Origin of the sequence: Pseudomonas sp. NFACC14 (genome assembly GCF_900106885.1) — a bacterium.
Classification (GTDB): Bacteria; Pseudomonadota; Gammaproteobacteria; order Pseudomonadales; family Pseudomonadaceae; genus Aquipseudomonas; species Aquipseudomonas fluorescens_AA.
In genome coordinates this window covers 109061-154212 of the sequence record NZ_FNOA01000015.1, presented here as the reverse complement: position 1 = coordinate 154212, position 45152 = coordinate 109061, and the positions used below count along the sequence as shown (strand labels likewise).

Genomic DNA, 45152 nt, shown 5'->3' with positions numbered 1-45152 from the left:
TGCCGCCGCCTTCGCGAGCAGGCTCGCTCCCACAGAGGCTTTGGCGGCTGTGAAGCGGGGTTCAGGGTTGGCTATGCCACCCAGCCAGTAACCCCGGCAGTTCGGTCAGGCTGCGAATTTCCGCATCCGGTACATGGTCAGCATTCCAGGGCTTGCCTGCCGGGTTGAACCACACCGCGCGCAGGCCGGCCTGTTGGGCGCCGGCGATGTCGTCGCCCGGGTGATCGCCAACGTGCACGGCGGTCTGTGCCGTGGCGCCGCCGCGCTGCAGGGCTTCGTGGAACAACCGGGCGTCAGGCTTGGCGATGCCGATGTCTTCGGCGCACAAGGCGAACTTGAAGTAGTCCGCCAGCCCCAGGCGTCGCACGTCGGCGTTGCCATTGGTGACCACGCCGAGGGCGAAATGATTGGCCAGGATTTCCAGGGTGGGCTGCACCTCGGGAAAAATCTCCAGCTGATGACGGGCGTGCAGGAACGTCTCGAAAGCCTGGTCCGCCAGTTCAGAGGCTTGCCACTGGTCGTAGCCGGCATCCTGCAAGGCGCGGAACAGCACCCGCCGGCGCAACGCACTGATGCGATGCTTGAGGTTGGGTTCTTCGCGCAACACTTGCTCGCGAATCGAAAAAAGATGCTCCACCGGCAGTCCGCCCAGGTCCGGTGCGTTGTCGGTCAGCCATTGGCGGAGTATGGCTTCGGCGCTGGCGATCACCGGGGCTGTGTCCCACAGGGTGTCGTCCAGGTCGAAAGTGATGAGTTCGATGGTCATGATTCGTCGCCCTTGATGCGTTTGGCCCTGGGGTGGGCACTGTCATAGACCGTCGCCAGGTGCTGGAAGTCCAAGTGGGTGTAGATCTGTGTCGTCTTGATGTCCGAGTGGCCCAGCAGCTCTTGAACGGCGCGCAGGTCCTGGGAGGATTCCAGCAGATGGCTGGCGAAGGAGTGCCTGAGCATGTGTGGGTGCAGGTTCTGCCCCAGCTCGCGTTCGCCGGCGGCCTTGACCCGCAACTGAATCGCCCGCGGGCCGAGGCGCCGACCGCGTTGGCTGACGAATACCGCGTCGTCGGCGGGGTTGGCCAGGGCCCGCAGGGGCAGCCACAGTTCCAGGGCTTCACGGGCCTTGCGGCCGACGGGCAGCAGGCGGGTCTTGCTGCCCTTGCCGAGCACCTGGACCATGCCGTCGGCCAGGTCCAGTTGATCCAGGTTAAGCCCCGTCAGCTCTGAAAGCCGCAGGCCGGACGAATAGAACAGCTCGAGAATCGCCTGGTCGCGCCGGGCCAGGAAGTCATCTTCGACGGCGCCTTCAAGCAATTGCAGGGCGCGGTCGGTGTCGAGGGTCTTCGGCAGCCGGCGTTCGCCCTTGGGCGGTGCCAGGCCGGTGGCCGGATCGTGATCGCACAGGCCTTCGCGATTGAGGTAGTGATACAGGCCGCGCACCGCCGACAACAGTCGCGCCAGGCTGCGGGAGGACTGTCCCTGTTGATGCAGGCGGGCGATCAGGCTGCGCAAGCGCTGGATATCCAGGGCCGACCAACTGCCGATGTTCTGCTTCTGGCACCAGCCCAGCACTTTTTCCAGGTCGCGGCGATAGGCCGACAACGTGTGGGGCGACACCTGACGCTCACTGCGCAGGTGTTCGCAGTAGGCGTCCAGTTGCCGCTCCATCATCAGCGTACCGAGCGCAGCGAACCGGCGACTCTTGGCAGCACCCGGCCGGTGACTTCGGCGATGTAGCTCAAGAACAGCGTGCCCACCGAACTCTTGTAGTGCTGCGGATCGCGGCTGGCGATGGCCAGTACGCCGTGCACGCCCTGGTGGGCGATGGCGACGACGGCAGTGGAGCCGATCTGCTTGCGCTGTTCTTCGCCGAACAGGAAGTCCAGCTCATGTTCGCGCAGGCTGCCGCTGACGCTTTTGTTTTCCGTGAGCAGGCCGCCGATGGCCGTCTGCGCTTCGGCGTGGGTCACCCAGCGGCCCACCGGCATGGCGTTGTCGCCAAACAGGATCAGGCTGACAAAGGGCACCTGGAAATCCTGGCGCAGACTGTCTTCGACGCTCATGACCAGGTCTTCGAGGGTGCTGGCGTCCATCAGGGCCAGGATCAGTCGACGGGTCTTGTCGAAGAGCCGGTCGTTGTCCCGGGCCACGTCCATCAGGTGCGAAAGACGATGGCGCATTTCGATGTTGCGCTCGCGCAGGATCTTCATCTGGTGCTCCACCAGCGACACGGTGTCGCCGCGCCGGTGGGGGATGCGCATCGTCGCAAGCAGTTCTTCATGCTCGACGAAGAAGTCCGGATGAGCCTCCAGGTAAGCGGTCACGGCCGCGACTTCTGGAAGGCTGGGAGATTCGTCGGGCTGTGGGGCTGGAACCTGTGGCTGATCGGTCATGGGTTTGGCTCACTCAAAGACGAACTTGTCCTTCGTATACGCGCACTGCCGGGCCGGTCATCATCACCGGTTGGCCAGGGCCTGCCCATTCGATGGACAGGCGCCCGCCGGGCAGGTCGATCAACAATGGCGAATCCATCCACCCCTGGCTGATCGCAGCGACGGCAGCGGCACAGGCGCCGGTACCGCAGGCCTGGGTTTCCCCGGCACCGCGTTCCCAGACGCGCAATTGTGCGCGGTGACGGTCGATGACTTGCAGGAAACCGACATTCACCCGCGCGGGGAAGCGCGGATGGTGTTCGATTTTCGGCCCCAGCTCATGCACCGGGGCACTGTTGATATCGGTCACTCGCAGCACGGCATGGGGGTTGCCCATGGAGACTGCCGCCAGCTCCACCGTGTTGCCATCGACTTCCAATGGATAGCTCAGGGCCTGGGCCGGCGCTTCGAATGGAATGTCCGCCGGTACCAGGCGCGGGGCGCCCATGTTGACGCCGATCTGGCCGTCGCTGCGCACATCCAGTTCGATGATGCCGCTCTTGGTCTCGACACGGATCTGCCGCTTGGCGGTCAGGCGCTTGTCCAGCACGAAGCGGGCGAAGCAGCGCGCGCCGTTGCCGCATTGCTCCACTTCCGAACCGTCGGCGTTGAAGATCCGATAACGGAAATCCACGTCCGGGTTGTTGGGCGCCTCGACGATCAGCAACTGGTCGAAACCGATACCGGTGTGCCGGTCTCCCCATTGCTTGGCATGCTTGGGCAGGATATGCGCGTGCTGGCTGACCAGGTCGAGGACCATGAAGTCATTGCCCAGGCCGTGCATCTTGGTAAAACGCAGCAGCATGGTTTTACTCCGGCAGCAGGCTTTCGCCGGCAAACAACTCGGCTACCGTCTCGCGGCGACGCACTTCGAATGCCTGATCACCGTCCACCAGCACCTCGGCGCAACGGCCGCGGGTGTTGTAGTTGGAACTCATGACAAACCCGTAGGCACCGGCCGAATGCACGGCCAGCAAGTCGCCTTCTTCCAGCGCCAGCTCCCGACCCTTGGCCAGGAAGTCACCGGTTTCGCAGATCGGCCCGACGATGTCGTAGGGGCGGGCCGCGGTGTCGCGAGGGCGCACGGCGGTGACATCCATCCACGCCTGGTACAGCGCCGGGCGGATCAGGTCGTTCATCGCCGCATCGACGATGGCGAAATCCTTGTGTTCGGTGTGCTTGAGGTATTCGACCTGGGTCAGCAGCACGCCGGCATTGGCCACGATATAGCGGCCGGGCTCGAACATCAGCGCCAGGTCGCGGCCTTCGAGGCGCTCGCGCACCGTCTTGATGTAGTCGGCCACCAGGGGGGGCTCTTCATCGCGATAGCGCACGCCGACACCGCCACCCAGGTCGATGTGGCGCAGGTAGATGCCGCAGTCGCCAAGGCGGTCGACCAGCGCCAGCAGGCGGTCGAGGGCATCGATGAACGGTTCGAGGGTGGTCAGTTGCGAGCCGATGTGGCAATCGACACCCAGCACTTCCAGGTTTGGCAGTTGGGCGGCGCGTACGTACACGTCCTCGGCGTCGGCAATGGCGATGCCGAACTTGTTTTCCTTCAGGCCGGTGGAAATGTACGGGTGGGTGCCCGCGTCGACGTCCGGGTTCACGCGCAGGGAAACCGGCGCGCGAACGCCCAGCTCGGCGGCGACGACCTGCAGGCGCTCCAGCTCATCGGTGGATTCGATGTTGAAGCAGTGCACGCCGACTTCCAGGGCGCGGCGCATGTCTTCGCGGGTCTTGCCGACGCCGGAGAACACGATCTTGTCGGCGCTGCCACCAGCGGCCAGCACACGCTCGAGCTCGCCACCGGAGACGATGTCGAAACCGGCACCCAGGCGCGCCAGGACATTGAGCACGCCCAGGTTGGAGTTGGCCTTGACGGCGAAACACACCAAGTGCGGCATGCCGTCGAGCGCATCGGCGAACGTCCGGTACTGGGCTTCGATGTGGGCACGGGAATAGACGTAGGTCGGCGTGCCGAAACGTTCGGCGATCGCGGACAGGGCAACTCCTTCCGCGAACAGCTCCCCGCCACGGTAGTTAAAAGCGTCCATGGCGTTCCCTTAGTAGGTGGTGTGGGTGTCGTGCGAGTGTGTCTTGGATTGCGACGACTTGGCCTGTTCTTCAGGGGACTTGCTGTCATCAGGCAGGTACAACGGACCTTTTTGACCACAGGCTGTCACGAGGCAGGCAACCGCGACGAGCGCAGCAAGGGAAGAGATCAGGCGCTTCATGGCGAAATCCTTGAAAATGCATTAATTGCGCCGGAGTATACCGGCCACCCGTCAGCTTGCCTATGCAACGGGGCGCCCGTCCGGCGGCACTGTTGTCGTTGATCGGTATATCCTTTGCAATCGCCGGGCGGCGTCCGTATCTTGCGGCGCTTGAGCATGAGCAGACATTTTCGAGGTTGCCGCAAATGAGTTTGACTGAAGCCCGTTTCCACGATCTGGTCGATGCGACCCAGCAAACGCTGGAGGATGTGTTCGATGACAGTGGCCTGGACATCGATCTGGAAATCTCCGCCGGTGTACTCACCGTCAAGTTCGAAAACGGCAGCCAACTGATCTTCAGTCGCCAGGAGCCGTTGCGGCAGTTGTGGCTGGCGGCGGTCTCCGGCGGCTTTCATTTCGACTACGACGAGGAAAGCGAGCGCTGGATGTGTGACAAGAGCGAAGAGCAACTGGGTGAGATGCTCGAGCGCATCGTCAAGCTGCAGGCGGGCGTGGAACTCGAGTTCGAAGGCCTGTGACGGCGTGAGCCAGACCGCCCCGCCACGGCCCCCCAAGCCGCTCTACAGCAACGTCAGCCCCGCGGTGCCGTCGCCGTGCACCAGCGTGTGCAAGCTGGATGAGCAGAAGGTCTGCCTCGGCTGTTTCCGCCATGTGGAAGATATCCGCGAATGGCGCTCGGCCGATGATGAGCGCCGGCGGGTCATCTGTGCCGAGGCGCTCAAGCGCAGATCCCTGTAGGAGCTGCCGAAGGCTGCGATCTTTTGTTCTTGATCTTTGCGGTTTTCGCTTGAGGCTCAATTGCTCGGATCAAGATCGCAGCCTCGTTGCACTCGTCAGCTCCTACTGATAGTGTCCGGCTACGCCTCAATTCGTCGAGGCCCGTGAAAACCCCGCCTTTTTGTGGCGGGGTTTTGCTTTTTTTGTGCAGAAAAAAGGAGTCTGCCTGGATCATGACCGCACCTTCCATCACCCTTACCCGCCTGGACGTACAGCGTCTGGAACGCCTGATCGACAGTCTTGATGAAACGCTGCCAGGCGTGATTGCGTTGCAAACCGAACTGGATCGCGCCGAGAACGTGGTGGGCCACGAAGAAGTGCCTGCCGATGTCGTGACCATGAATTCGCGTGTGCACTGCCGCGAAGAAAGCAGCGGCAAGGACTATCACCTGACGTTGGTTTATCCACAGGACGCCAATGCCGACGAAGGCCGGATCTCGATCCTGGCACCGGTGGGCAGTGCCTTGCTGGGCCTGAAGGTCGGCCAGCACATCGACTGGCCGGCCCCGGGCGGCAAGACGTTGAAACTGACCTTGCTGGACGTCGAATACCAGCCCGAAGCAGGCGGCGATTTCCACCTCTGAGTGCCCGGGTGCTTCAGACCAGGGCCAGCGCCTCGTTCAGGGCGCGTTCCAGGTCGGCCTTGTAGCGCAGGTACAAATTGGTTGAGCAGGCCCCGTCGCCCACCAGCCCCGAGAGATCCAGGTCGGTGATGTAGCAGCGATAGCGCTGGGCTTCGCGGCGCTGTTCGACGATCTCCCTGGCGACCACGCGGAACAGTTGGTCGCCATGTTCCAGTTCGGAAAATTCCTGCTGATCGCAGTACAGGGTGACGTGCACCTGCCCGTGCGCCGCTTTGCCGATGATCGCCTGCACGTCATAGAACGGCTTGTCGACCGGTGTCTGTGGGGCTTGCCGCGCTTCGATCCGGCGCGCCCGGCCACCTGAAGGCAGCAACTGGTAGTACAGGGTTTCCAGGGTCAGCGGCTGGGCGGCGTCCAGCGGCAACAGGGCGTCGCGACGGTACAGCACCGATTGCAGGAAGCGCTGCAGCGGCACCAGCAGGCTTTGTTCGTCGTGATAGGGCACGTGCTGTTGCCACAGCGCATTGAATTCATCGAGCACGTACAGATCGGCTTCGTCCTCGCTGGTCCGGTAGAACACCTGGATACACTCGGGCTGGCCCATGGGCAGGATCAGCGCCAGGTCGTGGTCTTCCAGGGCCATCGGGTCCAGCTGCAAGGGGCTGTAGGCCGTCAGTTCCTCGCCCAGGTAATCCATCAGCGCCGACAAGCTGCCCAGGGCCACATGATTGACCTGGCCGGGCACCAGTTCCAGCACGTGGTAATGCTGCTGGACCTGAAGCAGGTAGCGGTGATTGAGCCTGCTCAACAGCAGGGTCTGCGCCGTTTCGATGACTTCCTCGACCCGCCGCGCAATGAATTGGGCGCGGTTGTGGCAGAAGCAGCGCACCTGCAAGCGCGGTTGGCGCTGGGTGACGGGCAGGTCGTTGAGGTAGTCGCGCAGGCAGTCGAGCAGGGCGTGTTCGCCGTCGAAACGGTTGACCAGCACTTCATTCCAACTGTTGAGCGTAACCTGGTCGAGGGTCAGCACCAGGTTTTCCCGGACCCCGGCATAGCTCAGGGAGTCGGTACGCTCGGTGGTCATCAGGATATTCAGGTCGCGATGGTGCTTGAGCGGGTCGATGCCGACGTTCACCAGGATCAGCACTTCGCTGGGCACGCTGGCGCGCAGCAACTGCGCTTCATCCACCGTGACCAGGGGCAGGGCGATGGACTGTTGCAGGCTGCCCAGCAGGTTGAACAGTTCGAACTCGCTCAGGTCGCTGTCACCTGGGTGCAGCGCCAGGCGCGTGCTGCTGTCGATCACGCCGTTGCGGTGGCACCAGGTCAACAGCTCCAGCAACTCGCGGCAACGTTTGATCGGCGCGAAGTTCTCCCACTCCAAGGCGTTGAGGCTGCCGTTGTACAGGCCCCACTGGTTCTGCCCCGGTTCCTTCTTGTTGGGTGACTGGACCAGCGTCAGGGTGTCTTCGGCCAGGTCCGGCGCGATACCGGGGTTGATGAACTCGACCTTGTCGGCCTTGCGCTCGAAGGCGGCATACAAGCGCCGGCCAAGCACGTTGAGATCACGCTTGTTGATCAGGCTGACGGTTTTCTCGGTGCGGGCGAACTGGGTCAGGAAGCGGTAGCTGTGGGTGAGTTCGTTGACCAGTGCGCGCCGCTCGTGGCTGACCTGGCGGACTTTCCACTGGCTGCGGCTGTCCAGCAATGCCAGTTGACGCTGGTCCCAGCCCCATTCCCGGGCCAGTCGCTCAAGCAGTACCCGTTGCCAGCCACTGCTGCGCGCCTGGCCGGTGAGTTTGCGATTGACCTTCAGGTACAGCGCGCGGCGGATCAACTCCAGGCGTTCGGGTTCGCCACGGGCATCGAGGTATTCCTCGATGCGGCGGTAAACCAGCATGTACGGGTCCAGCTCTTCCAGGTCCAGGCGGTTGGCGAACACGGCCTGTTTGAAGCGCAGGCTCAGGCAGCGCACGTTCGGGTGTTCGCTGGCATAGACCTCGGTCAGCAGCAGCTTGAGCACGGACTTGTAGGGCGATTCGATACCCTTGAACAGCTGCCAGAGCCCGGCACCGACGAATTCGCCCGGCGGAATGTAGGCCAGGTGTCCCAGGTCCAGGGTTTCATCCGCGCGAATGAAACGCTTGGACATCAGCGTATGGGTGTACTGCTCGTAGTTCTCTTCTTCGTAGACCGGCACCAGCCACCAGATCGGCGTGCGCCCGGCCAGCCAGATCGCGGTGCGGTAGAACTCGTCCAGCAACAGGTAATGCTGGGTGGTGCCGCAATCGTCGGAACTGAGCTGGTTGTCCCGCTCGCCCCGTACGAAACGCGCCGGGTCGATCAGGAAAAAGTGGGCTTCGGCGCCCTGGGTCGCGGCCCAGGTCTCCAGCAACTGGCATTTCTTGCGCAGCTCGGCCAGTTCATCGTCGCTCAGGTCCGGCCCGTGGCACACCCACACGTCCATGTCGCTCTGGTCGGCCTGGGCCAGGGTGCCGAGGCTGCCCATCAGGAACAGGCCAAGGATCGGCCGCGGCGGGTTGCTGCCGTGCCGGGGCTTGTAGGAAAACGAACGGGTCAGCCGCTGGGCTTCGGCAAGGACGTTGGCGTCAGGTTCGTAGTTCGACAGCCCGGCGGGCGTGCTACCGGAGACGTAGCCGGGCAGCAGCGGATGGTTGACGTGGAAAAACAGCGGCAGCAGCGTCAGTACGCCTTGCTGGCGGGGCGACAGGCCTTCGAGGGCGCGCTCCAGCCGCACGGTGTTGAGCTTGAGAAAACGTGCGCGCAACTGGCTCAGGACCTTGCGGTCGATTCCCTCGTCCAGATCGGGGCGGATTTCATGGTTGCGGGTCATGTCAGCTAAAACCGGCTCGCGGCGTCGAACGTGGGGTGATGGCAGGTTAGCGCCCGGTCTTGGGAATACTTAAGCTGGAAACAGGATTTTTAATGCCGGTTCTTTACGCCGGGCGCCAGTGCGCCTGCGGAAATCCCGTAGAGGAGATTTCCGTGGGCGGCAGGGGGATCAGGCGGCTTCTTGTTGAACGCTGAGTATCGTCAGGACGGTTTGGACATTTTGGGCGGCATCCCGTCCCAGGCTGGTCAGGTAACCACCGTCGGGCTGGGTGATCAGGTCTTTCTCGTACAGGCGTTGGGCAGCGGCAATCGCTTTAGGGGCAGCGGTCTGATGAATTTTCAGGCCTTCCTGGGAACTGTCCAGGTTGAAGAGTGCAAGGATTTCCAGTTCGGCAACCAACTCAGGGGTAAGCGACATAAGGACTCCAGACTTTCTAGGAATTTGGACGACAGCGTCACTAAGGTGAGCGTAGTCGGCCGAGCTGTCCAGTGTCAGGGGCATGCTTTTTTTCTTTTGGGTGACGGAACACCGCTGTTCTGCCAGGTAGAGCACCTTGTGGCGAGGGGATTTATCCCCGCCGGACTTTGTAGGAGCTGGCGAAGCCTGCGATCTTTTGATCCTGATTTTTCGCTCTCGATTCAACTGGCGGTGGAAAGATCGCAGCCTCGCTGCACTCGACAGCTCCTACAAGCGTGACCCGGCTAACAACGGCGCCTGCCGGTTTATTTCTTTTCCGGTGGCAACTCGGGGAGGGCGCGCAGCGCCGCTTCGTACCATTGGGTGTCGAACGGGCGGTCTTCTTCGAGAATGGCGTCGATTTCATGGGCCAGTACATGGGCCATGAGGTTGAGGATTTCTTCGCGCTCGTAACCGACCAGGGTCAGCTTGTTGAACGTGGCCTTGGCCGCTGGCGGGTTGTCGCTTTCGATCTGGTTTTCGATGGCTTCGATCAGCGTGTTCTCGACGAACTCTTCTTCGTCACTGTCGATATCGGTTGGCTCGCTCATGGCAGGCTCCTGTAGGAAAGGCCGCCAGTTTACCTGCATTCAGCGGCGTGATGCGCCTGGCAAGAAACCCCTCGACGGTCTATAACGCAAGGCTGCCAACCCCGCACGGCCTGGAGGCTTTGTAATGCTCAAGCTTTATGGTTTCTCTGTCAGTAATTATTACAACATGGTCAAGTTGGCATTGTTGGAGAAGGGCGTGCCCTTCGAAGAAGTACCGTTCTTTGGCAACCAGACCCCGGAAGCCCTGGCCATCAGCCCGCGCGGCAAGGTGCCGGTGCTGAAGACCGAGCAGGGTTTTATCAACGAGACCAGCGTCATCCTCGAATACATCGAGCAAACCCAACCGGGTAAAGCCCTGCTGCCGACCGAACCGTTCGAGCGCGCCCAGGTGTTGGCCTTGTGCCGGGAAATCGAGCTGTACATCGAGCTGCCGGGGCGGGCCTGCTATAGCGAGGCGTTTTTCGGCATGACGGTGGCCGATGCCATCAAGGAAAAGTCCAAGTCCGAATTGTTGCTGGGGTTCGCGTCGCTCGGCCGGCACGGCAAATTCTCGCCCTATGTGGCGGGCGACAGCCTGAGCATTGCCGACCTGTATTTCTACTACAGCCTTTCGCTGGCCCTGCAAGTGGGCAGGAAGGTCTTCGATATCGATTGGCTGGCGGACATGCCGGCGGCCAAGGCGCTGATGGAGCGCTTGGAGCAGAACCCGAACGTGCGGCGGATCGCTGCGGACAAGGAGGCGGAGATGCCGACGTTTTTGGCGATGGTTGCCGCCAAGAAGTGAGCTTTTCGGTGATTTGAAGTCAGCTATCGCGAGCAGGCTCGCTCCCACATTTGATCTCTGGATGTTCACAAGGGGTGTGTTCACCGGAGAACCATTGTGGGGGCGAGCTTGCTCGCGATGCTTCTGGCTTTAGCGGCTGGCGAGCAACGCCTGGCCGCGCACAACCGCTGCCTTGACCTGCGCCGGCGCGGTGCCGCCGATGTGGTCACGGGCATTGACCGAGCCTTCGAGGGTCAACACGGCAAACACGTCCTGCTCGATCTGGTCGCTGAACTGGCGCAGTTCGTCCAGGCTCATTTCCGCCAGGTCCTTGCCGGTGTCCACGCCGTACTTCACGGCATGGCCGACAATCTCATGGCAATCACGGAACGGCAGGCCACGGCGCACCAGGTAGTCGGCCAGGTCGGTGGCGGTGGAGAAACCGCGCAGGGCCGCTTCGCGCATCACCGCGTGCTTGGGCTTGATGGCCGGGATCATGTCGGCGAAGGCCCGCAGCGAGTCGCGCAAGGTGTCGGCGGCGTCGAACAGCGGTTCCTTGTCTTCCTGGTTATCCTTGTTGTAGGCCAGCGGCTGGCCTTTCATCAAGGTCAACAGGCCCATCAGCGCGCCGAACACCCGGCCGCTCTTGCCGCGCACCAGTTCCGGCACGTCGGGGTTTTTCTTTTGCGGCATGATCGAGCTGCCGGTGCAGAAACGGTCGGGCAAATCGATGAATTGGAACTGCGCGCTGGTCCACAGCACCAGCTCTTCGGAGAAGCGCGACAGGTGCATCATCGCGATGCTCGCGGCGGCGCAGAATTCGATGGCGAAATCGCGGTCCGAGACGTTATCCAGCGAGTTGCCGCCCACGGCGTCGAAGCCCAGCAGCTGCGCGGTGTACTCACGATCGATCGGGTACGTGGTGCCGGCCAGCGCGGCGCTGCCCAGGGGCATGCGGTTGGTGCGCTTGCGGCAGTCCACCAGGCGCTCGTAGTCGCGGCTGAGCATTTCGAACCAGGCCAGCATGTGATGCCCAAACGTTACAGGTTGAGCGGTTTGCAGGTGCGTGAAGCCCGGCATGATGCTCTCGGCCTCGCGCTCGGCCTGTTCCAGCAGGCCTTTTTGCAGGCGCGTGATTTCGCCCAGGATCAGGTCGATTTCATCCCGCAGCCACAGACGGATGTCGGTGGCGACCTGGTCGTTGCGGCTGCGGCCGGTGTGCAGCTTCTTGCCGGTCACGCCAATGCGATCGGTCAGGCGTGCTTCGATGTTCATGTGCACGTCTTCAAGGTCGACGCGCCAGTCGAACCGGCCGGCCTCGATTTCAGTCTCGATGGTCTTCAGGCCATCGATGATGCTGTCGCGCTCGGCATCGGTCAGCACGCCGACCTTGGCCAGCATGGTGGCGTGGGCGATCGAACCCATGATGTCGTGGCGATACAGGCGCTGGTCAAAGTTGACGGAGGCGGTGAAGCGGGCGACGAAGGCGTCGACGGGTTCACTGAAGCGGCCGCCCCAGGACTGATTGGTCTTGTCAGTGCTCATGAATTCGCTCGTGATCGGCTGTGGAAAAAGTAGCGGTTAAAGGCTGCGGCGGATGATAGCAGGGTTGCCGGGACTGGCGCTGGCACTGGTCGGCAGGTTTTTTCGATCGAGACCCGGGATCCAACCGGGTTTTCGCACAACGATATTTTTCGATTGAGCAATATCATCGTGGCAACCGTCTACAGTGGACGGTAGGACTTTTGCTTTTTCCATCCATGGCGTACCGGACACATAGAAGAAGGGGGAGCTCATATTGGTCAGATCGACAGTTAATAATCCCTACGGCAACGCCGTGCGACAACGGGCCTCGGGCATCGGTCGGCAAGCGCTGGTAAAGATAGGCACCCGCCTCGCGGCACTTTTTGGCCCTCGAACGAGTCTTAGCGTGGATCGCGGTGACGGATGTCACTTCCCCTGTCTACGCTATCCTTGTGCGAGACTCACGCAGGAATCCAGCGCAATATGAATGTCCTGATCGTTGATGACGAACCACTGGCCCGCGAGCGCCTGAGCCGAATGGTTGGCGAGCTCGAGGGTTACAGTGTCCTGGAGCCGAGCGCCACCAATGGCGACGAGGCATTGGCCCTTATTGACAGCCACAAGCCGGATATCGTGCTGCTCGACATTCGCATGCCTGGCCTGGACGGCCTGCAGGTGGCGGCGAAGTTGTGCGAACGAGAGTCGCCGCCCGCCGTGGTGTTCTGTACCACCCGGGACGACTTCCCACCCGAGGTGTTGCAGGCCGGTGCCGTGGGCTACCTGGTCAAGCCGGTGGCGTCCGAGGCGTTGCTCGAAGCCTTGCGCAAGGCTGAGCGACCCAACCGCGTGCAACTGGCGGCGCTGACCCGTCCAGCCGCCGAAAGCGGCAGTGGCCCACGCAGCCACATCAGTGCCCGCACCCGCAAAGGCATCGAGCTGATCCCCTTGAACCAGGTGGTCTACTTTATTGCCGACCATAAATACGTGACCTTGCGCCATGAGAGTGGCGAGGTGTTGCTCGACGAGCCCCTCAAGGCCCTTGAAGACGAGTTCGGCGAACGCTTCGTACGCATCCACCGCAACGCCCTCGTGGCCCGTGAGCGCATCGAGCGTCTGCAACGCACCCCCCTTGGGCATTTCCAGCTGTTCCTCAAAGGCCTCAATGGCGACGCGCTGATTGTCAGCCGGCGGCACGTGGCCGGCGTGCGCAAGATGATGCAGCAGCTTTAAGCCAGGCGGTCCAAGGCGTTCAACGTGTTTCATTTCCAGGATCTGGCGGCCAGGGAGGCCTTGGGGTCGTGATTCAAATCAAAGCGGTTTTGACTGAGCTGTTATTATCTGCCGTATCTTTTAAGTACGGATTGATTCATGTTCCCTCGCGAGATCCGCATCGCCACCCGTAAAAGTGCCTTGGCCCTCTGGCAGGCCGAATACGTCAAAGCCCGCCTGGAAGCGGCTCATCCCGGCCTGATCGTGACCCTGGTGCCCATGGCCAGTCGCGGTGACAAGCTGCTGGACTCGCCGCTGTCGAAAATCGGCGGCAAGGGCTTGTTCGTCAAAGAGCTGGAAACCGCGCTGCTGGACAACGAAGCCGACATCGCCGTGCATTCGATGAAAGACGTGCCCATGGACTTTCCCGAAGGCCTGGGCCTGTTTTGCATCTGCGAGCGGGAAGACCCGCGCGACGCGTTCGTCTCCAATACCTTCTCCAGCCTTGAGGCGCTGCCTGCCGGGAGTGTGGTCGGCACGTCCAGCCTGCGTCGCCAGGCCCAATTGCTGACGCGTCGTCCGGACCTGCAAATCCGTTTCCTGCGCGGCAACGTCAACACACGCCTGGCCAAGCTCGATGCCGGTGAGTACGACGCCATCATCCTCGCCGCCGCCGGCCTGATCCGCCTGGGCTTCGAAGACCGCATCACCTCGGCCATCAGCGTCGACGACAGCCTGCCGGCCGGTGGGCAAGGGGCGGTGGGTATCGAGTGCCGCAGCGCCGACAGCGACATCCACGCCCTGCTGGCGCCGCTGCACCATGCAGACACCGCCACGCGAGTATTCGCCGAGCGCGCGCTGAACAAACACCTCAATGGCGGCTGCCAGGTACCGATTGCCTGTTATGCCGTGCTGGAAGGCGAACAGGTCTGGTTGCGCGGCCTGGTGGGGGAGCCCAACGGGGGCCGTCTGCTCAGCGCCGAAGCCCGGGCACCGCGCCAGGATGCCGAGGCGTTGGGCGTGCGGGTGGCTGAAGACTTGTTGAGCCAGGGGGCCGCCGACATTCTCAAGGCGGTCTACGGCGAGGCCGGCCACGCGTGACGGGTTGGCGGCTGTTGCTCACCCGGCCGGCGGACGAGTCGTCGGCGCTGGCGGCTGTCCTGGCCGAAGCGGGGGTCTACAGCAGCAGCCTGCCGTTGCTGGATATCGAGCCGGTCCCGCTGTCCGATGCCGGGCGGGCGATATTCCAGGCACTGGACCAATACACTGCCGTGATCGTGGTCAGCAAGCCGGCCGCACGCCTGTGCGTCGAGCTGCTGCGCCAACACTGGCCCCAGCCTCCGGATCAACCCTGGTTCAGCGTGGGCGCGGCCACCGGACAGATCCTTGCCGATGCCGGCCTCACGGTGTTTTATCCCGATAACGGCGACGACAGCGAAGCCTTGCTGGAACACTTGGTCTTGCGCCAGGCTGTTTCGCGGCCCGACCCCAAGGTCTTGATCGTGCGGGGTGAAGGCGGGCGCGGCTTGCTGGCAGAGCGTTTGCGCGAGCAAGGTGCTAGTGTCGATTATCTGGAATTGTACCGCCGCCACTTGCCCAGTTACGGTGAAGGGGTGTTGCCGTCGATAGTCGAAGCGGAACGCTTGAACGCACTGGTGGTCAGCAGTGGGCAGGGTCTGGAGCATCTGCAGCGGCTGGCCGGCGATGCGTGGCCGGCCCTGGCGCGGTTACCGTTGTTTGTTCCAAGCCCAAGGGTTGCCGAGATGGCGCGTGCCGCCGGGGCCCGAACAGTTGTGGATTGCCGTGGCGCCAATGCCGCGGCTTTGCTGGCGGCGTTACGGGAACACTCCGTGCCGTTTTCTAATGCAAAGGATGGATACGTGAGCGAAACAGCCTTGCCAAAAGAAGATCTAGACCAGCCAGCGATCGATGCGCCGGTTGAACCCCCGCCCCCAGTCGCGCCGCGCCGCGGCAACGGGCTGGCCATTGTTGCCTTGCTGCTCGGCGCCGCCGGTGTCGCCGTGGGCGGTTGGGGCGTGTGGCAGGTACGTCACCTGCAAGCCAATAACCAGCAGCAGTCCGCCCAGGTCCAGGCGCTGAACGACCAGGCCCAGACCCTCAAGCTCAACGAGCAACGCCTGAGCGAGCGCCTGGCGCAATTGCCCCCGGCCGAAGAGCTGGAGGAGCGGCGCCGCCAGGTGGCCCAGCTGCAAGGCGATCAGCAGCACCTGAACCAGCGCCTGGAAACCGTGCTGGGTGCCAGCCGCAAGGATTGGCGCCTGGCGGAAGCCGAGCACCTGTTGCGCCTGGCCAGCCTGCGTCTTTCCGCCCTGCAAGACATCGACAGTGCCCAGGCACTGGTCCAGGGCGCTGACGAAATCCTGCGCGAACAGAACGACCCCGGTTCGTTCGCCGCCCGCGAGCAACTGGCCAAGACCCTCGCTGCGCTACGCAGCACCGAACAACCGGATCGTACCGGGCTGTTCCTGCAACTGGGCGCTTTGCGTGACCAGGTGCTGCAACTGACCGAACTGGCACCCGAGTACAAGGATCGTGGAGAGTCGCTGCTGGGCCTGACCGCCGATGGCGATGGGGCCAGCCGGTGGGCACAGTGGTGGGACCAGATCTCGCGCTACATCCGCATCGACTTCAACGCCGACGAGAACGTTCGTCCGCTGCTGGCCGGACAAAGCCTCGTGCAAGTGCGCCTGGCCTTGAGCCTGGCGCTGGAGCAGGCGCAATGGGCCGCCCTCAATGGTCAGGCGCCGGTATACACCCAGGCGCTGACCGAGGCCCGGGACGTATTGAAGAACAACTTCAACCAGGACAATCCGCAAAGCAAAATCATGCTCGAGCGCGTGGGCGAGCTGTCCAGGCAGCCGGTGACGGTGGTCACCCCGGACCTCACGGGCACGCTGAGCAGCGTCCAGGCCTACCTTGAGCGTCGCAACCTCAATGCCCAGGAGTCAGTCAAGCCGCTGCCCGCGCCAGGCGCGCAGGAGGCCACGCCATGAAGCGTCTCTACGTGATTCTGTTCGCGGTCATCGCTGTCGCAGCCTTGCTGGGCGTAGCGATTGCCGAGCATTCGGGTTACGTGCTGGTGGCGTACAAGAACTTCCGTTATGAAGCAGGCCTGTGGGTCACCCTGGCCCTGGTGGCGGTGCTCTGGCTGGTGTGGCGAGGCCTGAGGGCGCTGATCGGGTTGGTGACCACGTCCAGCGGCGTGGTCAACCCCTGGTCGCGACGCAATCGCAGTCGTCGGGTGCAAGTGGCGATCGAACATGGCCAGTTGGACCTGGCCGAAGGTCGCTGGGCCAGTGCCCAGCGTCATCTGCATCGTGCCGCCGAAGCCGAGCGCCAGCCGCTGCTGTATTACCTGGGGGCCGCCCGCGCGGCCAACGAACAAGGGCTTTACGAGCAGAGCGACAGTTTGCTGGAGCGCGCCCTGGAGCGTCAGCCCCAGGCGGAACTGGCCATTGCCCTGACGCACGCGCAATTGCAAATGGATCGAGGTGACACGGATGGCGCATTGAGCACACTGCAGGCCATGCATGAGCGTCACCCCCATAACGCCCAGGTCCTTCGCCAACTGCAGCGGCTGCATCAGCAGCGCGGCGATTGGTCGGCGGTGATCCGGCTGTTGCCCGAGCTGCGCAAGGATAAAGTCCTGCCGCCGACCGAGCTGGCTGAACTGGAGCGGCGTGCCTGGGGCGAAAACCTGACCCTGGCGGCCCACCGCGAGGAGGACGGCAGCGTCGGTTTGCAGTCGCTCAATCGCGCCTGGCAACAACTGACCTCCGCACAGCGCCAGGAGCCGGCGCTGGTGCTGGCCTATGCCGAGCAATTGCGCCAGTTGGGCGCCCAGGTCGAAGCCGAAGAGGTGCTGCGTGGCGCGCTCAAGCGTCACTATGACAGCCATCTGGCGCGCCTGTACGGGCTGGTTCGCGGCAATGATCCGATCCGCCAGTTACAAGCGGCCGAAGGCTGGCTCAAGGACCACCCGGCCGATCCGAGCCTGTTGCTGACCTTGGGGCGCCTATGCCTGCAGAACAGCTTGTGGGGCAAGGCGCGGGATTATCTGGAAAGCAGTTTGCGTGCCCAGCGCAACCCCGAAGCCTGCGCCGAACTGGCGCGCCTGCTGGCGCAACTGGGGGATGCCGAGCGCAGCAACCAATTGTTCCAGGAGGGGCTGGGGTTGTTGGATGAGCGTCTGCTGGCCGCGCCGCTGCCGGTTCCGGCTCAGGTCTTGTCCACTTAAAAGGACATGACTCATTCCTGGGAATGCATGAATCCTTTGTGGCGACGGAGCTGCTCCCGCTCGCCTGTAGGAGCTGTCGAGCGGAGCGAGGCTGCGATCTTTCTCCCGACGCTTGAGCCTCAAGCGAAAGATCAAAAGATCGCAGGCTTCGCCAGCTCCTACAGAGCCCAGCGGGAGCAAGCTCCCTCGCCCCGATTTTGGGGCTTTGGTCATACCTTCAGCAAAGTCCTACAGCTGACCACGCCGAATCCTCTTCGACCAGTCGGGAATTCCCTACACCCCTGGTGAAGTGTCTGCGCGGGGCTGCCTTGAAAGGCCAGAGGGCTTTCCTCTACCGTAACTGCTTGTCTCTTCTGTTACGGAATCGCCATGTCTTTGGCCAGCTCACGCTTCTCGTTTCTCATGGCTTCCATCGCCGCCGCCCTGGCTTTGGGCATCAGCACTTATCTGGAATATTCGGCCGGCCTGACGCCTTGCAGCCTGTGTGTCCTGCAGCGGTTGTGCCTGATGCTGTTCCTGGCCAACAGCCTCGTAGCGTGCGTACACGGTCCAGGCCAACGAGGCAGTCTCTTCTATGGCGCCGCAGGGTTGGTTTTTGCGACCGGGGGCATGACCCTGGCGTGGCGTCAGGTCCTGATGCAAAGCCACTCGTTCGAGCCGTTATCCGATTGTGCCGTGCAGCTCAACCCGACAAGATCGTGGTGGTGCGCGTTGCATCGTGTCCTCGACGGCGCCGTCGACTGCGCGAATATCACGTGGACGTTGTTCGACCTGAGCATCCCCGAGTGGAGCCTGTTGTTTTTTCTCGCGGTGTCCAGCGCCATGACCTACCTGCTGCTGCGCCTTGCCTGGAGTGCTCTGGTACGACCGCTCAGCGGCGAGACGTCGCAGTTGGTCCGGGCCCTGGATTAAACACTTGTATGAACTTTATCTCCTGCGTACCTTGAAGCCGTTGTCGTGCGGGCATAATCTGGCCCGCACGTGTCATTGGAATTGTGTCGCTCGATCATGTTGTGTCTGGCTTGTCCCTGGTCATCAGGCGTGCACAGGCTGCGAGGGGGCATGACTCACAAGGGAAGAAATCACCATGCTCGAAAGTTGTCAGAATGCTCAGGAACGCTGGGGTGGAGTGCATCTGCTGATCGATCGCTGGCTGCAGGAGCGTCACGAACTGGTTCGGGCCTACGATGATCTCGGCGCCAAGCCTGAAGCCCTGAGCGAAAGCCGCAGACCCTTGCAGGATTTCTGCGGCGTGCTGGTGGACTATGTGTCTGCCGGTCATTTCGAGATATACGAACAACTGACGGGCGAGGCCAAGGCCTTTAACGACAAGCGCGGCCTTGAACTGGCCGAGACGATCTACCCGCGCATCGATGTCATCACCGAGAAGCTGCTGGCATTCAACGACCTGTGCGATGAAGGCAAGTGCGTAGCGGAAAAATTCAAGGAGCTGGGCGGCTTGCTGCACGAGCGTTTCGAATTGGAAGACTGCCTGATCGAAGTGCTGCACAACGCTCACAAGGAAGATGCTGCGGTCCAGGCCTGAGGGGTCGCGGTCATGAAAAAACGGTGCGCATTGCGCACCGTTTTTCGTTGGGCCAGCGTCAGGTCGTCGCGCCCAGCAGCTCGATTTCAAACACCAATGGTGTGTAGGGCGGGATCACATCCCCGGCCCCTTCAGCGCCATAGGCCAGGGACGACGGAATCACCAGGCGCCATTTCGCGCCGACCGGCATTTGCGGCAATGCACTGCGCCAACCGTCGATCACACTGTCAAGATTGAACCACTGTGCCTGGCGGTTTGAATCGAATACGGTGCCGTCTGGCAATCGACCGGTATACATCACCTGGACCTTGCCGTGAGGGCCGGCCTTCGCGCCGTGGCCCGGCTTGATTTCGGTGAGCAGGATGCCGTCAGCCAGTTGCTGGACCCCGGGCCGGTTTTTTTCTTCGGTGAGAAATTTCTGCTCGGTTTTCAACGCGGCTTCGGCCTGTGGCGTTGTCGATGGCGCGTTCAGTTGCGCCTGGTGCTCGGCCAGGATCTGTTCGATGCGTTCATCTTTCAGGGCCAGCGGTTTGCCCAGGTAGGCCTGTTGCAAACCGTCGATCAAGGCTTTGATCTGCAAGTCCGGCATGTCCTGGCGCAGGCGTTCGCCGAGGCTGGCGCCCAGGCTGTAAGCCAGATCGTGGGCATCGTTTGCGCTGGTTTTTTCAACGGCCTGGACCGTGGCGCAAGCCATGCACAGGAATAAAAACAGGTGACGCGACATGTGTGCTCTCCGGCCTCGAATCGAGGAATTATGCCAGTGTCGATATCTGTAGAGGTGGATTGCCAAGGCACTGGCGCAGAAGATTTTTCGTCCCTTGCAACGCAACGTCTTGTGTACTGTCAACATGCCCTAGCGGCGGTTGCAGCAGAGGTCTAGTATGAGCCGCACTCACGTCAGTCAGGAGGTAAACCATGTCGGCCACCAAGAAGCCTGTAAACACTCCGTTGCACTTGCTCCAACAACTCTCGGGCAGCTTGCTCGAACATCTGGAAAATGCCTGCTCCCAAGCCCTGGCTGATGCTGAAAAACTGCTCGCCAAACTGGAAAAACAACGCGGCAAGGCGCAGGAAAAACTGCACAAGTCGCGCACCAAACTGCAAGACGCAGCCACCGCTGGCAAGGCCAAGGCGCAAGCCAAGGCCAAAGATATCGTGAAAGAGCTCGAAGACCTGCTCGATGCCTTGAAGGATCGTCAGTCCGAAACCCGCGCCTACATTTTGCAACTCAAGCGTGATGCCCAGGAAAGCCTGAAACTGGCCCAGGGTGTCGGTCGTGTGCAAGAAGCTGCGGGCAAGGCGCTGTCGCTTCGTGCTGCCAAGCCTGCCGCTGTATCGGCCAAGAAGCCGGCGGCTAAACCCGCTGTGGCAAAAGCACCGGCCAAAGTCGCTGCCAAGCCCGCCGCCAAAGCACCGGCCAAGGCGGTCAGCAAACCAGCTGCCAAACCCGTCGCTGCAAAACCTGCGGCAAAAAAACCAGCCGTCAAGGCTGCTGCCAAGCCAGCCGCAAAAACGGCGGCCGCTAAACCTGCCGCCGCCAAGCCCGCTGTAAAAGCGGCTGCTAAACCTGCCGCTAAACCTGCGACAAAAGTTGTAGCCAAGCCTGCCGCTAAAACCGCCGCCGCAAAACCTGCCGCGACGAAAACCGCTGCCGCTAAACCGGCTGCCAAGGCGGCGGTAAAATCCACGGCCAAACCGGCGGCCGCCAAATCAGCCGCCAAGCCTGCGGCAACCAAAACGGCTGCGGCCAAGCCTGTTGCGAAAACGGCTGCCAAGCCCGTCGCTGCCAAAGCGCCTGCCAAAGCGGCGGCTAAACCCGCTGCCAAACCAGCCGCTGCCAAGCCTGCTGCCGCGAAGCCAACGGCTGCCAAGCCCGCCGCTACGGCCAAGCCAGCTGCCGCCAAGCCCGCCGCTAAACCGGCCGTGAAGAAGCCAGCCGCTGCAAAACCTGCGACTGCGCCAGCCGCCAAGCCAGCGACACCGGCTCCGGCTCCGAGCGCGACGCCTGCGCCTACCGCCAGCACTCCGGCCTCGGCGACCAGCCCAGCCGCCGTTGCGCCGACCACCAGCAGCACCCCAACCAGCGCTTCCTAAGTGCCGGACACCGCGACGCGCAGCTGATGCAGCGCGTCGCGGCTCGCTGGTTCGGCATTCGCCACCAGCCCTTGCAGCCATAACGCTGAATCGTTCCGTTGTTCCTCAGGCCAATCCTCGGCCACTGCCTGCAATCGTTCCAGCAATCGTCGCTCGGCTTCCAATTCCAGTCGCTTGACCTGTTCGCGCAAGCTATCGAGTGCCGTGTCTTGGCGGGCACCGGTTTTCCATTGGCTGCGAAGCGTGCGCAAGGGCCTTACCACCTCTGCCTCCCAGGGCTCGGTCAATTGTCGAAGCTGTCGCAGCCGTTGTTCATTGCAGGCCACACCGCGTCGTTCCAGCCACAGTCCGCAAAGCAGCAGGCAGACATTGACGCCGGCGCCCTGTAGCGTGAGGCACGCAGGCTCTACGCCAGGCTTGGCATAGAGGTCGAGGGAAAAACTCCACAGGTCAGGGGACATCGTGCTACTCGCGCCAGTTGCGAGCGAAGCTGGTAGACTCCGCCGCCATTATGATCCGACTTCAGAACCTGACTTTACAGCGTGGCCCGCAACGTCTGCTAGAAGACGCCGAGCTGACCCTGCACGCCGGCCACAAAGCCGGCCTCATCGGTGCCAACGGCGCCGGCAAATCGAGCCTGTTCGCCTTGCTGCGAGGCGAGCTGCACCCGGACTCGGGCGATTGCCTGCTGCCGGCCGACTGGCGCATCGCTCACATGCGCCAGGAGGTCGACACCCTCGAGCGCCTGGCGGTGGACTACGTGCTCGATGGCGACCTGCGCCTGCGCCAGGTGCAACGCGACCTGGCGGCGGCCGAAGCGGCCCACGACGGTGCCGCACAGGCCCGCCTGCACGCGGAACTCGACAGTGCCGACGGCTATACCGCCGATGCCCGCGCGCGCAAATTGCTCGCCGGCCTGGGCTTTACCAATGAACAGATGGACCGCCAGGTCGGGGACTTCTCCGGTGGCTGGCGGATGCGCCTGAACCTGGCGCAGGCCCTGATGTGCCCTTCGGATCTGCTGCTGCTCGATGAACCGACCAACCACTTGGACCTCGACGCCATCATCTGGCTCGAAGACTGGCTCAAGGGTTACCCGGGCACGCTGCTGCTGATTTCCCACGACCGCGATTTCCTCGACGCGGTGGTGGATCACGTGGCCCATGTCGACCAGCGCAAGCTCACCTTGTACCGCGGCGGCTACAGCGCCTTCGAGCGCGCCCGTGCCGAACGCCTGGCCCAGCAACAGCAGGCCTACGAGAAGCAACAGGCGCAACGTGCGCACATGGAAAGCTACATCGCCCGCTTCAAGGCCCAGGCCACCAAGGCCCGCCAGGCCCAGAGCCGGATCAAGGCGCTGGAGCGGATGGAAGAGCTCTCGGCGGCCCACGTCGATTCACCGTTCGATTTTGTCTTCCGCGAATCGACCAAGATTTCCAGCCCGTTGATCGACCTGTCCGACGCGCGCCTGGGTTATGGCGACAAGACCGTGCTGGAGAAGGTCAAGCTGCAACTGACCCCGGGTGCGCGGATCGGTCTGCTGGGGCCCAACGGTGCCGGTAAGTCGACCCTGATCAAGAACCTCTCGGGCGAACTCCAGCCATTGGCTGGACGCTTGACCCGAGGTGAAAACACCGTCGTTGGCTATTTCGCCCAGCACCAGCTCGACTCCCTGGATTCCAAGGCCAGCCCGCTGCTGCACCTGCAACGCTTGGCGCCAACCGAGCGCGAGCAAACCCTGCGCGATTTCCTCGGTGGTTTCGATTTTCGCGGGGCACGCATCGACGAGCCGGTGTTGAATTTCTCTGGTGGCGAAAAGGCGCGCCTGGCGTTGGCGTTGATCGCCTGGGGCCGGCCGAACCTGTTGCTGCTCGACGAACCGACCAACCACCTGGACCTGGAAATGCGCCTGGCCCTGACCATGGCCTTGCAGGAATTCAGTGGCGCGGTGCTGGTGGTATCTCACGATCGGCATTTGCTCAAGAGCACCACGGATAATTTCTTCCTGGTCGCCGACGGCAAGGTCGAGGAGTTCGACGGAGACCTGGAAGATTATGCTCGTTGGCTGGTGGAATACCGCCAGCGCAACGCGCCGGTCAGCAGCACGCCGGTCAACCCGGACAAGACCGACAAAAAGGCCCAGCGCCAGGCCGCCGCCGCATTGCGCCAGCAACTGGCGCCGCACAAGCGCGAAGCCGACAAGCTCGAAGCCGAGCTGGGCAAGCTGCATGAAAAGCTGCAGAAAATCGAAACCAGCCTGGGCGACAGTGGTCTCTACGAGGCGGCGCGCAAGGATGAGTTGCGTGACCTGCTGGCCGAACAGGCCAGGCTGAAAGTTCGGGAAGCGGAGCTCGAGGAGGCGTGGATGCAAGCCCTGGAACTGCTGGAAAACCTGCAAGCGGAGTTGGAGGCATTGTCCTGATGGAAGCGTTGGCGTTGCCTGTCCCTGTCATGTGGATCGAGCCGATCTGGCTCGGTGTGCAAATCCTGCTGATCCTGGTGGCCGGTTATGTCTCGCAGCGCTTCGTCGCGCGTGCGCTCACCGGCCTGGGTGAGCGTTACCCGCTCCCACCCCAACTGGTGATTATCCTGCGGGGCGTGCTGCGCTGGCTGATCATGGGGACTGCGGTGCTGGTGGTGCTCGAACGCCTGGGCGTCTCGGCCACGGTGCTGTGGACGGCTCTGTCGGGTTTTGTCGCGGTGGCAGCGGTGGCGTTCTTCGCCATCTGGAGCGTGCTGTCCAACCTGTTCTGCGCCGTGTTGATCTATACCGTCGGACCGTTTCGCCTGGGCGATGTGGTCGAGCTGGTGGACACCACCGACAAGCCCGGCATCAAAGGCCGCGTAGTGGCTATCAATCTGCTGTACACCACGCTGATCGAACCCGAGGAGCTCGGCACCGGCAGCGCCATGGTGCAAGTGCCCAACAGCCTGTTCTTCCAGCGCTCGGTACGGCGCTGGCGTGGCAGCGAAGCGTTTCCGGTGGGTGGGTTCGTCGAATAACCCGGCCTCGCCGATTGGCTTTTTTTTGCAAAAAAGCGATGGTCAATCCTGCGGCGGCGCATTAGCTTAGTCGTTTTCGACGAATCCGAGCCGAGGTGTGCAATGGTGCTGGAAACATGGCTGGCGTTTTTCGCCGCCTGTTGGGTGATCAGTCTTTCCCCGGGCGCCGGCGCCATTGCATCGATGTCCAGTGGCTTGCGCTACGGGTTTTGGCGCGGCTACTGGAATGCCCTGGGCCTGCAATTGGGCCTGGCGCTGCAAATCGTGATCGTCGCCGCCGGTGTTGGCGCGATCCTCACGGCGTCGGCCACGGCGTTCTATGCGATCAAATGGTTCGGCGTGGCCTATCTGGTCTACCTGGGTATCAAACAGTGGCGAGCCATCCCTGGCGATATCAGCGATGATTCCGTCGTGCGGCCTATCGGCAACCCTTTGGCTCTGGTGTTCCGCGGTTTCCTGGTCAACATCAGCAATCCCAAGGCGCTGGTGTTCATGCTGGCTGTGCTGCCGCAGTTCATCAATCCCCATGCACCGTTGATCCAGCAATACCTGATCCTGGGCGTCACAATGATCGTCGTCGATCTCATCGTCATGGCCGGGTACACCGGGCTGGCATCGAAAGTCCTGCGCCTGTTGCGCACACCGAAGCAGCAACGGCGGATGAACCGCACGTTTGCTGGCCTGTTCATCGGCGCGGCGGGCTTGCTCGCGACGATTCGCAAGGCTGCGGTGTAAAGCAAAACCTGTGGCGAGGTTACTTTGTGGGAGCAAGGCTTGCCCGCGATGCGGGCGACTCGATTTCTGGAAGATCTCATCGCCTGTATCGCGGGCAAGCCTTGTTCCCACAAGACCTCTGCGCCACAGAGCATTCGCTCAGCTATTCAGCGCAGGATCACCGGCGCGGTATCCCGGGGCAGATTATTGCGCTGCATCGGCTCGCCGGGCTGTTGGTAGCTCGGACCACCGAGCTGTTCGCTCAGCTGCCGCGCCACGTCTTCCCCCAGGGCCTTGGACACTTCGCGCACCACCCGTGGACGGTTGAGGCTGATGCGCACGTCCCGGTGGTTCAACAACTTGGTGTCCTGGCCTTCGCCCATGGCCGTAAAGGCCGAGGTGATTTCGTAGGTCTTGGTGTTGATCAGGCTGAAGTCCGCCACCAGGGTCAGCGCCAGCACGGCCGAGTAGCTGTCGGTGTTGGCTAGTTCGTTGATGTCGCGGGTAAAGTCGATGTCCGACACCGTGCCGAACAGCACGTAGTCGGCACCCTTGAAGTTCCCGGCCTTGATGCGCTTGATAACGTCATAGACATCGCCATTGGACGCCGCCGTGTGGGGCGTGCCCTGGGTCAGTTGGAACATCCCGCTGCGCAGGATCTCGCCCTTGATGTCACCGGTGAACTTGCGCAGTTCGCCCTGCTCGATGTAGCTGCTGGTGGCTTCCATCTCGTCGTAGCTCGAGGAAGCGCTGGCACTGTAGGGGTTCGCCTGGAAGTTGCTCTGCGCTGAAACGGTGTGGATGTATTCCTCCACCCGCTCCTGGTACGCCAGGTCGGTCACCGCGACTTTTGGAGCCGCCTGCGCGCTGAGTGCACAGGCCAGGGCCATGATGCCTATCCATGTGCGCATGGCTTAGCGCTCCGTGGTCTTGCGGATTTCTTTTTCGTCCATCCACTCGGCCAGACCGCTCTCGACGTCGATCAATTGCAGGCTGAATTTGTAGAAGACGTCCTTATAGTCGCTGCTGCGCTTGACGATCGAGCTGATGGAGCCCTCGAGGCGGTACTTGGCAGCGATCATGTTGCCGGTCTTGGCCACGGTGCTTTTCTTGTACAGGCCGCTCTGGTTCTGCAGCTTGAGCTGGTCGACCTGGCTGTCCATGGCGGTGTTGTCGCTGGCGAAACGGGCGGCACCGGTCTTCATCAACTGGGTCTTGATGCTGGTGGTGATTTCGCGGGTGTCGATGTATTCGCTGGTCTTGTTCTTCACGTCATAGACCTGGACCACCGGGCGACCCTGCAGGATTCCGGACTGGGCCAGGGAACGGGTCATGGACTCGGCGATCATTTGCAGGTCGGTGGAGCCGAACTCGTTGGTCACGGTTTCCACGGCCTTGGTATCGCCGTAGCTGATGTGCTTGTTGCCCAGGACCGGCGAGTTGTTGGCACAGCCGCTCACCAGCAGGGCGGCGAGGGCGAGGGATGAAATGCGTACGAACATGTGGGGGCTCTCAAATTTCTGCATAGTGGATTTTTGTGGCGAGGGGATTTAATCCCCGCTGGCGACGCACTGTAGGAGCTGCCGAAGGCTGCGATCTTTTGATCTTTCGCTTGGGACTCAATTGTCTGGGGGAAGATCGCAGCCTCGTTTCACTCGACAGCTCCTACACAGCTCCAACATCAGCTCTTGTGGTCCAGCGGTGCCAGGCTCAAGGGGTATTGATTTCCAAACGGAAATCCACGGCCTTGGGCGTCGGGGCGATGGCCGGCAGGAAGCTGGTCTGTTCGCCGTACAGCGTCAGGCTTTTCCAGGTTTCTTCCTCGGCGATCGGAAAACCTTCCGGCCCCAACCAGGCAAAGCGGTAGTACATCGTCTTGTTGTTGTAGCTGGTGTTGCTCAACTGGACATTGACGGTCATGTAGCCGTTTTCCCGGGCTACGCGCATGGCGCCCACCACGATGTTCTTGGTCTTGCCCATCGCCACGACCTTGCTGGCGGCGCTGCCCGGCTCCGGCGGCGGGGTGGCGCAACCGGCCAGCAAGGCCAGGGTGCCGACGGCGATCAGTTTTAAACGCATGTGAACAAGACTCCGTTCTTAAGGTTGCTTGAGGGCAATGGCGGTCGGGTTGGCGCTGGGCATCACCTGGGCCGCGAGGCCGCCGGCGAACACTTGGTTACCCACCGCGCGAAGGCTGATGACCTGGTAGCGCTGGTCGACGATGACCTTGACCACCGAGCCGCCCACCGCGCTTGGCAAGGTGACCTGGTGCTCGCCTTTCTTCAGGCGCAGGCGCACCACCTGGGTGTAGTCGGGCAGGGTGCGCCAGGTCCGGGTGTCGGCCCCTTCGAATACCGCCGAGGTGAGGCCGACGGCCAGGCCCGCCAGGGGATTGGTCTCGTTGATCTGCTTTTGCGCCACGCCCCGGGTGACGGCGCGCACGGTGGTGCGCAGGATGATGCCCGGCATGTCGTCGCGCAGGGCCCGACGGGACATGGCGGTGGTGCTGTTGAGTTGGGTCAGGTCCAGCTGGCGGCCGTCAACACCGATCTGGCCGAAGGTGGCCGTGGAAGTGTCAGGCTTGATCAGTGGGAACGACAACGGCGTGATGACCAGGTTGCCGCTGATTGGCAAGGGCAAGGGAATGCGGATCGAGTCCCGCGACGGTGCCAGGCCACTCTGCACCACGATCAGGATGTCGCTGTCGTCGCTCTTGGTGGCGGGCTTGTCGAGGTCACGCAGGGCCTGCTCCAACAACGGTGTGTTGGGGCGCAGTTCGGCGGCCTTGCGATAACCCGGTGCGGCCAGGTCCTTTTCACCCAGGGCTTCGTAGACGAAACCGGCCAGGTAATGGCTGAACGCGCTCTGGTAACTGTTCTTGAGGCTGACCACTTCCGGGGCGTCGAGGCTGGCCACCGGGTAACCCTGGAGGTCCTTGTATTCGGTCTTGACCCCTTGTTTCTCGGCTTCTTCCTCGCGCTTGAGGTATTCCTTGTCCCGCAGGTCGGCGATCACCGCTTCGCGTTCATGGGTCTTCTTGATCTGGGTCCGCGCGCCGTCGAAGTCGTTGACCGCCAGCAGGTTCAGGGCCATCTGCGTGGTCAGCATGACCTTTTCGTAGTCGTAGCCTTCGTAGCGGCGGACTTTATCGTTGACCAGGAAACTGCCGAACTGGGCCAGGTACCTGGCCGTGTCGAGCTTGACCGCATCTTCCCACTGGGCGACTTGTCGGTCGGCGCTGTTCCAGGCGGTCTGGCTGCCGGACAAATCGCCCTTGGCACGCAGCAGCTCACCTTTCTCGAAGTAGTACAGCAGGTCCTTGTCCTGGCCGGAGTTGTTCTTTTCCAGCAGGGTCAACGCGCCGTCGACATTGCCGGACGCCAACTGCTGGTTGGTCTGGGCCAATTCGCTGTCATAGTTGCGAAAGGCCGAGCAGCCGGACAACAAGGTGATCGCGCCGAGGACGACCGAAAGAGCGGCACGGGATGCCATGAACATTTTCTTCCCTGATAGCAGCCGGGTGTGCGGGTCGGGCTGGAGCGATCCCACGGACAAACGTCGGGACGCTGTCGGTTCCTCATAAAAAGAGGAGCTTTTATGCCATCTGACAATAAGAAGGCGGCGGGATTATAGACATGGCGCTTGGCTATGTAATGGCTTTTCAATTCCTAAATGCCTTTTTTGTGACATCACCCCCAAAGCATTAAAATCCGATGAAAATCGGCTTCCAAGGCACATCCGCCCTTGAGCCGAAGCCATTGGAAGTGAACAATGTGTTACTTCTTATTACCAACTGAGAGTCATTCATGACTGCGCCGTTCCGTTTCCTGGCCTGGCTTGTACTGCCATTGCTAGCTTTGTGCAGCACTGCGCTGCAAGCCGACACCCTCGAGAGTGCCCCCCAGGCGCTGCATTTGCTGGATTACATCGGAGCGGATTACCCGGCGACAGTCGAGGCGGGCAAGGTCATCGACGAGACGGAGTACCGCGAGCAGTTGGAATTGACCCGTGCGCTGGAAGGGTTGGTCGCCGGGTTGCCGGCCAAGCCGGAAAAGACTGAGCTGGTCCAAGACATCGGCACCCTGCGCACAGCGATCACCCAGCGCCAGGACGGCGGCGATGTCGCCCGCCTGGCGCGGCAACTGGGGGCCAGGCTGGCGGTAGCGTATGAAGTCAGCCAGGCACCGGTCATCACGCCCGACCCCACCCGCGGCGCGCCACTGTATGCGCAGAATTGCTCGGTGTGCCACGGCGCCAACGGTGCCGGCGACGGTCCTGCCGGTGTTGGCCTGGAGCCGCCGCCCGCCAACTTGCGCGACGCCCAGCGCCTGGATCGCCTGAGTCTCTACGCGATCTACAACACCCTCGGCATGGGCATCGAAGGCACCGACATGCCGGCCTTCGCCGATCAGCTCGACGACCGTCAGCGCTGGGACCTGGCAACCTACATCGCCAGCTTCAGCGCCGACCCGGCCGCGGCCAAAAGCGAACAAGTCTTCAATCTCGCTGACCTGGCGCGCCAGACCCCGGCCGAAGTGCTCACCGCGCAAGGCCCCGCAGCGGCGGCGACATTCCGTGCCCAGCGCGCCCAGCCGCCGCAGGTGCAACGTGGCCCGGCGCAGTTGCTCGACTACACGGCCGCCACCCTGGATAAAAGCATTGCGGCGTATCGCGCCGGTGACCACGACCAGGCCTATGACCTGTCGGTAGCGGCTTACCTGGAAGGTTTCGAGCTGGTGGAAAGCTCGCTGGACAACGTCGATGCCAACGTGCGCAAGGACACCGAAAAGGCCCTGATGGCCTACCGTCAGTCGTTGCAGGACGGTTTGCCGGTGGAGCAGGCGGTACAGCGCCTGGACGTGGCCAAGGCCAAGCTGAAGGAGTCCGCCGGCCTGCTGGGTGGCGATGGCTTGAGCTGGTCGCTGAGCTACATCTCCGGGTTGCTGATCCTGCTGCGTGAAGGGTTGGAAGCGATCCTGGTGCTGGCGGCGATCCTGGCGTTCCTGCGCAACACCGGCCAGCAATCGGCGGTGCGCAGCGTCAACGTCGGTTGGGGCCTGGCGCTGCTGGCCGGCCTGGCGACCTGGGGGCTGGCGGCGTATGTGATCGACGTCAGCGGCGCCCAGCGCGAGCTGCTCGAAGGCGCGACGGCGTTGTTCGCCAGTGTGATGGTGCTGTGGCTGGGTGTCTGGATGCACGACCGTCGTCACGCGGCGGCCTGGCAGGATTACATCAAGAGCAGCCTGGTGGGCGGCGGTGGTCGGTTTGGTTTTGCGATCCTGGCGTTCTTCTCGGTCTACCGCGAACTGTTCGAAGTGATCCTGTTCTACGAAACCCTGTGGTTGCAAGCCGGTCCTGCCGGGCATAACGCAGTGCTGGCCGGCGGCGCGACGGCGCTGGTGCTGCTGGTGGGGCTGGCCTGGGTGATCCTGCGCGGCTCGGCGAAACTGCCGCTGGCGCTGTTCTTCAGCATCAACGCCGCGTTGCTGTGCGCACTGTCGGTGGTGTTTGCCGGTCATGGCGTGAAGGCGTTGCAGGAAGCCGGGATTTTCGGTACCCATCCGGTGGCGTTCTTCGACTTCGACTGGCTGGGCATTCATGCCGATGCCTATTCGCTGGCCGCTCAAGTGGTGGCGATCCTGGCGATCGTGGTGCTGTATGGGCGCAGTTGGGTGGCGGAGAAGCGTCGGGTCCAGGTTTCCTGACAGCATTCGCTGCGCTCGTAATCGCGAGCAAGCTCGCTCCCACAGGATGTAGGCTGTCCTTGTGGGACGAGCTTGCTCGCGATGCATTTAAAAAGAGGAACAACCCCAATGCGCGTATGGATTGACGCCGATGCCTGCCCCAAGGCGGCGAAGGAACTGGTGGTCAAGTTCGCCCTGAAGCGCCGGTTCGAGGTGGTGCTGGTGGCCGGTCAACCGCAGATCAAGCCGTCCCTGGCCTGCGTGAAATTGATCGTGGTGCCCAGCGGCCCCGACGCGGCGGACGACTACCTGGTGGAACACGCCGTGCCGGGTGAGTTGGTGATCTGCAGCGACGTGCCCCTGGCCGACCGGTTGGTGAAGAAGGGCGTCGCGGCCCTGGACCCGCGAGGCAAGGAATTCGATGCGCAAAACATGGGCGAGCGGCTGGCGGTGCGAAACCTGTTCACCGATCTGCGCGAACAGGGCCATATGGGCGGCGGCCCGGCGGCGTACAGCGAGCGGGACAAGCAAGGGTTTGCCAATGCTTTGGACCGGATACTGACGCGTTTGGCCCGATTGCCTTGAATCATGCCACCCCCTGTGGGAGCGAGCTTGCTCGCGATGCGGTGTATCAACCAATGCAAATGTGGCTGAGCCGACGCTATCGCGAGCAAGCTCGCTCCCACAGGGGCTCGGCGTGTTGCTAGGCGTCGTTCTCGTGCGTCAGCTCCAACACCCGGTCCACCAGCTTGTTGATGCCTGAGGCCGCTTCGCTGATGTTCTGCGCCAGCATGTAGGCCGGGGTGCTGACCAGTTTGCGCGCGCGGTCTTCGACGATGTCGGTGACCGCGCAGTCTTCGTGAGTACCGCCCATTTTGCCCACGGCTGCCGCCGTGTCCGGGTCGTTGCCGATGGTGCACGTCACCCCGGGGCCATAGATTTTGGCCGCCAGGGCCGGGGAGATGCAGATCAGCCCGACCGGTTTACCCGCCTCGGCAAAGGCCTCGGTCAAGGCCAGGACCTCTGGCTGGACGGCGCAGCCGGCGCCTTCGACGGCAAAGTTGGAGAGGTTTTTCGCCGAGCCAAAACCACCGGGTACGATCAAGGCGTCGAAATCCTCGGCCCTGGCTTCACGCAAATCCTTGACGTTGCCCCGGGCGATCCGCGCCGACTCCACCAACACGTTGCGGCTCTCGGGCATTTCCTCGCCGGTCAGGTGATTGATCACATGCAGTTGGGCAATGTTGGGGGCGAAGCACTGGACTTGCGCCCCGCGCTGGTCGAGACGCAGCAAGGTGATCACGCTTTCGTGGATCTCGGCGCCGTCATAGACGCCACAGCCGGAAAGGATCACTGCAATTTTTTTGCTCATGGGCTTTTCTCCAGATTCATGGCGTTAAATGTCTACTAATTTGTCACTCGTTGCCATAGGGGGATCGGGCAGCTACACCTAATCTGCCGACTATCTCCCTGCCTCGCATGCCCGGGTTGCGTCATGAACTTCATCCTGTATGCCGTGCCGTTCTTCTTCGTGCTGATCGCCGTCGAGTTGCTGGCCGATCGCTGGCGGGGTGTGAGCCACTACCGCGTGGCGGACGCGATCAGCAGCTTGAGCACCGGCGTGCTGTCGACCACCACGGGCCTGTTGACCAAGGGCGTGGGGCTGCTGACCTACGCCTTTGCGCTGAAACACCTGGCCGTCATCGAACTGCCTGCCGACCGGGCCTGGACCTGGGTGTTCGCCTTCGTGCTCTACGACCTCTGTTACTACTGGCTGCACCGCATGGGCCATGAGCGCAACATCCTCTGGGCCGCCCATTCGGTTCACCACCAAAGCGAGGACTACAACCTGTCCACCGCGTTGCGCCAGACCAGCACCGGGTTCCTGTTGAGCTGGATCTTCTACGTCCCGCTCGCCGTACTGGGCGTGCCGCTGGTGGTCTTCGTCAGCGTCGCGGCGTTGAATCTGCTGTACCAGTTCTGGGTCCACACCCAGCACATTCCCAAGCTCGGCTGGCTGGAGTGGTGGTTCGTGACGCCGTCCAATCATCGTGCCCACCATGCACAGAACACTCTGTACATGGATCGCAACTACGGCGGGGTGTTCATTATTTGGGACCGTCTATTTGGCACCTTCCAGGAAGAAGACGATAACGAGCCGGTGATTTTTGGCGTGACCACGCCGCTGGCGAGTTGGAATCCGTTGTGGGCCAACCTGCAGTTCTATGCACAGCTGTGGGCCGATGCGCGGCGGGCCGGGCGCTGGTGGGACAAGCTGCGGATCTGGTTCATGCCCACCGGTTGGCGTCCGGCGGACGTCGCGGCCCAGTACCCGCTGAACAAGCCCGACCTGAGCCAGTTCCGCAAATTCACCGTGCCGCTGGACCCGCGCCAGCAGTGGTACGTGGGGCTGCAGTTCTGCGTCTACATTGCCTTGGGCAGTTATTTGATGAACCTTGAAAGCAGCCTGCCAGTCGCCGCCCTGGTGCTGGGGTGGGGCGCGGTGGCCTTCGGTCTGTTCGTGTTGGGCGTGGCCCTGGAGAATCGCCCGTGGGCGCTGAAGATGGAGCTGTTGCGGCTGGCCTCGAACCTGCCGCTGGTGTGGCTGGCGCCCTTGGCCGGGTTGTGGCCGGCCAGCGCTGTGGCCTGGGTCGGGCTGCTCAGCTACAGCCTGCTCAGTGGCATCGGGCTGTACTGCTGCCGCAGCCGGTTCACTCGGTTGGCGTCGTAGGTGCGTCGGACTTGGCTTGTTCCAGGCGTTCGGCTTCGAGGACTTTCCTGGCCAGCCGCGCATTCTTGATGCGTCGGCGCAACCACAGGACCAGGCCCAGCACCAGCAGTGCGCCAAGTACCCACAGCTCGTATTTCTTGATGCTGCCCAACATGCCTTCCAGCACGGCGCCGAAGTGGTACGCGGCAGCGGCCAGGGCCGTGGCCCAGACCGCCGCACCGATGCCGTTGAGCAACAGGTAGCGGCCCGGCGGGTAGCCTGACAGGCCGATCGCCACCGGCATCACCGTGCGCAGGCCATAGACGAAGCGGAAGCTCAGCACCCAGATGTCCGGATGCCGGCGGATGTGTTCCAGCGCGCGATCGCCCATCAACTGCCAACGCGGCTTGCGCGCCAGGAGCTTGCGGCCGTGCTTGCGTCCCAGGAAATACCACAGCTGATCGCCCGCGTAGCTGCCGCAGAAGGCCACGACCACTACCAGGTTGATGTCCATATAGCCACGGAACGCCAGGAAACCTGCGAGCACGAGGATGGTTTCGCCTTCGAAGAACGTGCCGATAAACAAGGCCAAGTAGCCGAAGTCATGCAGAAATTGTTGGAGCATTGTCTGGGTGCTGGCGAAATGAACGCGCAGCCTAACCCTTCAGGCACATTCAGGAAAGTATCGAAATGTGTCTCGACGTGAACAATTCCTACAGAAGACAATGACTGCGACTACCGGTCGCGCCTTAGCACAACTGTCACACGTTCGTCATAATGTCCGCTTATAACTGTCACGCTCGCCCGTCTGCGGGCTCAGGAGTCTGCCGTGAGCTTTACCCCCGCCAATCGTCTGTTCCCTGCTACCCGCCTGCGTCGCAACCGCCGTGATGAGTTCTCTCGTCGGCTGGTGCGTGAAAACGTGCTGACCACCGATGACCTGATCCTGCCGGTATTCGTGCTGGACGGTGAGAACCGTCGCGAAGCGGTGGCGTCGATGCCCGGGGTGGAACGCCTGACCATCGACCTGCTGCTTGAAGAAGCCGCCCACTGGGTCGAGCTGGGCATTCCGGCGCTGGCCCTGTTCCCGGTCACGCCACCGGCGCTCAAGTCCCTGGACGCCGCCGAAGCCTGGAACCCGGAGGGCATCGCCCAACGTGCGACGCGTGCCCTGCGTGCGCGTTTCCCGGAGCTGGGGGTGATCACCGACGTGGCGCTGGACCCGTTCACCACCCACGGGCAGGACGGTATCCTCGATGAAGAGGGCTACGTGCAGAACGACATTACCGTCGATGCACTGGTCAGGCAGGCGCTGTCCCACGCCGAGGCCGGTGCCCAGGTGGTGGCCCCCTCGGACATGATGGACGGGCGCATCCAGGCGATCCGCGAAGCCCTCGAGGTGGCCGGTCACGTCAACGTGCGGATCATGGCCTATTCGGCCAAGTACGCCAGCGCCTATTACGGCCCGTTCCGCGATGCGGTCGGCTCGGCCCTGAACCTGGGCAAGGCCAACAAGGCCTCTTATCAGATGGACCCGGCCAACAGTCAGGAAGCCTTGCACGAAGTGGCGGCTGACTTGTCAGAGGGGGCAGACATGGTCATGGTCAAGCCTGGCATGCCCTACCTCGACATTCTTTGTCGGGTCAAAGACGAATTCAAAGTGCCGACCTTTGTTTATCAGGTCAGCGGCGAGTACGCCATGCACATGGCCGCGATCCAGAACGGTTGGTTGGGCGAAGGGGTGATCCTGGAGTCCTTGACCGCTTTCAAACGCGCAGGTGCCGATGGCATCCTGACTTACTTTGCCGTGCGCGCCGCCCAATTGTTACGAGAGCAGAAATAGCCTCCCAGGAACTTGCGATGAATACCGAAGGACTCTCCGAAGTTGCCGTAAAAGACGCTCAACCCGTGGTCGAGCAAGTTGCCGAAACACCGCCGGAGCTGGAGCCCGCTCCCCCGGCCGTCATCGAGCCCGTCCCGGCGCCGGCGATTGCCATTCCGAACCTGGATGACAGCAGCCTTTACATCCATCGCGAGCTGTCGCAGCTGCAGTTCAACATCCGCGTGCTGGAGCAGGCGCTGGACGAGTCCTATCCGCTGTTGGAACGGCTGAAATTCCTGCTGATCTTTTCCAGCAACCTGGATGAATTCTTCGAAATCCGCGTCGCCGGCCTGAAGAAACAGATCACCTTCGCCCGTGAACAGGCGGGTGCCGACGGCTTGCAACCGCACCAGGCCCTGGCCCGCATCAGCGAGCTGGTCCACGGCCATGTGGACCGGCAATACGCGATCCTCAACGACATCCTGTTGCCGGAGCTGGAAAAGCACCAGGTGCGCTTCATCCGCCGGCGTTACTGGAATACCAAGATCAAGACTTGGGTGCGCCGCTATTTCCGCGACGAGATCGCGCCGATCATCACGCCGATCGGTCTCGATCCGACGCACCCGTTCCCGCTGCTGGTCAACAAGAGCCTGAACTTCATCGTCGAGCTGGAAGGGATCGACGCCTTCGGTCGCGATTCCGGCCTGGCGATCATTCCGGCGCCGCGCCTGTTGCCGCGTATCATCCGTGTGCCGGAAGATGTCGGCGGCCCCGGCGACAATTATGTGTTCCTGTCGTCGATGATCCACGCCCACGCCGATGACCTGTTCCAGGGCATGAAGGTGAAGGGTTGCTACCAGTTCCGCCTGACGCGTAACGCCGACCTGTCGGTGGACACCGAGGACGTCGAAGACCTGGCCCGCGCCCTGCGCGGCGAGCTGTTCTCCCGTCGCTACGGCGATGCGGTGCGCCTGGAGGTGGCCGACACCTGCCCGAAACACCTGTCCGACTACCTGCTCAAGCAGTTCAACCTGCACGAGACCGAGCTGTATCAGGTCAACGGTCCGGTCAACCTGACCCGACTGTTCAGTATCACCGGCCTGGACAGCCACCCGGAACTGCAATACCTGCCGTTCACGCCGCAGATCCCGAAACTGCTGCAAAACAGCGAGAACATTTTCAGCGTGATCAGCAAGCAGGACATCCTGCTGTTGCACCCGTTCGAGTCGTTCACGCCGGTGGTCGACCTGCTGCGCCAGGCCGCCAAGGACCCTCACGTCCTGGCGGTGCGCCAGACCCTGTACCGCAGCGGCGCCAACTCGGAAATCGTCGATGCCCTGGTGGACGCGGCGCGAAACGGCAAGGAAGTCACGGCGGTGATCGAATTGCGCGCCCGCTTCGACGAAGAATCCAACCTGCAACTGGCCAGTCGCCTGCAAGCGGCCGGCGCGGTGGTGATCTATGGCGTGGTCGGCTTCAAGACCCACGCCAAGATGATGCTCATCCTGCGCCGCGAGGCCGGTGAGATCGTGCGTTACGCCCACTTGGGCACCGGTAACTACCACGCCGCCAACGCCCGCCTGTACACCGACTACAGCCTGCTGACCTCCGACGATGCCTTGTGCGAAGACGTTGGCAAGCTGTTCAGCCAGTTGATCGGCATGGGCAAGACCCTGCGCATGAAGAAACTGCTGCACGCGCCGTTCACCTTGAAAAAGGGCATGCTCGACATGATCGCCCGGGAGACGCAGTTCGCCCTGGACGGCAAACCGGCCCACATCATTGCCAAGTTCAACTCGCTGACTGATCCGAAGATCATCCGCGCGTTGTACAAGGCCAGCCAGTCGGGCGTGCGCATCGACCTGGTGGTGCGGGGCATGTGCTGCCTGCGGCCAGGCATCCCGGGGGTGTCCCACAACATCCATGTACGCTCGATCATCGGGCGGTTCCTGGAGCATACCCGGGTGTTCTACTTCCTCAACGGCGGGGAGGAGCAGATGTTCCTGTCCAGCGCCGACTGGATGGAGCGCAACCTCGACAAACGGGTCGAGACCTGCTTCCCGGTGGAAGGCAAGAAGCTGATCCTGCGGGTCAAGAAGGAATTGGAAAGCTACCTCACCGACAACACCCACAGCTGGAGCCTGCAGTCGGATGGCCGTTACATCCGCAATACGCCGACCGGCAACCAGAACCCGCGCAGCGCCCAGGCGACATTGCTCGAGCGCTTGAGCAGCCCGGTGTTGGCGGTTCGTTAAAAAACGGGGGCGGGGAGGCAGGCCTGGCTTGTGTGGCGAGGGAGCTTGCTTCCGCTGGGGGGCTGTAGGAGCTGCCGAAGGCTGCGATCTTTTGATCTTTCGCTTGAGACTCAAGTGTTTGGGGAAAGATCGCAGCCTCGTTGCACTCGACAGCTCCTACACAGCACAGCGGGAGCAAGCTCCCTCGCCACAATAGATCTGTGTTGTGGCGGGGCTCAGTGAATGTTCAACACAATCCCGACCCGGGTCAGCCACTCGGCTTCCTGGGCGAAGTCGGCCTGGGTCAGTTGGTTTTCTTCCAGCCATCCGTCGGGGAACATCACGTCCAGCTGATCGCCGTCGGCATGCAGGGCGACCTGGGGCATTTCCTGGGTGCCACGGATGTGATGGAACAGGATCGCAAAGCGCAGCAGTACGCACAGGCGAATCAGCTTGATGCCGTCATCGCCGAACTCGGCAAATTTATCCTTGGGAATGTTGCGCCGGTGGCCGCGCACCAATAGCGCGAGCATCTGCTGGTCTTCCCGGGAGAAGCCCGCCAGGTCGGAGTGCTCGATCAGGTAGGCGCCATGCTTGTGGTAGTGATAGTGGGCAATGTCCAGGCCCACTTCATGGACCTTGGCGGCCCAGCCCAGCAGTTCGCGCCAGACCCCGTCGTTCAGGTCCCAGTCATCGGCCACCTGGTCGAAGGCATGCAGTGCCTTGCGTTCGACCCGTGCGGCCTGCTCCAGGTCGACGTGATAACGCTCCATGAGCGAGCCCAGGGTGCGTTCACGCACGTCTTCATGATGATGACGCCCCAGCAGGTCGTAGAGCACGCCTTCGCGCAGAGCGCCCTCGCAGTGGTCCATGCGTTGCAGTTCGAGGGCGTCGAAAATCGCTTCGAGGATTGCCAGGCCCGCCGGGAAAATCGCCCGGCGGTCGGGCTTGATGCCTTCGAAATCGATCTTGTCCGCTTCACCGAGCTTGAACACCCTGCGCTTGAGCCAGGCCAGGCCATCGGCGTTGACCTCGCCAGTCCCGTGGCCGCCAGCCTTGAGCGCCAGGCCGATGGCGCGAATGGTCCCGGAGGAGCCGATGGCTTCGTCCCAGGTCAGGCGGTGCAGGGCGTGTTCGATGCTCATGATTTCCAGGCGCGCCGCCGTGTAGGCCTGGGCGTAGCGGGCCGGGGTGATCTTGCCGTCGCGGAAATAACGCTGGGTGTAGCTGACGCAGCCCATCTGCAGGCTTTCGCGCAACAGCGGTTCGAAGCGCTGGCCGATGATGAATTCGGTACTGCCACCGCCGATATCTGCAACCAGGCGCTTGCCCGGGGTGTCGGCCAGGGTGTGGGAGACGCCAAGGTAGATCAGGCGGGCTTCTTCACGGCCGGAGATGACTTCCACCGGATGGCCGAGGATCTCTTCGGCGCGACGGATGAATTCGCCACGGTTGCGCGCCTCGCGCAGGGCGTTGGTGCCGACGATCCGCACCGCGCCCAGGGGCATACCGTTGATCAGTTGGGCAAACCGCTTGAGGCAATCGAGCCCGCGCTGGATGGATTCTTCGCTCAGCTGGCGCTCTTCGTCGATGCCGGCAGCCAGTTGGACCTTCTCACCGAGCCGCTCAAGAATGCGGATTTCCCCGTTCTGGGCCTTGGCGACGACCATGTGGAAGCTGTTGGAGCCCAGGTCGATGGCAGCGATCAGGGACAGATTCTTGGCTTGGGATTGCGGCATGGTCAAAAAGTCTCGGTCGATAACCTCGCCATCCTGCCACGATCGACCGCTTACGCCAACGCAAAGGCGACCGCTTCGCGGTCAATCGCGAGCAAGCTCGCTCCCACACGTGTTTTGTCTCGCCTGCGCAATAGCCGGCAACCGAGAACCTGTGGGAGCGAGCTTGCTCGCGATGAGGCCAGAGCCGGCACCACAAACCTCAGGCCACAGGCTCGACCGTCCCGATGAAGTTCGCCAGCTCCGCAGTCTGCGGATCGGCGAACAGCACCTTGGGATCGCCCACCTCATGCACCTTGCCCTGGTGCATGAACACCAGTTTGTCGCCCACTTCCCGGGCGAAGCGCATTTCGTGGGTGACCATGATCAGGGTCATGCCCTCCTTGGCCAGTTGCCGCACCACGCTGAGCACTTCATTGACCAGTTCCGGGTCCAGGGCCGAGGTGATCTCGTCGCACAGCAGCACTTTCGGCGACATCGCCAGCGCGCGGGCAATCGCCACCCGTTGCTGCTGGCCGCCAGACAACCGGTCGGGGAAGGCATCGAACTTCTCGCCAAGCCCGACCCGTTCCAGCATCTGCCGCGCCAGCACGGCCGCCTTGGCCTTGGGCACTTTTTGAACAACTTGCGGCGCGAGCATCACGTTCTCGCCCACCGTCAGGTGCGGGAACAGGTTGAACTGCTGGAACACCATTCCGACTTTCTGCCGCAGGCTGCGCAGGTCGGCGCGGGCGGCATCGAGGTATTCGCCGTCGACTTCGATCACGCCGTCGTTGATCGATTCCAGGCCATTGAGGGTGCGCAGCAAGGTGGATTTGCCCGAGCCGCTGCGGCCGATGATCGCCACCACCTGGCCTTCCTCGACGGTCAGGTCGATGCCTTTGAGCACGTGATGATCGCCGTAGTATTTATGCAGGGCGGTAATTCTAAGCAGAGGCATGCAGTCTCCTTTCCAGGTAGCGCGCACTGAGGGACAAGGGGTAGCAGAGCAGGAAGTAACCGAGGGCGACCAGGCCATAGACCATGAACGGCTCGAACGTGGCGTTGGCGAGCATGCCGCCGGTCTTGGTCAGTTCGGTAAAGCCAATGATCGAAGTCACGGCGGTGCCTTTGACCACCTGCACGGAAAAACCCACGGTCGGCGCCACGGCGATGCGCAGGGCCTGGGGCAGGATCACGTAGCGCAACTGCTCCAGCGGGTTGAGGGCCAGGCTCGCCGAGGCTTCCCACTGGCCGTTGGAAATCGAGTCGACACAACCGCGCCAGATCTCCGCCAGGTAGGCACTGGTGAACAGCGTCAGGGCAATGGCCGCCGCCATCCACGGCGAAATCTCCACCCCGGCCAGCGCCACACCAAAGAACACCAGGAACAGCTGCATCAACAGCGGTGTGCCCTGGAACAACTCGATGTAGATGCGGGCGATGTTGCGGGGCAGGGCGCTTTTGGAGATACGCAGCACCATCACCAGCAAGCCGATCACACCACCGCCGATAAACGCCACCAGCGACAGCGCCAAGGTCCATTGCAGGCCGGTGAGCAGGTTGCGCACCACGTCCCAGAAAGTGAAATCGCTCATTGGCCGCTCCTGGCAATGTAGCGGCGCCCTACCCAGTTCAGAAACTGGCGGATCAGCAGCGCCATGCACAAATAGATCAGCGTGGTCAGTGCGTAGGTTTCAAAGGCGCGGAAGTTGCGCGACTGGATGAAGTTGGCGGCGAAGCTCAACTCTTCGGTGGCGATCTGCGAACAGACCGCCGAGCCGAGCATCACGATGATGATCTGGCTGCTCAGGGCCGGCCAGACCTTGCCCAATGCCGGCAGCAGCACCACGTGGCGGAAGGCCTCGAAGCGGCTCATCGCCAGGGCCGCGGCCGCTTCCAGTTGCCCCCGTGGGATGGCCTGGATACCGGCGCGGATGATTTCGGTGGAGTAGGCGCCGAGGTTGATCACCATCGCCAGCACCGCCGCCTGCCATTCGGAAATCTGCAGGCCCAGGGACGGCAAGCCGAAGAAGATGAAAAACAACTGCACCAGGAACGGTGTGTTGCGGATCAATTCCACGTAGACGCCGAAGATCGCCGCGAACGGGCGAATGTTCCACGCCCGCACCACGCCGCCGACGATGCCCAGGCCGACCCCGAGCAACGTGCCGATAGCCGTCAGTTCCAGGGTGAACAGCGCACCGCGCAGCAACAGCTCGGTGTTTTGCAGCACCGGCAGAAAATCGAACTGATAAGCCATGCTCAGCCTCTCAAGCGACGGTCAGAGATCGGCCGGCAGCGGTTGCTTGAGCCAGGTCTGGGAATTCTTCTCCAGGCTGCCATCGGTCTTGGCGGTGGCCAGGATCTGGTTGACCTTATCCAGCAGCGCCGGCTCGTTCTTGTTTACGCCCACGTACACCGGCGAGTCCTTGAGTTTCACCTTCAGCGCCGGAACACGCTTGGGGTTGCGTTCGCTGATGGCGACCATCACCACGTTGCCGCTGGCGATCAGGTCCACCTGGCCGGCCAGGTAGGCGGCGATGGTCGAGTTGTTGTCTTCGAAGCGCTTGATGGTGGTGCCTTCGGGGGCGACCTTGGTCAACTCGATGTCTTCGATGGCGCCACGGGTGACGCTGATGGTCTTGCCCTTGAGGTCGTCCAGGCCGTTGATCGCAGCGTCGGGTGGACCAAAGACGGCCAGGTAGAACGGCGCATAGGCACTGGAGAAGTCGATGACTTTTTCCCGCTCCGGGTTCTTGCCCAGGCTGGAAATCACCAGGTCGACCTTGCCAGTGGTCAGGAAGGGGATGCGGTTGGTGCTGTTGACCGGCGTCAGTTCAAGCTTGACCTTGAGCTGGTCGGCCAGCAGTTTCGCGGTGTCGATGTCCAGGCCGCGGGGTTTCATGTCCGGGCCGACCGAACCGAATGGCGGGAAGTCCTGGGGCACGGCGACCTTGAGGGTGCCACGCTTGACCACGTCTTCCAGGCCATCGGCGTGGGCGGGCAACTGACAAAGCATCAGGCTGGCAAACAGGGCTGTGAGCAGGACGCTGCAACGCTGAATCATGGCGAATCTCCGCAATCGGTGATGTGATTTCTGCGTTCGGACAGAGCACAGGCCATGCCAAGGCGACGTTTAATCGGCCAAAGCCACGGTTTTGCTGGTGGACAGCGGTCTTACTGGTCTGAACAGTTGCGTCGTGTTTCGCACCGTTATCGGGCGTCGGTATTTGTCGCCGAACCCTGCTGGGGCACGACTTGCCGGGCGCGGCGAATAGCTTTACAACTAGCCGCTCACTGGCCCGGTTCGTCTGAAAAAATCATGAATTCCATCGCTCGTGCCGTTCCTGAAGTGGCCCTGCAAGCCATCCGCAAACTGATCGTCGATGAAGGCTTCGGCCCAGGCGATGCGTTGCCGTCGCAACGGGACCTGGCGCTGCAACTGGGCGTGAGCCGGGCGTCGTTGCGCGAAGCGCTGTCCTCCCTGAGTGCCTTGGGCATGATCAGCGTGCAGCCGGGCAAGGGGGTGTTCGTGCAGGCGCCGGTAGAGGCCCCGCGCAACGAGTCGGCGCCGGGTTGGCCGTTCGCGGCCCAGGCTTCGCCGGTGGACATCTTCCAGTTGCGCTACGCCCTGGAGGGCTTCGCGGCAGGGTTGGCGGCGGTGACGCTCAGCGCCGATGAACTCGACCGCTTGCAAGACAATGTCGAAGCCATGCGCCGGGAGTTGAAGGTCGGGGATTTCGACGCCGCCGCGCGGCTGGATTTCGAATTCCATCGGCGAATCCTGCTGGCCAGCGGCAACCAGGCGATGTTGAGCATCCTTACCGCCAGCGCCGACATCTTCCTGGAAAGCCAGAAACTACCGTTCATCCGGGCGGAACGGGCGATGGAAACCTGGCAAGAGCACCGCAAGATCCTTCGCGCCCTGGCCCGTCGGGCTTCTGCCGCCGCGCAAAAAGCCATGCAGGAACATGTACGTAACGCTGCGCTGCGTACCGGGATTTCGTTCGTCGCCCCCACGGCTTCATGAGCCGGGCCATATCCAAATACATCTTGCGCCATAGCGAGACTCAATCAACTGCGGCTTCCTGAACCCGGGAAGGGCCGCTATGATGGGCCACGTTTTTTTGCTGATGACCCCGGAGATTTCCATGAGCAGCGATCTGATCAAACACGTTAGCGACGCTAGCTTCGAAGCTGACGTACTCAAGGCCGAAGGCGCGGTACTGGTCGACTATTGGGCTGAGTGGTGCGGTCCCTGCAAAATGATCGCCCCAGTCCTGGACGAGATTGCCGAGACCTACAAGGGCAAGCTGACCGTTGCCAAGCTGAACATCGACGAGAACCAGGAGACTCCGGCCAAGCACGGCGTGCGTGGTATCCCGACCCTGATGCTGTTCAAGAACGGCAACGTCGAAGCCACCAAGGTCGGTGCGTTGTCGAAGTCGCAACTGGCTGCTTTCCTCGACGCCAACATCTAAGCGCCGAATGCCACTGAAAAAGCCCCGCAAATCGCGGGGCTTTTTCGTTATCCGGGGCTAGACGCTTGCAAACCCAGGTGTTACATTCGGCCCCGCACTGGTTTCTCCATTGCCCCCTGCAAGCCGTCGCCGACGCTCTCCTTTCGAATAAGTACGCGATCCTGTCGCCTTCTCTGCGGCGCGGCCTCATTAAGCCAAAAGCTTAATTTCCCCCCTCCATAAATGATTACGTCATTCCTATATGAATCTGACTGAACTCAAGCAAAAGCCGATTACCGAACTGCTCGAATTGGCCGAACAGATGGGCATAGAAAATATGGCCCGTTCGCGCAAGCAGGACGTGATTTTCTCCCTGCTCAAGAAGCACGCGAAAAGCGGCGAGGAAATCTCCGGTGATGGCGTGCTGGAGATTCTCCAGGACGGCTTCGGCTTCCTTCGCTCCGCAGACGCTTCCTATCTCGCCGGGCCAGACGATATCTACGTCTCGCCGAGCCAGATCCGTCGCTTCAACTTGCGCACCGGTGACACCATCGTTGGCAAGATCCGTCCTCCGAAGGAAGGCGAACGTTATTTCGCCCTGCTCAAGGTCGACACGATCAACTTCGATCGTCCGGAAAACGCGAAGAACAAGATTCTCTTCGAGAACCTGACCCCGCTGTTCCCGACCGTGCGCATGAAGATGGAAGCCGGCAACGGTTCCACCGAAGACCTCACCGGTCGTGTCATCGACCTGTGCGCACCCATCGGCAAGGGCCAGCGTGGCCTGATCGTGGCGCCGCCGAAAGCGGGCAAGACGATCATGCTGCAGAACATCGCGGCCAACATCGCCCGTAACAACCCTGAAGTTCACCTGATCGTCTTGCTGATCGACGAACGTCCGGAAGAAGTGACCGAGATGCAGCGCACCGTGCGCGGCGAAGTGGTCGCCTCGACGTTCGACGAGCCGCCAACCCGCCACGTGCAGGTTGCCGAAATGGTGATCGAGAAGGCCAAGCGCCTGGTCGAACACAAGAAAGACGTGGTGATCCTGCTGGACTCCATCACCCGTCTGGCCCGTGCCTACAACACCGTGATCCCGAGCTCCGGCAAGGTACTGACCGGTGGTGTCGATGCCCATGCGCTGGAAAAACCGAAGCGTTTCTTCGGCGCCGCGCGGAACATCGAGGAAGGCGGTTCGCTGACCATCATCGCCACCGCACTGGTTGAAACCGGTTCGAAGATGGACGAAGTGATCTACGAGGAATTCAAGGGCACCGGCAACATGGAGCTGCCTCTGGATCGTCGTATCGCCGAGAAGCGTGTCTTCCCGGCCATCAACATCAACCGCTCCGGCACGCGCCGCGAAGAGTTGCTGACCGCCGACGACGAGTTGCAGCGCATGTGGATCCTGCGCAAGCTGCTGCATCCGATGGATGAAGTCGCCGCCATCGAGTTCCTGGTCGACAAGCTGAAGACGACCAAGACCAACGATGAGTTCTTCCTGTCGATGAAACGCAAGTAAATCGCC

45 protein-coding genes and 2 pseudogenes are annotated in these 45152 nt (G+C 62.3%); 24 read left to right on the top strand and 23 right to left on the bottom strand.

Translation table 11 applies throughout. The features are described 5' to 3' along the window. Positions 1 to 61: 61 nt before the first annotated feature. The 6 genes from BLU85_RS21235 to BLU85_RS21210 are packed head-to-tail and all read right to left on the bottom strand — an operon-like array spanning position 62 to position 4663. The gene (locus BLU85_RS21235) at positions 62 to 766 is read right to left on the bottom strand and encodes an HAD family hydrolase (protein ID WP_092203283.1); all 705 of its coding nucleotides are present in this window, start codon (positions 764 to 766) and stop codon (positions 62 to 64) included. Then, positions 763 to 1662: a tyrosine recombinase XerC gene (gene xerC, locus BLU85_RS21230; protein WP_092203293.1), complete on the bottom strand. Its 900-nt coding sequence runs from the start codon at positions 1660 to 1662 to the stop codon at positions 763 to 765. Before xerC ends, BLU85_RS21235 begins: the two co-directional genes overlap by 4 nt. Positions 1663 to 1664: 2 nt before the next feature. Further along, entirely contained in the window at positions 1665 to 2387 is a 723-nt protein-coding gene (locus BLU85_RS21225) for a DUF484 family protein (RefSeq protein ID WP_060740089.1), read from the bottom strand. 13 nt (positions 2388 to 2400) lie between these two features. Then, positions 2401 to 3231 (bottom strand): diaminopimelate epimerase, encoded by an 831-nt coding sequence (dapF, locus tag BLU85_RS21220; protein WP_092203281.1) that lies wholly within the window; start codon positions 3229 to 3231, stop codon positions 2401 to 2403. Between the two features lie 4 nt (positions 3232 to 3235). Beyond that, positions 3236 to 4483 (bottom strand): diaminopimelate decarboxylase, encoded by a 1248-nt coding sequence (gene lysA, locus BLU85_RS21215; RefSeq protein WP_092174851.1) that lies wholly within the window; start codon positions 4481 to 4483, stop codon positions 3236 to 3238. A gap of 9 nt (positions 4484 to 4492) precedes the next feature. Beyond that, on the bottom strand, positions 4493 to 4663 hold the full coding sequence (locus BLU85_RS21210; protein WP_072406122.1) for an LPS translocon maturation chaperone LptM: 171 nt from the start codon (positions 4661 to 4663) through the stop codon (positions 4493 to 4495). A 185-nt stretch (positions 4664 to 4848) separates the two neighbouring features. On the opposite strand from BLU85_RS21210, the gene cyaY reads away from it, so the two are divergent. The 3 genes from cyaY (at position 4849) to rnk (ending at position 6024) form a co-directional block, all read left to right on the top strand. Next, positions 4849 to 5181 (top strand): iron donor protein CyaY, encoded by a 333-nt coding sequence (gene cyaY, locus BLU85_RS21205; RefSeq protein WP_092203279.1) that lies wholly within the window; start codon positions 4849 to 4851, stop codon positions 5179 to 5181. 4 nt (positions 5182 to 5185) lie between these two features. Next, positions 5186 to 5401 carry a DUF1289 domain-containing protein gene (locus BLU85_RS21200; protein ID WP_092203277.1) on the top strand — a complete coding sequence of 72 codons (216 nt, stop codon included), beginning with the start codon at positions 5186 to 5188 and terminating at the stop codon, positions 5399 to 5401. A 212-nt stretch (positions 5402 to 5613) separates the two neighbouring features. Then, positions 5614 to 6024: a nucleoside diphosphate kinase regulator gene (gene rnk / locus BLU85_RS21190; protein WP_060740094.1), complete on the top strand. Its 411-nt coding sequence runs from the start codon at positions 5614 to 5616 to the stop codon at positions 6022 to 6024. A 13-nt stretch (positions 6025 to 6037) separates the two neighbouring features. On the opposite strand, the gene BLU85_RS21185 is transcribed toward rnk, so the two are convergent. The 3 genes from BLU85_RS21185 to BLU85_RS21175 all read right to left on the bottom strand — a co-directional run bounded on the left by BLU85_RS21185 (position 6038) and on the right by BLU85_RS21175 (position 9885). Next, a complete protein-coding gene (locus tag BLU85_RS21185; RefSeq protein ID WP_092203273.1) occupies positions 6038 to 8878 on the bottom strand; it encodes a class I adenylate cyclase in 2841 nt (946 codons plus the stop codon). A 168-nt stretch (positions 8879 to 9046) separates the two neighbouring features. Next, entirely contained in the window at positions 9047 to 9295 is a 249-nt protein-coding gene (locus tag BLU85_RS21180) for a TIGR02647 family protein (RefSeq protein WP_060740096.1), read from the bottom strand. Positions 9296 to 9600: 305 nt separating this feature from the next. Then, the gene (locus BLU85_RS21175; RefSeq protein ID WP_092203271.1) at positions 9601 to 9885 is read right to left on the bottom strand and encodes a hypothetical protein; all 285 of its coding nucleotides are present in this window, start codon (positions 9883 to 9885) and stop codon (positions 9601 to 9603) included. Between the two features lie 124 nt (positions 9886 to 10009). On the opposite strand from BLU85_RS21175, the gene BLU85_RS21170 reads away from it, so the two are divergent. After that, positions 10010 to 10669 (top strand): glutathione S-transferase family protein, encoded by a 660-nt coding sequence (locus BLU85_RS21170; protein WP_092203269.1) that lies wholly within the window; start codon positions 10010 to 10012, stop codon positions 10667 to 10669. A gap of 129 nt (positions 10670 to 10798) precedes the next feature. Here BLU85_RS21170 and argH read toward each other — a convergent pair whose 3' ends face one another. Next, positions 10799 to 12193: an argininosuccinate lyase gene (gene argH / locus BLU85_RS21165; RefSeq protein ID WP_092203267.1), complete on the bottom strand. Its 1395-nt coding sequence runs from the start codon at positions 12191 to 12193 to the stop codon at positions 10799 to 10801. A 235-nt stretch (positions 12194 to 12428) separates the two neighbouring features. Between argH and BLU85_RS31810 the strand changes: the two are divergent. The 8 genes and pseudogenes from BLU85_RS31810 to rsd form a co-directional block, all read left to right on the top strand. Beyond that, positions 12429 to 12659: pseudogene (locus tag BLU85_RS31810) on the top strand (sensor histidine kinase); the annotation flags it as partial. Then, positions 12656 to 13402 (top strand): LytR/AlgR family response regulator transcription factor, encoded by a 747-nt coding sequence (locus tag BLU85_RS21160; protein ID WP_060740100.1) that lies wholly within the window; start codon positions 12656 to 12658, stop codon positions 13400 to 13402. The pseudogene BLU85_RS31810 and the gene BLU85_RS21160, both read left to right, overlap by 4 nt. Before the next feature lie 138 nt (positions 13403 to 13540). Next, positions 13541 to 14482, top strand: a complete 942-nt coding sequence (hemC, locus tag BLU85_RS21155) for a hydroxymethylbilane synthase (protein WP_092203265.1) — start codon at positions 13541 to 13543, stop codon at positions 14480 to 14482. Further along, positions 14479 to 15225 (top strand): annotated as a pseudogene (locus BLU85_RS31465) (uroporphyrinogen-III synthase); the annotation flags it as partial. The gene hemC and the pseudogene BLU85_RS31465, both read left to right, overlap by 4 nt. Positions 15226 to 15261: 36 nt before the next feature. Continuing rightward, positions 15262 to 16395, top strand: a complete 1134-nt coding sequence (locus tag BLU85_RS31460) for a uroporphyrinogen-III C-methyltransferase (protein ID WP_256326577.1) — start codon at positions 15262 to 15264, stop codon at positions 16393 to 16395. Further along, on the top strand, positions 16392 to 17639 hold the full coding sequence (locus BLU85_RS21145) for a heme biosynthesis protein HemY (RefSeq protein ID WP_092203261.1): 1248 nt from the start codon (positions 16392 to 16394) through the stop codon (positions 17637 to 17639). Before BLU85_RS31460 ends, BLU85_RS21145 begins: the two co-directional genes overlap by 4 nt. A 369-nt stretch (positions 17640 to 18008) precedes the next feature. Continuing rightward, entirely contained in the window at positions 18009 to 18551 is a 543-nt protein-coding gene (locus BLU85_RS21140) for a disulfide bond formation protein B (protein ID WP_092203259.1), read from the top strand. A 175-nt stretch (positions 18552 to 18726) separates the two neighbouring features. After that, entirely contained in the window at positions 18727 to 19185 is a 459-nt protein-coding gene (gene rsd, locus BLU85_RS21135) for a sigma D regulator (RefSeq protein ID WP_092203257.1), read from the top strand. Between the two features lie 58 nt (positions 19186 to 19243). On the opposite strand, the gene BLU85_RS21130 is transcribed toward rsd, so the two are convergent. Then, a complete protein-coding gene (locus BLU85_RS21130; RefSeq protein WP_092203255.1) occupies positions 19244 to 19909 on the bottom strand; it encodes an FKBP-type peptidyl-prolyl cis-trans isomerase in 666 nt (221 codons plus the stop codon). 191 nt (positions 19910 to 20100) lie between these two features. On the opposite strand from BLU85_RS21130, the gene BLU85_RS21120 reads away from it, so the two are divergent. Continuing rightward, entirely contained in the window at positions 20101 to 21279 is a 1179-nt protein-coding gene (locus tag BLU85_RS21120) for an AlgP family protein (protein ID WP_092203251.1), read from the top strand. Here the strand turns inward: BLU85_RS21120 and BLU85_RS21115 are convergent. Next, positions 21276 to 21740, bottom strand: coding sequence for a TIGR02444 family protein (locus BLU85_RS21115; protein ID WP_092203249.1), 465 nt, complete (start codon positions 21738 to 21740; stop codon positions 21276 to 21278). The two genes, BLU85_RS21120 and BLU85_RS21115, sit on opposite strands and share 4 nt — an antisense overlap. Positions 21741 to 21790: 50 nt before the next feature. Here BLU85_RS21115 and BLU85_RS21110 point away from each other — a divergent pair, with 50 nt between their 5' ends. The 3 genes from BLU85_RS21110 (at position 21791) to rhtB (ending at position 25017) form a co-directional block, all read left to right on the top strand. Next, positions 21791 to 23701 (top strand): ATP-binding cassette domain-containing protein, encoded by a 1911-nt coding sequence (locus tag BLU85_RS21110; RefSeq protein WP_092203247.1) that lies wholly within the window; start codon positions 21791 to 21793, stop codon positions 23699 to 23701. Further along, positions 23701 to 24282 (top strand): mechanosensitive ion channel family protein, encoded by a 582-nt coding sequence (locus BLU85_RS21105; RefSeq protein WP_060740109.1) that lies wholly within the window; start codon positions 23701 to 23703, stop codon positions 24280 to 24282. Before BLU85_RS21110 ends, BLU85_RS21105 begins: the two co-directional genes overlap by 1 nt. A gap of 102 nt (positions 24283 to 24384) precedes the next feature. Then, positions 24385 to 25017, top strand: coding sequence for a homoserine/homoserine lactone efflux protein (rhtB, locus tag BLU85_RS21100; protein ID WP_092148211.1), 633 nt, complete (start codon positions 24385 to 24387; stop codon positions 25015 to 25017). A gap of 146 nt (positions 25018 to 25163) precedes the next feature. Here rhtB and BLU85_RS21095 read toward each other — a convergent pair whose 3' ends face one another. The 4 genes from BLU85_RS21095 to BLU85_RS21080 form a co-directional block, all read right to left on the bottom strand. Further along, a complete protein-coding gene (locus BLU85_RS21095; protein ID WP_092203246.1) occupies positions 25164 to 25907 on the bottom strand; it encodes a penicillin-binding protein activator LpoB in 744 nt (247 codons plus the stop codon). A 3-nt stretch (positions 25908 to 25910) separates the two neighbouring features. Further along, positions 25911 to 26498, bottom strand: coding sequence for a penicillin-binding protein activator LpoB (gene lpoB / locus BLU85_RS21090; RefSeq protein WP_092203244.1), 588 nt, complete (start codon positions 26496 to 26498; stop codon positions 25911 to 25913). 208 nt (positions 26499 to 26706) lie between these two features. Further along, entirely contained in the window at positions 26707 to 27075 is a 369-nt protein-coding gene (locus BLU85_RS21085) for a YcfL family putative periplasmic lipoprotein (RefSeq protein WP_092203242.1), read from the bottom strand. A gap of 18 nt (positions 27076 to 27093) precedes the next feature. Next, positions 27094 to 28488, bottom strand: a complete 1395-nt coding sequence (locus BLU85_RS21080; RefSeq protein ID WP_092203291.1) for a COG3014 family protein — start codon at positions 28486 to 28488, stop codon at positions 27094 to 27096. A 314-nt stretch (positions 28489 to 28802) separates the two neighbouring features. Here BLU85_RS21080 and BLU85_RS21075 point away from each other — a divergent pair, with 314 nt between their 5' ends. Both BLU85_RS21075 and BLU85_RS21070 read left to right on the top strand, forming a co-directional pair. Beyond that, positions 28803 to 30701 (top strand): cytochrome c/FTR1 family iron permease, encoded by a 1899-nt coding sequence (locus tag BLU85_RS21075; RefSeq protein ID WP_092203240.1) that lies wholly within the window; start codon positions 28803 to 28805, stop codon positions 30699 to 30701. A 108-nt stretch (positions 30702 to 30809) separates the two neighbouring features. Next, the gene (locus BLU85_RS21070; protein ID WP_092203238.1) at positions 30810 to 31265 is read left to right on the top strand and encodes a YaiI/YqxD family protein; all 456 of its coding nucleotides are present in this window, start codon (positions 30810 to 30812) and stop codon (positions 31263 to 31265) included. A 118-nt stretch (positions 31266 to 31383) separates the two neighbouring features. Here BLU85_RS21070 and elbB read toward each other — a convergent pair whose 3' ends face one another. Next, positions 31384 to 32052 (bottom strand): isoprenoid biosynthesis glyoxalase ElbB, encoded by a 669-nt coding sequence (gene elbB / locus BLU85_RS21065; protein ID WP_092203236.1) that lies wholly within the window; start codon positions 32050 to 32052, stop codon positions 31384 to 31386. Positions 32053 to 32175: 123 nt separating this feature from the next. Here elbB and BLU85_RS21060 point away from each other — a divergent pair, with 123 nt between their 5' ends. Further along, positions 32176 to 33411 carry a sterol desaturase family protein gene (locus BLU85_RS21060; protein ID WP_092203234.1) on the top strand — a complete coding sequence of 412 codons (1236 nt, stop codon included), beginning with the start codon at positions 32176 to 32178 and terminating at the stop codon, positions 33409 to 33411. Here BLU85_RS21060 and BLU85_RS21055 read toward each other — a convergent pair. Further along, positions 33392 to 34015 carry a DedA family protein gene (locus tag BLU85_RS21055; protein ID WP_092203232.1) on the bottom strand — a complete coding sequence of 208 codons (624 nt, stop codon included), beginning with the start codon at positions 34013 to 34015 and terminating at the stop codon, positions 33392 to 33394. The genes BLU85_RS21060 and BLU85_RS21055 overlap by 20 nt on opposite strands. Before the next feature lie 204 nt (positions 34016 to 34219). On the opposite strand from BLU85_RS21055, the gene hemB reads away from it, so the two are divergent. Together hemB and ppk1 are read left to right on the top strand one after the other, a co-directional pair. Beyond that, the gene (gene hemB, locus BLU85_RS21050; RefSeq protein WP_072405986.1) at positions 34220 to 35233 is read left to right on the top strand and encodes a porphobilinogen synthase; all 1014 of its coding nucleotides are present in this window, start codon (positions 34220 to 34222) and stop codon (positions 35231 to 35233) included. Positions 35234 to 35250: 17 nt separating this feature from the next. Further along, complete coding sequence (gene ppk1, locus BLU85_RS21045; RefSeq protein WP_092203230.1) at positions 35251 to 37467, top strand: polyphosphate kinase 1; 2217 nt, start codon at positions 35251 to 35253, stop codon at positions 37465 to 37467. A 215-nt stretch (positions 37468 to 37682) separates the two neighbouring features. Here the strand turns inward: ppk1 and ppx are convergent, their stop codons facing one another. From ppx to BLU85_RS21020, 5 genes are all read right to left on the bottom strand, one after another. Then, positions 37683 to 39185 (bottom strand): exopolyphosphatase, encoded by a 1503-nt coding sequence (ppx, locus tag BLU85_RS21040; protein ID WP_092203228.1) that lies wholly within the window; start codon positions 39183 to 39185, stop codon positions 37683 to 37685. 199 nt (positions 39186 to 39384) lie between these two features. Then, on the bottom strand, positions 39385 to 40122 hold the full coding sequence (locus BLU85_RS21035) for an amino acid ABC transporter ATP-binding protein (RefSeq protein WP_092203226.1): 738 nt from the start codon (positions 40120 to 40122) through the stop codon (positions 39385 to 39387). After that, complete coding sequence (locus BLU85_RS21030; protein ID WP_092203224.1) at positions 40109 to 40759, bottom strand: amino acid ABC transporter permease; 651 nt, start codon at positions 40757 to 40759, stop codon at positions 40109 to 40111. The genes BLU85_RS21035 and BLU85_RS21030 overlap by 14 nt, the downstream gene beginning before the upstream one ends. Then, the gene (locus BLU85_RS21025) at positions 40756 to 41424 is read right to left on the bottom strand and encodes an amino acid ABC transporter permease (RefSeq protein ID WP_092203222.1); all 669 of its coding nucleotides are present in this window, start codon (positions 41422 to 41424) and stop codon (positions 40756 to 40758) included. The genes BLU85_RS21030 and BLU85_RS21025 overlap by 4 nt, the downstream gene beginning before the upstream one ends. 21 nt (positions 41425 to 41445) lie before the next feature. Then, the gene (locus BLU85_RS21020; RefSeq protein ID WP_092203220.1) at positions 41446 to 42231 is read right to left on the bottom strand and encodes a transporter substrate-binding domain-containing protein; all 786 of its coding nucleotides are present in this window, start codon (positions 42229 to 42231) and stop codon (positions 41446 to 41448) included. A gap of 255 nt (positions 42232 to 42486) precedes the next feature. On the opposite strand from BLU85_RS21020, the gene BLU85_RS21015 reads away from it, so the two are divergent. The 3 genes from BLU85_RS21015 (at position 42487) to rho (ending at position 45146) form a co-directional block, all read left to right on the top strand. Next, positions 42487 to 43194: a FadR/GntR family transcriptional regulator gene (locus BLU85_RS21015; protein ID WP_092203218.1), complete on the top strand. Its 708-nt coding sequence runs from the start codon at positions 42487 to 42489 to the stop codon at positions 43192 to 43194. A 121-nt stretch (positions 43195 to 43315) separates the two neighbouring features. Beyond that, positions 43316 to 43645 carry a thioredoxin TrxA gene (gene trxA / locus BLU85_RS21010; protein WP_003206727.1) on the top strand — a complete coding sequence of 110 codons (330 nt, stop codon included), beginning with the start codon at positions 43316 to 43318 and terminating at the stop codon, positions 43643 to 43645. A 241-nt stretch (positions 43646 to 43886) separates the two neighbouring features. After that, positions 43887 to 45146: a transcription termination factor Rho gene (gene rho, locus BLU85_RS21005; protein WP_003206716.1), complete on the top strand. Its 1260-nt coding sequence runs from the start codon at positions 43887 to 43889 to the stop codon at positions 45144 to 45146. Positions 45147 to 45152 lie beyond the last annotated feature (6 nt).

Bases quoted from the DNA above. Each gene is read 5' to 3' on its own strand.
- BLU85_RS21235 (WP_092203283.1), bottom strand. From the start codon at position 766: ATGACCATCGAACTCATCACTTTCGACCTGGACGACACCCTGTGGGAC.
- xerC (WP_092203293.1), bottom strand. From the start codon at position 1,662: ATGGAGCGGCAACTGGACGCCTACTGCGAACACCTGCGCAGTGAGCGT.
- BLU85_RS21225 (WP_060740089.1), bottom strand. From the start codon at position 2,387: ATGACCGATCAGCCACAGGTTCCAGCCCCACAGCCCGACGAATCTCCC.
- dapF (WP_092203281.1), bottom strand. From the start codon at position 3,231: ATGCTGCTGCGTTTTACCAAGATGCACGGCCTGGGCAATGACTTCATG.
- lysA (WP_092174851.1), bottom strand. From the start codon at position 4,483: ATGGACGCTTTTAACTACCGTGGCGGGGAGCTGTTCGCGGAAGGAGTT.
- BLU85_RS21210 (WP_072406122.1), bottom strand. From the start codon at position 4,663: ATGAAGCGCCTGATCTCTTCCCTTGCTGCGCTCGTCGCGGTTGCCTGC.
- cyaY (WP_092203279.1), top strand. From the start codon at position 4,849: ATGAGTTTGACTGAAGCCCGTTTCCACGATCTGGTCGATGCGACCCAG.
- rnk (WP_060740094.1), top strand. From the start codon at position 5,614: ATGACCGCACCTTCCATCACCCTTACCCGCCTGGACGTACAGCGTCTG.
- BLU85_RS21185 (WP_092203273.1), bottom strand. From the start codon at position 8,878: ATGACCCGCAACCATGAAATCCGCCCCGATCTGGACGAGGGAATCGAC.
- BLU85_RS21180 (WP_060740096.1), bottom strand. From the start codon at position 9,295: ATGTCGCTTACCCCTGAGTTGGTTGCCGAACTGGAAATCCTTGCACTC.
- BLU85_RS21175 (WP_092203271.1), bottom strand. From the start codon at position 9,885: ATGAGCGAGCCAACCGATATCGACAGTGACGAAGAAGAGTTCGTCGAG.
- BLU85_RS21170 (WP_092203269.1), top strand. From the start codon at position 10,010: ATGCTCAAGCTTTATGGTTTCTCTGTCAGTAATTATTACAACATGGTC.
- argH (WP_092203267.1), bottom strand. From the start codon at position 12,193: ATGAGCACTGACAAGACCAATCAGTCCTGGGGCGGCCGCTTCAGTGAA.
- BLU85_RS21160 (WP_060740100.1), top strand. From the start codon at position 12,656: ATGAATGTCCTGATCGTTGATGACGAACCACTGGCCCGCGAGCGCCTG.
- hemC (WP_092203265.1), top strand. From the start codon at position 13,541: ATGTTCCCTCGCGAGATCCGCATCGCCACCCGTAAAAGTGCCTTGGCC.
- BLU85_RS21145 (WP_092203261.1), top strand. From the start codon at position 16,392: ATGAAGCGTCTCTACGTGATTCTGTTCGCGGTCATCGCTGTCGCAGCC.
- BLU85_RS21140 (WP_092203259.1), top strand. From the start codon at position 18,009: ATGTCTTTGGCCAGCTCACGCTTCTCGTTTCTCATGGCTTCCATCGCC.
- rsd (WP_092203257.1), top strand. From the start codon at position 18,727: ATGCTCGAAAGTTGTCAGAATGCTCAGGAACGCTGGGGTGGAGTGCAT.
- BLU85_RS21130 (WP_092203255.1), bottom strand. From the start codon at position 19,909: ATGTCGCGTCACCTGTTTTTATTCCTGTGCATGGCTTGCGCCACGGTC.
- BLU85_RS21120 (WP_092203251.1), top strand. From the start codon at position 20,101: ATGTCGGCCACCAAGAAGCCTGTAAACACTCCGTTGCACTTGCTCCAA.
- BLU85_RS21115 (WP_092203249.1), bottom strand. From the start codon at position 21,740: ATGTCCCCTGACCTGTGGAGTTTTTCCCTCGACCTCTATGCCAAGCCT.
- BLU85_RS21110 (WP_092203247.1), top strand. From the start codon at position 21,791: ATGATCCGACTTCAGAACCTGACTTTACAGCGTGGCCCGCAACGTCTG.
- BLU85_RS21105 (WP_060740109.1), top strand. From the start codon at position 23,701: ATGGAAGCGTTGGCGTTGCCTGTCCCTGTCATGTGGATCGAGCCGATC.
- rhtB (WP_092148211.1), top strand. From the start codon at position 24,385: ATGGTGCTGGAAACATGGCTGGCGTTTTTCGCCGCCTGTTGGGTGATC.
- BLU85_RS21095 (WP_092203246.1), bottom strand. From the start codon at position 25,907: ATGCGCACATGGATAGGCATCATGGCCCTGGCCTGTGCACTCAGCGCG.
- lpoB (WP_092203244.1), bottom strand. From the start codon at position 26,498: ATGTTCGTACGCATTTCATCCCTCGCCCTCGCCGCCCTGCTGGTGAGC.
- BLU85_RS21085 (WP_092203242.1), bottom strand. From the start codon at position 27,075: ATGCGTTTAAAACTGATCGCCGTCGGCACCCTGGCCTTGCTGGCCGGT.
- BLU85_RS21080 (WP_092203291.1), bottom strand. From the start codon at position 28,488: ATGGCATCCCGTGCCGCTCTTTCGGTCGTCCTCGGCGCGATCACCTTG.
- BLU85_RS21075 (WP_092203240.1), top strand. From the start codon at position 28,803: ATGACTGCGCCGTTCCGTTTCCTGGCCTGGCTTGTACTGCCATTGCTA.
- BLU85_RS21070 (WP_092203238.1), top strand. From the start codon at position 30,810: ATGCGCGTATGGATTGACGCCGATGCCTGCCCCAAGGCGGCGAAGGAA.
- elbB (WP_092203236.1), bottom strand. From the start codon at position 32,052: ATGAGCAAAAAAATTGCAGTGATCCTTTCCGGCTGTGGCGTCTATGAC.
- BLU85_RS21060 (WP_092203234.1), top strand. From the start codon at position 32,176: ATGAACTTCATCCTGTATGCCGTGCCGTTCTTCTTCGTGCTGATCGCC.
- BLU85_RS21055 (WP_092203232.1), bottom strand. From the start codon at position 34,015: ATGCTCCAACAATTTCTGCATGACTTCGGCTACTTGGCCTTGTTTATC.
- ppk1 (WP_092203230.1), top strand. From the start codon at position 35,251: ATGAATACCGAAGGACTCTCCGAAGTTGCCGTAAAAGACGCTCAACCC.
- ppx (WP_092203228.1), bottom strand. From the start codon at position 39,185: ATGCCGCAATCCCAAGCCAAGAATCTGTCCCTGATCGCTGCCATCGAC.
- BLU85_RS21035 (WP_092203226.1), bottom strand. From the start codon at position 40,122: ATGCCTCTGCTTAGAATTACCGCCCTGCATAAATACTACGGCGATCAT.
- BLU85_RS21030 (WP_092203224.1), bottom strand. From the start codon at position 40,759: ATGAGCGATTTCACTTTCTGGGACGTGGTGCGCAACCTGCTCACCGGC.
- BLU85_RS21025 (WP_092203222.1), bottom strand. From the start codon at position 41,424: ATGGCTTATCAGTTCGATTTTCTGCCGGTGCTGCAAAACACCGAGCTG.
- BLU85_RS21020 (WP_092203220.1), bottom strand. From the start codon at position 42,231: ATGATTCAGCGTTGCAGCGTCCTGCTCACAGCCCTGTTTGCCAGCCTG.
- BLU85_RS21015 (WP_092203218.1), top strand. From the start codon at position 42,487: ATGAATTCCATCGCTCGTGCCGTTCCTGAAGTGGCCCTGCAAGCCATC.
- trxA (WP_003206727.1), top strand. From the start codon at position 43,316: ATGAGCAGCGATCTGATCAAACACGTTAGCGACGCTAGCTTCGAAGCT.
- rho (WP_003206716.1), top strand. From the start codon at position 43,887: ATGAATCTGACTGAACTCAAGCAAAAGCCGATTACCGAACTGCTCGAA.